45 protein-coding genes, 2 tRNA genes and 2 pseudogenes (1 of these 49 running past the window's edge) are annotated in these 57671 nt (G+C 61.6%); 19 read left to right on the top strand and 30 right to left on the bottom strand.

Features of this window, described 5'->3' with window-relative positions; all coding sequences use genetic code 11:
- The 7 genes in view from NV382_RS15205 to gluQRS are tightly spaced (at most 49 nt apart) and all read right to left on the bottom strand, a layout consistent with a single transcriptional unit that may run on beyond the window.
- Positions 1 to 616, bottom strand: partial view of a 3-hydroxyacyl-CoA dehydrogenase NAD-binding domain-containing protein gene (locus NV382_RS15205; protein WP_260597555.1) — the 5' portion only. 254 nt of this gene lie to the left of the window's left edge; the window shows 616 of its 870 coding nt (coding positions 1-616); the start codon lies at positions 614 to 616; its stop codon lies beyond the left edge, outside the window.
- 49 nt (positions 617 to 665) lie between these two features.
- Positions 666 to 1748, bottom strand: a complete 1083-nt coding sequence (locus NV382_RS15200; protein ID WP_260597554.1) for an oxidoreductase — start codon at positions 1746 to 1748, stop codon at positions 666 to 668.
- 10 nt (positions 1749 to 1758) lie between these two features.
- Positions 1759 to 2736: an L-histidine N(alpha)-methyltransferase gene (egtD, locus tag NV382_RS15195; RefSeq protein ID WP_260597553.1), complete on the bottom strand. Its 978-nt coding sequence runs from the start codon at positions 2734 to 2736 to the stop codon at positions 1759 to 1761.
- Between the two features lies 1 nt (position 2737).
- Entirely contained in the window at positions 2738 to 3997 is a 1260-nt protein-coding gene (egtB, locus tag NV382_RS15190) for an ergothioneine biosynthesis protein EgtB (RefSeq protein ID WP_260597552.1), read from the bottom strand.
- A gap of 42 nt (positions 3998 to 4039) precedes the next feature.
- On the bottom strand, positions 4040 to 4621 hold the full coding sequence (locus tag NV382_RS15185; RefSeq protein ID WP_260597551.1) for a cob(I)yrinic acid a,c-diamide adenosyltransferase: 582 nt from the start codon (positions 4619 to 4621) through the stop codon (positions 4040 to 4042).
- Between the two features lie 10 nt (positions 4622 to 4631).
- Positions 4632 to 4865 carry a twin transmembrane helix small protein gene (locus NV382_RS15180; protein WP_260597550.1) on the bottom strand — a complete coding sequence of 78 codons (234 nt, stop codon included), beginning with the start codon at positions 4863 to 4865 and terminating at the stop codon, positions 4632 to 4634.
- Positions 4866 to 4874: 9 nt separating this feature from the next.
- A complete protein-coding gene (gene gluQRS, locus NV382_RS15175; RefSeq protein WP_260597549.1) occupies positions 4875 to 5717 on the bottom strand; it encodes a tRNA glutamyl-Q(34) synthetase GluQRS in 843 nt (280 codons plus the stop codon).
- Between the two features lie 353 nt (positions 5718 to 6070).
- On the opposite strand from gluQRS, the gene NV382_RS15170 reads away from it, so the two are divergent.
- Genes NV382_RS15170 through ppc form a run of 3 tightly spaced genes read left to right on the top strand, consistent with a single transcriptional unit; the run spans position 6071 to position 9841 of the window.
- The gene (locus NV382_RS15170) at positions 6071 to 6637 is read left to right on the top strand and encodes an HNH endonuclease (protein WP_260600440.1); all 567 of its coding nucleotides are present in this window, start codon (positions 6071 to 6073) and stop codon (positions 6635 to 6637) included.
- A gap of 55 nt (positions 6638 to 6692) precedes the next feature.
- A complete protein-coding gene (locus NV382_RS15165; protein ID WP_260597548.1) occupies positions 6693 to 7094 on the top strand; it encodes an EF-hand domain-containing protein in 402 nt (133 codons plus the stop codon).
- Positions 7095 to 7138: 44 nt separating this feature from the next.
- On the top strand, positions 7139 to 9841 hold the full coding sequence (gene ppc, locus NV382_RS15160) for a phosphoenolpyruvate carboxylase (protein ID WP_260597547.1): 2703 nt from the start codon (positions 7139 to 7141) through the stop codon (positions 9839 to 9841).
- Between the two features lie 198 nt (positions 9842 to 10039).
- Here the strand turns inward: ppc and NV382_RS15155 are convergent, their stop codons facing one another.
- The gene (locus NV382_RS15155; protein WP_260597546.1) at positions 10040 to 10432 is read right to left on the bottom strand and encodes an acyl-CoA thioesterase; all 393 of its coding nucleotides are present in this window, start codon (positions 10430 to 10432) and stop codon (positions 10040 to 10042) included.
- Positions 10433 to 10527: 95 nt separating this feature from the next.
- The gene (locus NV382_RS15150; protein WP_260597545.1) at positions 10528 to 12624 is read right to left on the bottom strand and encodes a S9 family peptidase; all 2097 of its coding nucleotides are present in this window, start codon (positions 12622 to 12624) and stop codon (positions 10528 to 10530) included.
- Positions 12625 to 13010: 386 nt separating this feature from the next.
- Between NV382_RS15150 and NV382_RS15145 the strand changes: the two genes are divergently transcribed.
- The gene (locus NV382_RS15145; protein WP_260597544.1) at positions 13011 to 14807 is read left to right on the top strand and encodes an aminopeptidase P family protein; all 1797 of its coding nucleotides are present in this window, start codon (positions 13011 to 13013) and stop codon (positions 14805 to 14807) included.
- Here NV382_RS15145 and NV382_RS15140 read toward each other — a convergent pair.
- On the bottom strand, positions 14797 to 14922 hold the full coding sequence (locus NV382_RS15140; RefSeq protein ID WP_260597543.1) for a hypothetical protein: 126 nt from the start codon (positions 14920 to 14922) through the stop codon (positions 14797 to 14799). The genes NV382_RS15145 and NV382_RS15140 overlap by 11 nt on opposite strands.
- A 78-nt stretch (positions 14923 to 15000) precedes the next feature.
- Between NV382_RS15140 and NV382_RS15135 the strand changes: the two genes are divergently transcribed.
- Positions 15001 to 15075, top strand: a tRNA-Thr gene (locus NV382_RS15135).
- 354 nt (positions 15076 to 15429) lie between these two features.
- Here the strand turns inward: NV382_RS15135 and NV382_RS15130 are convergent.
- Positions 15430 to 16185: pseudogene (locus tag NV382_RS15130) on the bottom strand (IS5 family transposase).
- Between the two features lie 265 nt (positions 16186 to 16450).
- Here NV382_RS15130 and NV382_RS15125 point away from each other — a divergent pair.
- The 5 genes from NV382_RS15125 (at position 16451) to NV382_RS15105 (ending at position 19395) form a co-directional block, all read left to right on the top strand.
- Positions 16451 to 16726, top strand: a complete 276-nt coding sequence (locus NV382_RS15125) for a hypothetical protein (protein WP_260597542.1) — start codon at positions 16451 to 16453, stop codon at positions 16724 to 16726.
- 353 nt (positions 16727 to 17079) lie between these two features.
- On the top strand, positions 17080 to 17349 hold the full coding sequence (locus tag NV382_RS15120) for a hypothetical protein (protein WP_260597541.1): 270 nt from the start codon (positions 17080 to 17082) through the stop codon (positions 17347 to 17349).
- Between the two features lie 266 nt (positions 17350 to 17615).
- Positions 17616 to 18122, top strand: a complete 507-nt coding sequence (locus NV382_RS15115; RefSeq protein ID WP_260597540.1) for a hypothetical protein — start codon at positions 17616 to 17618, stop codon at positions 18120 to 18122.
- A complete protein-coding gene (locus NV382_RS15110) occupies positions 18119 to 18967 on the top strand; it encodes a hypothetical protein (protein WP_260597539.1) in 849 nt (282 codons plus the stop codon). Before NV382_RS15115 ends, NV382_RS15110 begins: the two co-directional genes overlap by 4 nt.
- Positions 18968 to 18996: 29 nt before the next feature.
- Positions 18997 to 19395 (top strand): hypothetical protein, encoded by a 399-nt coding sequence (locus NV382_RS15105; RefSeq protein ID WP_260597538.1) that lies wholly within the window; start codon positions 18997 to 18999, stop codon positions 19393 to 19395.
- A 260-nt stretch (positions 19396 to 19655) separates the two neighbouring features.
- Here NV382_RS15105 and NV382_RS15100 read toward each other — a convergent pair whose 3' ends face one another.
- Positions 19656 to 20456, bottom strand: a complete 801-nt coding sequence (locus NV382_RS15100) for a helix-turn-helix transcriptional regulator (protein ID WP_260600439.1) — start codon at positions 20454 to 20456, stop codon at positions 19656 to 19658.
- Positions 20457 to 20683: 227 nt separating this feature from the next.
- Between NV382_RS15100 and NV382_RS15095 the strand changes: the two genes are divergently transcribed.
- Positions 20684 to 21175, top strand: a complete 492-nt coding sequence (locus tag NV382_RS15095) for an SMI1/KNR4 family protein (RefSeq protein ID WP_260597537.1) — start codon at positions 20684 to 20686, stop codon at positions 21173 to 21175.
- 364 nt (positions 21176 to 21539) lie between these two features.
- Here the strand turns inward: NV382_RS15095 and NV382_RS15090 are convergent, their stop codons facing one another.
- Entirely contained in the window at positions 21540 to 22346 is an 807-nt protein-coding gene (locus NV382_RS15090; protein ID WP_260597536.1) for a hypothetical protein, read from the bottom strand.
- Positions 22347 to 22583: 237 nt separating this feature from the next.
- On the opposite strand from NV382_RS15090, the gene NV382_RS15085 reads away from it, so the two are divergent.
- Complete coding sequence (locus NV382_RS15085; RefSeq protein WP_260597535.1) at positions 22584 to 23597, top strand: hypothetical protein; 1014 nt, start codon at positions 22584 to 22586, stop codon at positions 23595 to 23597.
- Positions 23598 to 23836: 239 nt separating this feature from the next.
- On the opposite strand, the gene NV382_RS15080 is transcribed toward NV382_RS15085, so the two are convergent.
- From NV382_RS15080 to NV382_RS15070, 4 genes and pseudogenes are all read right to left on the bottom strand, one after another.
- The gene (locus NV382_RS15080; protein ID WP_260597534.1) at positions 23837 to 24991 is read right to left on the bottom strand and encodes a hypothetical protein; all 1155 of its coding nucleotides are present in this window, start codon (positions 24989 to 24991) and stop codon (positions 23837 to 23839) included.
- Positions 24992 to 25099: 108 nt separating this feature from the next.
- Positions 25100 to 25840, bottom strand: a complete 741-nt coding sequence (locus NV382_RS15075; RefSeq protein WP_470423655.1) for an IS6 family transposase — start codon at positions 25838 to 25840, stop codon at positions 25100 to 25102.
- Between the two features lie 153 nt (positions 25841 to 25993).
- Positions 25994 to 26047: pseudogene (locus NV382_RS19785) on the bottom strand (hypothetical protein); the annotation flags it as partial.
- 950 nt (positions 26048 to 26997) lie between these two features.
- Positions 26998 to 27495, bottom strand: a complete 498-nt coding sequence (locus tag NV382_RS15070) for a hypothetical protein (RefSeq protein WP_260597533.1) — start codon at positions 27493 to 27495, stop codon at positions 26998 to 27000.
- Between the two features lie 1763 nt (positions 27496 to 29258).
- Here NV382_RS15070 and NV382_RS15065 point away from each other — a divergent pair.
- Together NV382_RS15065 and NV382_RS15060 are read left to right on the top strand one after the other, a co-directional pair.
- Positions 29259 to 32114, top strand: coding sequence for a hybrid sensor histidine kinase/response regulator (locus tag NV382_RS15065; protein ID WP_260597532.1), 2856 nt, complete (start codon positions 29259 to 29261; stop codon positions 32112 to 32114).
- A gap of 368 nt (positions 32115 to 32482) precedes the next feature.
- Positions 32483 to 34303 (top strand): putative bifunctional diguanylate cyclase/phosphodiesterase, encoded by a 1821-nt coding sequence (locus tag NV382_RS15060; RefSeq protein ID WP_312026751.1) that lies wholly within the window; start codon positions 32483 to 32485, stop codon positions 34301 to 34303.
- 1353 nt (positions 34304 to 35656) lie between these two features.
- Here NV382_RS15060 and NV382_RS15055 read toward each other — a convergent pair.
- Positions 35657 to 36133, bottom strand: a complete 477-nt coding sequence (locus tag NV382_RS15055; RefSeq protein ID WP_260597530.1) for a hypothetical protein — start codon at positions 36131 to 36133, stop codon at positions 35657 to 35659.
- A gap of 1284 nt (positions 36134 to 37417) precedes the next feature.
- Positions 37418 to 37696, bottom strand: coding sequence for a hypothetical protein (locus NV382_RS15050; RefSeq protein ID WP_260597529.1), 279 nt, complete (start codon positions 37694 to 37696; stop codon positions 37418 to 37420).
- A 622-nt stretch (positions 37697 to 38318) separates the two neighbouring features.
- Between NV382_RS15050 and NV382_RS15045 the strand changes: the two genes are divergently transcribed.
- Positions 38319 to 39341 carry an IS110 family RNA-guided transposase gene (locus NV382_RS15045; RefSeq protein ID WP_260597528.1) on the top strand — a complete coding sequence of 341 codons (1023 nt, stop codon included), beginning with the start codon at positions 38319 to 38321 and terminating at the stop codon, positions 39339 to 39341.
- A gap of 305 nt (positions 39342 to 39646) precedes the next feature.
- Positions 39647 to 39952 carry a hypothetical protein gene (locus NV382_RS15040; RefSeq protein ID WP_260597527.1) on the top strand — a complete coding sequence of 102 codons (306 nt, stop codon included), beginning with the start codon at positions 39647 to 39649 and terminating at the stop codon, positions 39950 to 39952.
- Between the two features lie 553 nt (positions 39953 to 40505).
- On the opposite strand, the gene NV382_RS15035 is transcribed toward NV382_RS15040, so the two are convergent.
- Positions 40506 to 41063 carry a recombinase family protein gene (locus NV382_RS15035; protein ID WP_260597526.1) on the bottom strand — a complete coding sequence of 186 codons (558 nt, stop codon included), beginning with the start codon at positions 41061 to 41063 and terminating at the stop codon, positions 40506 to 40508.
- A 349-nt stretch (positions 41064 to 41412) separates the two neighbouring features.
- On the opposite strand from NV382_RS15035, the gene NV382_RS15030 reads away from it, so the two are divergent.
- Positions 41413 to 44775: a KAP family NTPase gene (locus tag NV382_RS15030; protein WP_260597525.1), complete on the top strand. Its 3363-nt coding sequence runs from the start codon at positions 41413 to 41415 to the stop codon at positions 44773 to 44775.
- A 1144-nt stretch (positions 44776 to 45919) separates the two neighbouring features.
- Here the strand turns inward: NV382_RS15030 and NV382_RS15025 are convergent.
- The 7 genes from NV382_RS15025 to NV382_RS14995 all read right to left on the bottom strand — a co-directional run bounded on the left by NV382_RS15025 (position 45920) and on the right by NV382_RS14995 (position 54133).
- Positions 45920 to 46978, bottom strand: coding sequence for a hypothetical protein (locus NV382_RS15025; RefSeq protein WP_260597524.1), 1059 nt, complete (start codon positions 46976 to 46978; stop codon positions 45920 to 45922).
- Entirely contained in the window at positions 46975 to 47220 is a 246-nt protein-coding gene (locus NV382_RS15020) for a helix-turn-helix transcriptional regulator (protein ID WP_260600437.1), read from the bottom strand. Before NV382_RS15020 ends, NV382_RS15025 begins: the two co-directional genes overlap by 4 nt.
- Before the next feature lie 133 nt (positions 47221 to 47353).
- A complete protein-coding gene (locus tag NV382_RS15015) occupies positions 47354 to 47950 on the bottom strand; it encodes a hypothetical protein (protein WP_260597523.1) in 597 nt (198 codons plus the stop codon).
- 38 nt (positions 47951 to 47988) lie between these two features.
- Positions 47989 to 49212 (bottom strand): tyrosine-type recombinase/integrase, encoded by a 1224-nt coding sequence (locus NV382_RS15010; RefSeq protein ID WP_260600436.1) that lies wholly within the window; start codon positions 49210 to 49212, stop codon positions 47989 to 47991.
- A gap of 325 nt (positions 49213 to 49537) precedes the next feature.
- Positions 49538 to 51859, bottom strand: a complete 2322-nt coding sequence (locus NV382_RS15005) for a GH92 family glycosyl hydrolase (protein ID WP_260597522.1) — start codon at positions 51857 to 51859, stop codon at positions 49538 to 49540.
- Between the two features lie 97 nt (positions 51860 to 51956).
- On the bottom strand, positions 51957 to 53471 hold the full coding sequence (locus NV382_RS15000) for a glycosyltransferase family protein (protein ID WP_260597521.1): 1515 nt from the start codon (positions 53469 to 53471) through the stop codon (positions 51957 to 51959).
- A 290-nt stretch (positions 53472 to 53761) separates the two neighbouring features.
- Positions 53762 to 54133: a DUF6894 family protein gene (locus tag NV382_RS14995; protein WP_260597520.1), complete on the bottom strand. Its 372-nt coding sequence runs from the start codon at positions 54131 to 54133 to the stop codon at positions 53762 to 53764.
- A 343-nt stretch (positions 54134 to 54476) separates the two neighbouring features.
- Here NV382_RS14995 and NV382_RS14990 point away from each other — a divergent pair, with 343 nt between their 5' ends.
- Entirely contained in the window at positions 54477 to 55187 is a 711-nt protein-coding gene (locus NV382_RS14990) for a Crp/Fnr family transcriptional regulator (protein ID WP_260597519.1), read from the top strand.
- A gap of 78 nt (positions 55188 to 55265) precedes the next feature.
- Here the strand turns inward: NV382_RS14990 and NV382_RS14985 are convergent, their stop codons facing one another.
- Positions 55266 to 55499, bottom strand: coding sequence for a DUF6894 family protein (locus NV382_RS14985; protein WP_260597518.1), 234 nt, complete (start codon positions 55497 to 55499; stop codon positions 55266 to 55268).
- A 251-nt stretch (positions 55500 to 55750) separates the two neighbouring features.
- Between NV382_RS14985 and NV382_RS14980 the strand changes: the two genes are divergently transcribed.
- Entirely contained in the window at positions 55751 to 56035 is a 285-nt protein-coding gene (locus tag NV382_RS14980; protein ID WP_260597517.1) for a DUF2185 domain-containing protein, read from the top strand.
- 64 nt (positions 56036 to 56099) lie between these two features.
- Here the strand turns inward: NV382_RS14980 and NV382_RS14975 are convergent, their stop codons facing one another.
- Together NV382_RS14975 and NV382_RS14970 are read right to left on the bottom strand one after the other, a co-directional pair.
- Positions 56100 to 57170 (bottom strand): TIGR03032 family protein, encoded by a 1071-nt coding sequence (locus NV382_RS14975; protein WP_260600435.1) that lies wholly within the window; start codon positions 57168 to 57170, stop codon positions 56100 to 56102.
- A gap of 371 nt (positions 57171 to 57541) precedes the next feature.
- Positions 57542 to 57628 (bottom strand) — tRNA-Leu (locus tag NV382_RS14970).
- Positions 57629 to 57671 lie beyond the last annotated feature (43 nt).

The following is a 57671-nucleotide window of genomic DNA, read 5'->3' as shown; positions in this document are numbered from 1 at the left end:
CGCCTTCGCCAAGCGCGAAGCACGCCTCGTTGACCATCGGCATCAGCACGCGGTTGACGATGAAGCCGGGCGCGTCGTTGGCGCGCACCACTTTCTTGCCCAGGCGATGGGCGTAATCCTCGACCAGGGTGACCGTCGCATCGGAAGTGGCGAGGCCGCGGATCAGCTCGATCAGTCCCATGACCGGCACCGGATTGAAGAAATGCACGCCGACGAAGCGCGCCGGATCCGGCGCGGCTTGCGCCAGCCGGGTGATCGGGATCGACGAGGTATTCGAGGCGAGCACCGCCTCCCCACCCAGCACCTTGCCGACCTCGGCGAAGATGGCGCGCTTGATCTCCTCGCGCTCGGTCGCGGCCTCGATGACGAGACCGCACGGCGCCATTGCCGCCACGCTGTCGACCGGCTCGATCAGCGCGAGCGCGGCGTCGCGCGCCGCGGCGTCGATCTTTTCCTTGGTGACCAGCCGCTCGAGCTGCTTGGCGATGCCGGCCTTGCCCGCCTCGGCACGCTCCTTGGAGATGTCGCTCAGCAGCACATGGTAGCCCGCTTGCGCAGTCACCTGAGCAATGCCGGCGCCCATCTGCCCTGCCCCGATCACGCCTATCGTCTGCATTCTCTGATCCTCTTCCGTACGACCGTGGGGTGGCCGCCTTATCGCGGCGTCAGATGGCGGACGTTGCCGCGGCGCGCAAGGCAGCGCGCTCGGCTTCGGTGAAGTCGGGTTCGACCGAGCGGCGCTCGGCGGCCGAGCGCGCCGCGGCTTCGAGCACGGACATGACCGCCAGCGCCTCGATCGGGTGCACCGGGTTCGTGCCCTCGCCACGCAGCGCGGCGGCAATGCCGGCGTAATAAAGCCGCTGATCGCCCGAGACGGCGGGCAACAGGCGTTCCCCGCCGTCGGCGTCGAAGGCGATCACGGGATCGTCATCCATGCCCCAGCCGGGCGCCCCCGGGCGCATGCCGGCGAGCAGTTGCTGTTCCTGGCCGTCGGGCTGCCGCTTGATCAGGCTGCCGCGGTCGCCATGGACGGTGAAGCGCGGCACGCCACCGGCAACCAGCATGCCGGCGTGCAGGATCACCCGGGCCTCGCCATAGTCGAGCACGACATGCGCCCAATCGTCGGACAGCGCGCCGCTGCGTTGCCGTGCGAGGTCGGCCTGGACACGATTGGGCAAGCCGAACAGCAGCAGCGCCTGATCGATCAGATGCGGACCAAGATCGAACCAGATGCCGCTGCCAGCGCCACCCGCCTCGCGCCAGCGATCGCGCACGATCGGGCGAAAACGGTCGAAATGCGATTCGAAGTGCGTGACAGTACCGGCCACGCCGTGCCGGATGGCGTCGGCAACGCTCAGGAAATCACTGTCCCAGCGCCGGTTGTGAAACACCGACAGCAAGCGGTCATGGCGTTCGGCGAGCGCGAGCAGTTCGCGTGCTTCGGCGAGGTCGAGCGTGAACGGCTTGTCGATCACGACGTGCTTGCCCGCCTTGAGGGCGGCGCGGGCAAGTGGGGCGTGGGTGTCGTTGGGCGCGGCGATGACGATCAGGTCGATCGCGTCGTCGGTTGCCGCAACGTCCGGATCGGCGGTGACCGCGACCCCTGGCACGTCGGCATGCACCTTGGCCGCATCGCGCGATGCCACCAACGTCAGCGCAAGACCAGGTTCCGCCGTCAGCAGCGGCGCGTGGAACGTCTTGCCGGCATAGCCGTAGCCAATCAGCGCAACGCGAGACAGATGGGTCATGCGCGGCAGATTATGGCGCGAGGCGCGGCGGCTGGGCTTCGGCGAGGATGACAGCGAAGAGGTCCTGCGGGTCGGTCCATTCGGCGATCGGGGTCCAGCCGCCGGCGCGGAGCAGCAGGCGGGCATCGCGGGGAGCGAATTTGTGGCTGTTCTCGGTGTGGATCGTCTCGCCAGCTTCCATGTCGAAGCTACGGCCGTCGATGGTGAAGGCAATGTCCTCGACCGCCTCCAGATGCATCTCGATCCGGGCGCGATCGTCGTTCCACAGCGCGCGGTGGCGGAAGCGGTCGAGCGGGATCGTGCCGCCGAGTTCGCGGTTGATACGCTCCAGCAGATTGAGGTTGAACGCGGCGGTGACGCCCTGCGCATCGTCATACGCCGCGGTCAGCACGCCGGTATCCTTGATCCGGTCCATGCCGATCAGCAGCATGGCGCCCTCGCCCAGCGAATTCTTCATCGCGCGCAGCAGATCGACCGAGGCGTGGGGGATCATGTTGCCGATCGTCGAGCCGGGGAAGAAACCGAGCTTGGGCAGGTCCGCCACCTGCGCCGGGAACGGCACGGGGCGAAGGAAATCGGCCTCGACCGGCAGCACCGGCAATCCCGGAAAAGCCGCCGCCAGCTCGGCCGACGAAGCGCGCAGGAAATCGCCCGATATGTCGATCGGCACATAAGCGGCGGGCGCGACGGCGCTGAGCAGGATCGGCGTCTTGGTCGAGGATCCCGAGCCGAATTCGACCACCGCGCGGCCGGGGCCGGCGAGCGCCGCCACTTCTGGGCTGCAATCGCGCAGGATCGCGGTCTCGGTGCGCGTCGGATAATATTCCGGCAGATCGGTGATCGCCTCGAACAGTTCCGAGCCGCGCCGATCGTAGAACCAGCGCGCCGGGATCGCGCGCGGCCGGAGCCCGAAGCCGCGCAGCACGTCGGCACGAAAGGCCGGATCGGCCAGCGACTGTTCGCCGTCCTCGATCTCGCGCTTCAACATGTCAGATATCCTTGACCAGCCGCACCCCGGTGAATTGCCAACGCTGGTGCGGGTAGAAGAAATTGCGGTAGCTGGCGCGGGCATGGCCGCGTGGCGTGGCGCAGGACCCGCCGCGTAGCACGCACTGCCCCGACATGAATTTGCCGTTATATTCGCCGACCGCACCCTCGACCGGCTTGAAGCCGGGATAGGGACGATAGGCGCTGCCGGTCCATTCCCACACATCGCCGAAAAAGGCCGGGCCGCTGGCGGCGGGGCGCGGCTCGACCGGTCCGGCGCCATCCAGCTGGTTGCCGCCAGCGGGATCGTAGGGTGTGGCGGCTGCCTCCCATTCCGCCTCTGTCGGCAAGCGCGCGCCGGCCCAGGCAGCATAGGCATCCGCCTCGTAGAAGCTGACATGCGTCACTGGTGCGGCGGGATCGATCGCGCGACGGCCGTCGAGCCCGAAGCGGGTCCATCCGCCCTCCTGCTGCTCCCAATAGAACGGCGCGGCGATGCCCTGCGCCTTAACCCAGGCCCAGCCATCCGCCAGCCAGAAGCGCGGATCGGCATAGCCGCCATCGGCGATAAACGCCGCCCATTCGCCGTTGGTGACGGTGCGGTCGGCAAGCGCGTGCGGGCTGAGCAAAGCCTGGTGTCGGGGGCCCTCGCAATCGAACGCAAAGCCGTCTCCGGCAAAGCCGATCTCGACCACGCCGGCGGCGCCTTCGATCCAGCCGATCGGCCCGGGCATCTCGACCGGCACTTTCCGCGCCGGCGTCCACACGGCGGGTTCGAGCGGGTTTTCCGACATCAGGTGCAGGATATCGGTGACGAGCAGTTCCTGATGCTGTTCCTCGTGATGGCAGCCGAGCGTCACGAGCTCGATCGCCGCCGCCGGCAGATCGGGCAACGCCGCCTGCACCGCCTCATCGACATGGCGGCGATAGGCCAGCACCTCGTCCAGCGTTGGCCGCGTGACCATGCCACGCCGCCCACGCGCGTGCCGCCGCCCCTCCGCCTCGTAATAGCTGTTGAAAAGGAACGGGAAACGTTCGTCGTGCAGCCGGTAGCCGGCAACGAAATCACGCAGGATGAAGGTTTCGAGGAACCAGGTGGTGTGCGCCAGATGCCATTTGGCCGGCGACGCATCCTCCATGGACTGGACCGTGGCATCGGCATCCGACAACGGGGCGACCAGCGCCACGCTCAGATCGCGCACCTTGGAAAGACGCTGGGACAGCGAGGCCGCATCAGCGGCACGACTCGGGTTCGTTCGCATTCCGTTCCACCTAGCCCAGAATGCGCCCAAACCCAACCTGGGTTAAATGTCTCGCGAGGCGCCAGGAACCCACAGAACGTCGCCACCCGCCTTTTGGTTCACGAAGCGCGCAGCGACAAACAGATAATCCGACAACCGATTGAGATAGGCAAGCGCCTGGCGGTTGATCGGCGTCTCTGCGGCCGCGGCCACCGCAGTGCGTTCCGCGCGCCTGGCGATCGCGCGCGCCAGATGCAGCGCGGCCGCACCGGCAGTGCCGGCGGGGAGGATGAAGCTGGTGAGCGGCGGCATGCCAGCGTTCAGCGCATCGATCTCATTTTCCAGCCGCGCCACCTGCGCGGCCACGATGCGCAAGCTCATCTCGGACGGGGTGAAATCGCCATTGGTGCTGGGCGTGGCGAGATCGGCACCAAGATCGAACAGATCGTTCTGGATGCGGGTGAGCGCGGCGACGAGATCGTTTTCGCCGAGCGCCACGATCGCCACGCCGAGCGCGCTGTTCGCTTCGTCGACATCGCCTATTGCCGCCATGCGCGGCGCCGACTTGGCGACACGCGAGCCATCGACCAGCCCGGTCGTGCCGTCATCACCGGTGCGCGTGTAGATCTTGTTGAGCTTGACCACGAAGCGGCGTTCAGCGCCCGCTGGCGAGGAAAAGGATCAGCACGACGATCAGGATCGCGATCGCCTGGAAGAAGATGCGGTATTGCATCATCTTGTTGGACTTGAGCGCCGCCGCGCTCGGGCCATCGCCGCCGTTCTTCACATCCTCGGTCGCACTGGCCAGGAACACGACGAGCCCGCGGACGAGCACGACGACGACCGCGATCATCGCGGCGACGAGCAGGATGGCTAGGAAAGTTGTCATGGCCGTAATCTAGGCATTCGGCAGGGCAAAGCCAATGGGCAGGCGGCCGGCGCGGAGATCGTCGGCGAGCATCTTTCCGTCCATGCCGCGGTCGCGCAATGACCCGAGCGTCGGCGCGCCGTTGCGCTTGGCCAGCCGCGTCCCGTCGGCGTCGGTCAGTAGCGCATGATGGCGGTAGACGGGCGTCGGCAGGCCGAGCAGGCGCTGCAGCAGCACATGGACATGCGTCGCTTCGCTGAGATCGGCACCGCGCACGACATGGCTGACCTGCTGGAAGGCATCGTCCACCACCACGGCGAGATGATAGCTGGCCGGCGCATCCTTGCGCGCCAGCACGACATCGCCGTGGCGTGAGGGATCGGCGCGCTGGGGCCCGGCGATCTCGTCTTGCCAGCCGAGCGGCCCGACAAGCGCCACCGCTTTCGCCATGTCGATCCTCCACGCAAACGGCGTGCCGTCCCGTTCGCCCAGGTTAAGCCTGCGGCAGGTGCCGGGATAGACCGGTGCCGCGCCGTGCGGCGCGGACAGGCTCTGTGCGATCTCGGCGCGGGTGCAGAAGCAGCGGTAGAGCAGCCCCTGCCCTTGCAAGCTGTCGAGCGCGGCCTGGTAGGCGTCGAGGCGTGTGGACTGGAACAGCGGGTCTCCGTGCCACGCAAGGCCAAGCCAGCGCAGGTCGTCGACGATGCCCTGCACATGCTCGGGCCGACTGCGCGTGCCGTCGATATCCTCGATGCGCAACAGGAACCGCCCGCCTGCGTCGCGTGCGCGGTCGTGCGACTGGATCGCGGAAAAGGCATGGCCGAGATGCAGCGCGCCGGTGGGGCTTGGGGCGAAGCGGGTGGTGATCGTCATGTGGGACTGTCGCCTCGCGAGCCTCTTTTGTTCGGGGCGGGAGTGTTTAAGCTAGACTTCACGACCAAGTCTCCATAAGCGCTACGCCGTTCCCCGGCGAAGGCCGGGGCCCAGTCGGAATGGCCGGCATAACGGCGCGCAGCCCCCGCCAACGAGCGTTCCGCCACTGGGCCCCGGCCTTCGCCGGGGAACACCATGCCATGCCAAGGACCTCTTTCTCTACGCCGCTCCAGCCGCACGGCGGGCGACGACCGACGTGCCCCTTGACCGTGCGTCATGTGCCGTGCTGTCATGCCTGTGTCATCCTGATCGGCAACAGCGCCGTCAAGGAAACAGCGGCGCGAAAGGGGGTTATGTACCATCCCGATCTGATCCGGCACCCGGACGGTTGCCCCGCTCTGGTGCTGAACGCCGATTATACGCCGCTCAGCTATTACCCGCTGTCGTTGTGGCCATGGCAGACCGCGATCAAGGCGGTGTTCCTCGACCGCGTGGATATCGTCGCCGAATATGAGCGTGAAGTGCGCAGCCCGACGCAGCGCGTGAAGCTGCCCTCGGTCATCGCGCTCAAATCTTATGTGCGGCCCTCCGCCTTCCCGGCCTTCACGCGCTTCAACGTGTTCCTGCGCGACACATTCAGCTGCCAATATTGCGGCAGCGGGCATGATCTGACGTTCGACCATATCATTCCGCGCGCGCAAGGCGGGCGGACGACGTGGGAGAATGTCGCCACCGCGTGCGCACCCTGCAATCTGAAGAAAGGCGGCCGCACGCCGCTCCAGGCACACATGCCGCTGCACATCGCCGCGATCCGCCCGACCAGCTGGCAGATGCAGGAACATGGCCGGCGATTTCCGCCCAATTACCTGCACGATACCTGGCACGATTGGCTGTACTGGGATGTCGAGCTTGAGGCCTGACCGTTCCGGAACGATTTCGCCGCGCCTGCCGTTCTCCCGCACAAAGGGAGTATTCATGACCGTCCGTATCGCCTTCGTCGTCGCCATCGCCTTGGGGCTGGCCGCCTGCAGCCAGAAGATCGCCGAGGAAGACGTCGACTTCACGCCGCCGACGAACCTGCCGCGGGCCGATTTTGAGAGCGGGTTGATCAAGCGCTTCCACCGGCTCGATCGCGATGGCGACGGCATCGTCAGGATCGCCGATCTCAAGCGCCGTCCCGAACGGCTGAAGCGCTATGACGCCAATAACGACGGAAAGCTGACGTTCGACGAGTTCAAGGCCGGCAGCATCGCGCGCTTCGACGCCACCGATACCAATCATGACGCAATCCTGAGCAGTGACGAGCGCGATGCCGCGGGATGGGGTCGCGATGCCGATGCCAGGCGGGCGGCGCACGACAATGAGACGGCGGAGTGACGCTGGCGGTTGACCTTGGCGATGCCGCAACGCAGCATGACACCATGGCCGACCTCCCCACGATCGCAAACAATCCCGATATCCGCTTCCTCGGCGCCCTGCTGGGTGATGTGATCCGCGCTTATGGCGGGGACACATTGTTCGAGCGGACCGAATATATCCGCGCCGCCTCGGTCGGGCGGCATCGCAGCATCAATGGCGATGGTAACGGTAGCGATGACGCGACGGAAACCGATCTCGGGCTCGACCGGTTGGATATCGACGAGACGCTCGATTTCGTCCGTGGCTTCATGCTGTTCTCGATGCTCGCCAACCTTGCCGAGGACCGCCAGGGCATCGCCGCCGAAGAGGGCGCCACGCTGGATGCCGCGCTGAAGCGCCTGGCGGCAGAGGGGATCGACCAGGAGGCGGTGGTCGGGCTGCTCGAACATGCATTGATCGCGCCGGTGCTGACCGCGCACCCGACCGAAGTGCGGCGCAAGTCGATGATCGACCATCGCAACCGTATCGCCGGGTTGCTGGCGATGAAGGATCGCGGCCTGACCGAAACGCCTGAGGGCGACCGCGTCGACGAGGCGATCCTGCGCCAGATTGCCTTGCTGTGGCAGACGCGCGTGCTGCGGCGCGAGAAATTGTACGTCGCCGACGAGGTGGAGACCGCGCTCAGCTATCTGCGCGACGTGTTCCTGCCGGCGCTGCCCGCTTTGTACCAGCGCTGGGACCGGGCGCTCGGCACGCGCGTGCCGAGCTTCCTGCGGCCCGGCAGCTGGATCGGCGGCGACCGCGACGGCAACCCGTTCGTGACCGCGGACAGCCTACGCGCGGCGCTCGCCAAGTCGAGCGCGGCGGTGCTGGTCTATTATCTGGATGCGGTGAATGCGCTGGGCGCCGAGTTGTCGATCTCGACCGATCTCGCCGCCGCCGACGCCGCGGTCCAGCAGCTGGCCGAGGCGAGCGGCGACAGCGCCGCGAGCCGCGCCGACGAACCGTATCGCCGCGCGCTGAGCGGCATCTATGCGCGGCTGGCGGCGACGCATGTCACGCTGACCGGCACGCCGGCGCCGCGGCCATCGGCGCTGAAGGGCGCGGCCTATGCCGATCCGCAGGCGTTTCGCGCCGATCTCGTGGCAATCGCGCATGGTCTCGCATCAGAAGATAAGGGCCCACTATCGACCGGTGGCGCATTAGGTCGGCTGATCCGCGCGGTGGAGACGTTTGGCTTCCATCTCGCCACGCTCGACCTGCGGCAGAACAGCGCGGTGCACGAGCGGGTGGTCGCCGAACTGTTCAAGGTCGCCGGGGTCGAGGACGATTATCTGGCGCTGGACGAAGCGGCGCGGGTCGCGCTGCTACGCGCCGAACTGTCGAGCGCACGGCCGTTGGCGAGCGGTTTTGCAGACTATTCGGAAGAGACGAGCGGCGAACTCGCCATCGTCCGCGCCGCGGCCGAGGCGCATGCGACCTATGGGCCCGGCTGCATCGTCAACTACATCGTCTCGATGGCGCAGTCGGTATCCGACCTGCTGGAGATCAACCTGCTGCTGAAGGAAGTCGGGCTGTACCGGCCTGGCCCCGTGCCGACTGCGGCGATCATGGCGATCCCGTTGTTCGAGACGATCGGCGATCTGGAAGCCGCGCCCGGGATCATGACCGACTGGTTCGCGCTGCCCGAGATCGCCGCGATCGCCACCGCGCGGGGCCACCAGGAAGTGATGATCGGCTATTCCGACAGCAACAAGGATGGCGGCTACCTGACCTCGACCTGGAGCCTGAGCGTCGCGTCCACCGCGCTAAAGCCGGTGTTCGAGCGCGCCGGCATCGGCATGCAGCTGTTCCATGGCCGTGGCGGCGCGGTCGGGCGCGGTGGCGGGTCGAGCTTCGCCGCGATCCGCGCGCAGCCGTTCGGCACGGTGCAGGGCCGCATCCGCATCACCGAACAGGGCGAGGTGATTGCGGGCAAATACGGCACGCGCGAAAGTGCGATGGCCAATCTGGAGGCGATGGCATCGGCGACGTTGCTCGCCAGCCTGGAGCCGGATCCCTTGTCCGCCGCCGACACCAAGCGCTTCGGCGCGGCGATGACGGCGCTGTCGGCGAATGCCTTCAAGGCCTATCGCGGGCTCGTCTATGACGACGATGCGCAGGGCTTCCGCACCTTCTTCCGCCAGATGACGCCGCTCACCGAGATCGCCAATCTCAAGATCGGCAGCCGCCCGGCGAGCCGCACCAAGAGCGACCGGATCGAGGATCTGCGCGCGATCCCGTGGGTGTTCAGCTGGGCGCAGGCACGCGTGATGCTGCCCGGCTGGTACGGCGTCGGGCAGGCGCTGGCCGAGTTCGAGGACAAGACGCTGCTCGCCGAGATGGCCGAGGGCTGGCCGTTCTTTGCCGCGAGCCTGGCCAATATGGAGCAGGTGATCGCCAAGTCCGACATGCGCATCGCCGCGCGTTATGCGGCGCTGGTCGAGGATGCGGGACTGCGCGACCATGTGTTCGGCCGGATCGAGGCCGGCTGGCATCAGGCGCATGACGGGCTGCTTGCCGCCACCGGCCAGTCGCGGCTGCTGGAGAAGCACCCGACACTCGACGCCTCGATCAGGCTGCGCCTGCCCTATATCGAGCCGCTCAACCTGCTGCAGATCGAATTGATCAAGCGCCGCCGTGCCGGCGAGCAGGACGAGCGCATCGGTGAGGGGATCCTGCTGTCGATCAACGCGATCGCCACCGCGTTGCGGAATTCGGGCTAACCTATTCCTCCCCGATACGGAGCATCGGGTCGGATCGTCCCCCGGACGATCCTTGACCATGCGGGGCATGGTCAACCCGATGCTGGGGACCATTCGCGTTCTTCACGCGCATGGCGGAGGGGGCCCGCCACGAGCGCTACGCTGCCGGCCCACTCCGTCCGTCAGCCTGCGGCTGCCACCTCCCCGTTCCGGGGAGGATCACGAGAGGAATTGTGCCGCCATTTCGGGGCGCACGCGCAGCAGGCGGCCGGTTGCCTTGTCGATCTGCGCCCAGGTGGTCACCGCCTGCACCTTCACCTTGCCGTCCGGGCCGATGAAGCGGACATGCCGGTCGAACCGGGCGCCCTTGGGCGGCTCGGGTACCCAGGTTTCGCCGACCACCGTCTCGCCGGCCGCCACGTTGCCGCGATAGTCGATCTCATGCCGGGTGATGACCCAGAAATAGGCTGCCTGATCCTCGGGCGAGGCGACCGCATACCAATGCGCAAGCGCAATGCGCTGCACCCACTGCACCCACACCGCATTGTTGACATGGCCGAGCTCGTCGATGTCCTCGGGCGCAGCGGTGATCGAGAGGGTAAAGCGGATCATGGGCGCTCAGTGCTCCTGCGTCCGCAGGAGCCCCGGGCCATAAAGGGCAGCGCCTGTGATCCTGGGCTCCTGCGTGCGCAGGAGCACGGCGGCGCTCAAGACTCGACCCCCAATTGCCACAGCACGAAGGCATGCTCCTCTGCCGCCTCGCGCAGGCTCTCGAACCGCCCCGACTTGCCGCCATGGCCAGCGCCCATATTGGTCTTGAGCAGCAGCACATTATCGTCGGTCTTGGTCGCGCGCAGCTTGGCCGCCCATTTCGCCGGCTCCCAATAGGTCACGCGCGGATCGTTGAGCCCGCCGCTGATGAACATGGGCGGGTAATCCTGCGCCGTCACCTGATCATACGGCGAATAAGAGCGGATCAGCTCGAACGCGGCCTTGTCCTCGATCGGATTACCCCATTCCGGCCATTCGCCCGGCGTCAGCGGCAGGTCGCCGTCGAGCATGGTGTTGAGCACGTCGACGAACGGCACGTCAGCGATCACCGCGCCCCATAGTTCGGGATCGGAATTGACCACCGCGCCCATCAATTCGCCACCCGCCGAACGCCCGGCAATCGCGATCTTGCCCGAGCTGGTCCAGCCGCCTTCGACCAGTCCCTTCGCCACATCGACGAAATCGTTGAACGTGTTGGCGCGCTTTTCCAGCTTGCCGTCGAGATACCATTGCTGCCCGAGATCGTCGCCGCCGCGGATATGCGCGATGGCATAGGCAAAGCCGCGATCGAGCAGCGATAGCCGCCCGGTCGAAAACCCCGGCGGGATGGCATAGCCGTACGCACCGTAAGCGTAGAGGAATAACGGCGCCGAGCCATCGCGCGGGAAATCCTTGGGGTAGACGATCGACACCGGCACCTCGGTGCCATCCCGCGCGGTGATCTTCAGCCGCTCGGTACGATATTTTTCCGCGTCATAGCCGGACGGGATTTCCTGCACTTTCAGCGTGGTCAGCGTACCGCTCGCGACGTCGTAATCATATTCGGTGCCCGGCGTGACCATCGATTCATAGCCGACGCGCAGGACTGCCATGTCATATTCGGGATTGTTGCCCAGGCCCGCGTCATAGCTCGCCTCGGGGAAGGCGATGCGCTGCGCCTCCAATGGCGTTTCGTAGCGCCGGATCTCGATCTGATCCAAGCCGTCCTCGCGCCCATCGACGATGAAGAAATCCTGGAAGCAGTCGATGCCGGTCATGTAGAAATGCGCCGACGGTGCGATCAGCTCGGTCCATTCTCCCGGCGTCGCGATCGGCGCCGTGCACAGGCGGAAGTTCGGGTCCACGTCGTTGGTGTGGATGAACAGCGTGCCGTCATGCTCGTCGACATCATATTCGCGTCCCGTCTTGCGCGCCGAGACCAGCAGCGGCGTGGCGAGCGGATTGTTGGCCGGCAGCAGATACACTTCGGTCGTGTCGTGCCCGCCGGTCGCCAGCACGATCCACCGCCGGTTGCTGGTCATGTCGACGCCGACCGAGAAGCTCGCATCCTCCTCGTAATAGATCACGACATCGTCGGCGACCGGCGTGCCCAGGCGGTGGAACTTGATCGTCCGCGTGCGCCAATGCTCGTCGGTCAGGCCATACAGCACGCCGCTGCCATCGGTCGTGAAGACGATATTGCCGATCGCCCCCTCGATCGAATCCGCGCCCCATTTGCCCGAGACGCCGTCGATTTCTTCGGCGAGCGGCGCGCCGTCCGCCAGCGACTTGAAGCGGATCGTGTAGCGCTCGGAGCCGTCCGCGTCGGTCGAATAAGCCATCAGCGTGCCGTCTTCGCTGAACACGATCGCGCCCAGGCGGAAATATTCCTTGCCTGCGGCCAGTGCCGGCTCGTCGAGGATCAATTCGTCCGGCCCGCCCGCGACGGGCCTCCGCCACCATTTGCGATATTGCCCGCCGGTCTCGAACGCGGTCCAGTACAGCCAGTCGCCATCCTTTTGCGGCACGGAGGAATCGTCCTCCTTGATGCGCGCCTTCATCTCTTCGTACAGCCGCTCGGTCAGCGGCTTGTGCGGCGCCATCACGCCTTCGAAATAGGCGTTCTCCGCTTCGAGATAGGCGAGCACTTGCGGGTCATCGACCTCGGGATAGTTGGGGTCCTTCAACCAGGCATAGGGATCTTTGATTGTCACGCCGTGCACGGTGAAGCTATGCGGGCGAGTCTCGGCGATAGGGGGAGTGAGTTCGGTCATAACGCCTCTTAGCGTGGACGGCGCGCTTGTCGAAGGGTCGGATCGACAGCCACGTCGTTACCCGCAACTTGTTCGACGGCTATCCCTTTCGAGCATAGATCGTCATTCCTGCGCAGGCGGGGATCCATAAACTCGGTCGTCAGAACTTAAGCCGCGAAGCAAGCGGTATGGATCCCCGCCTGCGCGGGGATGACGTGGTGGTACATGTCCGAGCGGTACAATCACCGACTTGTTCCGGGGTGACGAAGGAGGCTTATACCGCGCCGCGTTTTGCAAGCTGCTCACCTCAGGGCCATGGCGGCGGGCAATGCGACCCGCGAGAGCGTTGTCCTGCATGGTCGGTTTGTGCCAATCCCAGCGCACATCATTCGCCAGAGTATTCGCTCATGCCGCCTTATACCGATCGCCTTCACGCCCTCCGCGCCCAGCTGCAACAGGACGGCCTCGACGGTTTCGTCGTGCCGCTGACCGACGAGCACATGTCCGAATATGTCGGCGGCTATGCGCAGCGGCTTGCCTGGCTGACCGGTTTCCAGGGCTCGGCCGGTGCCGCGGCGGTGCTGGCGGACCAGGCCGCGGTGTTCACCGATGGGCGCTACACGCTGCAGGTGCGCCAGCAGGTCGACGGCGCGGATTGGTCGTACCAGCCGGTGCCGGCGGTCAGCATCACCGGCTGGCTGGCCGAGCATGCGCCGCAGGGCGGGCGGATCGGCTATGATCCGTGGCTGCACACCAGCGCCTGGGTGCGCGAGGCCGGTGCGGCGTTGAAGGCGAAAGGGGCGACGCTGGTGGCCGTGCAGCACAACCCGATCGACGCGATCTGGGCAAATCGCCCGCTGCCCTCTGACGCCAAGCTTGCCGTGCAGGACGATGTTCTGGCCGGCGCATCGTCGGCCGAGAAGCGCGGGCTGATCGCCGATTGGCTGGGCTCCACCCAAGCAGACGCTGTGGTGCTCACCGCGCTGGATTCGATCGCCTGGGCGCTCAACATTCGCGGTGGCGATGTCGCGCACACGCCGGTCGCGCTCGCTTATGCGATCGTCGATGCCGATGGCACCGCGCAATTGTTCGTCGCGCCCAACAAGGTCACCGATGCCGTGCGCCAGCATCTCGGCAATGCGGTGCGCGTGCGCGACCGGTCCGAGTTCGCCGATGCGCTGGGCGGCTATGCCGGCAAGCTGATCGCCGCCGATCCCGAACGCGCCGTGGCCGCGATCTTCGACCGCCTGTCGGCGGGCGGCGCGACGATCCTCACCGCGCGCGATCCGGTCGTGCTCGCCAAGGCGCTCAAGAACCCGGCCGAGATCGCCGGCCACCGTGCCGCCTCCGCACGCGACGGCGGCGCGCTGGCGCGGTTCCTGCGCTGGTGCGAAACGGCACTGCCCGAGGGCGGCCAGACCGAACTCTCCGCCGCCGCCAAGTTGCAGAAGCTGCGCGAGGCGACGGGCGTGCTGCTCGACACCTCGTTCGACACGATCTCCGCCACCGGCGCCAACGGCGCGTCCCCGCATTACCACGTCACCGAAGAGTCGAACGCGCCTATCGAAGCCGGGCAACTCTACCTCGTCGATTCGGGCGGCCAATATGCCGACGGCACGACCGACGTGACGCGGATCGTGCCGGTCGGCGAGCCGACCGCGGAAATGCGTGACCGCTTCACCCGCGTGCTCAAGGGTCACATCGCCATTGCCACCGCGATCTTCCCGCCCGGCACCAATGGCGGGCAGATCGATGCCTTTGCCAGGCGGCCGCTGTGGGAGGCAGGGCTGGATTACGCACATGGCACCGGCCACGGCGTCGGCGCGTATCTGTCGGTGCATGAAGGACCGCAGCGTATCGCCCAGCCCAATTATCCCGGCGGCGGCCCGTCCGAGCCCTTACGGGCCGGCATGATCATCTCCAACGAGCCTGGTTACTACAAGGCCGGCGAATACGGCATCCGCATCGAGAACCTCGTGCTGGTCGAGCCGCGCGCCTTTCCGCAGGGCGATGCCGACATGCTCGGCTTCGAGACGCTGACCTTCGCGCCGATCGAGCGCACACTGATCGTGGCGGAGATGCTGAGCGACTCGGAGGCCGCCTGGCTCGATGCCTATCACGCCAAGGTGGTGGACGTGCTCGGGCCACAGCTCGACCCCGCGGAGCAAGCCTGGCTGGCTGAGAAATGCGCCCCTATTCGCTAGGCGCATCCCCCTTGGGCGGCGCATCAGCAGCGCTGCGGCTCTGCGCCTTGCGCCGCTTCAGGTTCTCGCGCAGCGCCGCTGCTAGCCGCGCCGCTTTCTCTTCCTTGTCGTTCATCGCTCGCTTTGCCTTGACAATGTCGCCTCCAACGTCTCTTAGGCCGCTTCCGCTGCTGCCGTAAGGCTCTGGCGGAATGCTGCCGTAGCTCAGTGGTAGAGCGCATCCTTGGTAAGGCTGAGGTCGTGAGTTCAATCCTCACCGGCAGCACCAGTTTTTCAGCGACTTAGGAGTCGCTTGGTGAGAGCGGTGTGCCCGCGCTCTCATCTGTGCAATCACCGGTCAAGCACATGGCGCAAAACCATTTGGGGGCTAGACTCGATAGCATCAGGGGGGCGGATGCGGCTGGAGCAGCACGGTGTGGTTGCGAGCACCTTCGTCATATCCTGCACTTAATTTGACGAGGGATGTCGCGGCCGCGTTCGGCGGCGGCGGCACCTGCCGTGATGGTCGTCGAGCCAAACTTAGCACGGTCGGCGGCGCCCGCGGTATCTGCTCACAACCGCGCCGCTCAAAACGTGATCGGTTTCCCCGCTCGACAGACTCTCTAGGCTCAGGACTCGTTGATCAGAGCCAGAAGATGACAGTAGCTGCGAGCGCGATGGCGGAGATAAAGACCGTCGGGCATCGATCGTAGCGGGTGGCGACGCGGCGCCAGTCCTTCAGGCTGCCAAACATGATCTCGATGCGGCTTCGGCTTCGGTAGCGGCGCTTATCGTATGATGGGCACGTTCCGGGAGTTTCGGCCCGGAATGCAGGGCATTATGCCTTTTGCCTGAAGGGCGTCCCTGTACCAGTCTGCGTCGTAACCGCGGTCGGCAAGCATCCACTGCGCCTTGGGCAGATCGTCGAGCAGGGCAGCCGCGCCGGTGTAATCGCTGACCTGGCCAGCGGTCATGAAGAAGCTCAGCGGGCGACCGTTCGCGTCGGTGACGGCGTGAAGCTTGGTGTTCATGCCGCCCTTGGTGCGACCGATCAGGCGCCCGAGATCCCCTTTTTAACCCGCAGGCTCGATGCCGTGCGGTGTGCCTTGAGATAGGTAGCGTCGATCATGATCGTCTTGGGCGTGGCGCTCGTAGCGGCCAGTCCTTCCATCATGCGCAGGAACACGCCTCTCTCGCCCCACCGCTTCCACCGGTTGTAGAGGGTCTTGTGCGGTCCGTATTCCTTGGGCGCATCGCACCAACGCAGCCCGTTGCGATTTACGAAGACGATGCCGCTCAACACCCGCCGGTCATCAACCCGGGGCTTGCCGTGGCTCTTCGGAAAATATGGCTCAAGCCGAGCCATCTGCTTGTCCGTCAGCCAATACAGGTTGCTCATCGCCAGTCTCCTCGCAGAGCCTGAATCAGATCGAGCCTCTCACATCAATGGGTCCTGACCCTAATCCGGCCGCTTCACCAGAGCAGCATTCCTGGTCGTGCGCGGAATTGAGAAGCGAAGCACCGCTCCCAGACCGGTAGTGATTAGTGACACAGGGTGCTTCGCTCGCTGAACAATGCGAAGCCATAACGGTCATTGCGAATGCACCCGCATCCACGTACCAGCGCTGTCATGGTGATCACCTCAACAACAACGAGGTGAACCAATGCAATTATTCTTCGTCGACTGCGAGCACGGGAACGACAAGTTCGTATTTGCGCAATCCACTAACCACGCAGCCGAAATCTTCGTGACTTGGCAGGTCGTGAATAGGGCTCAGATGGGTGGCTTTACGATACAACGTGTAACTATCGCCTCATGTGCTGAGCCTGATGCCACACACCTTCGGCACGCGCTGAAGCTCGAGCTAGAGGGGATCGGTCGCTATGACGTAGCCAATGGCTGGATCATCGATCCTGTGACCGACGACGCTGAGAAGTAGCCGTGGATCTAAACATGCGTTCAGCTGCGGTCGCAGACGACTAGCTTGTTCCATTCGTAGGCGCCGCGATCCAATCGGGGGCGGGAATCCTGTTGATGCAGAGTTTCCCGTCACCGCCGACATCCTGCCGTGCTCGACGCGACGTGGAGGTCGACCGAAGAGGAGGGGTGATCGACGTTCGAGCTTCACGGCTTTTCAGATGATGAAGACGATCACCAGGCGGCCATCTTCCGCGAACAGAAAGCGCGCCGAGCGCATCTACGAGGCGGTGGCCAATCAGCTAGGCGATATGCCAGATGATTGGCTAGGCAGTGATTGGGCGCTTGGCATGAGCATAGCGACGAGAACTGATGATGTCCGAGCCACCACCTTTTTGGATCGTCTTCCCTTCGCTCGGTGTCGCTGATGGCGCTACTCAGGGCGCAGAAGAGGCGTACCTCGATTTGGAGTGGCTACCGTTCTGGTCCGGCTTGGATGACGTCGCGAAGGATAGCTACCTTGATCGTTGGAATGCCCCCAAGGAATGGCGGGAGGAGATCGCTGAGCGTTACGATCACCCAGGCTTTGATGTGGAAGAGGATTCGCGCGACAGCGCGGCGTGGCTTGCGCGCCATCGAAATTAGCGGGCCCGTCCGGTAGATCGTTTGAGCGTTACGGCTTAAATGAGCGTAGCGACGGCGGCTCATGGTGCGTCGGCGTTGTGGACCGCCAACGGCCCAGGTTGGTAGTTAGACGACGGTATGCTCGCGGCTCAACGTCGCAAGAGCGGTCTATGAGCCTTGGCGCTTCCGTAACCCAGCAGATTGCGTGCACTGCGCTATAGATCGTGCAGTTTGCGCTTCCGCAAGGGGACGACCCGGTCTAGCCTGCCCTTATGAGAGCCACCGCAATGCTGGCCTTGGCGGCCATCTTTCCAACCCTCGCCGGCTGTGATTCAGCTGACGGGGTAGCGCAAAACGCCGGCGCGCCGACGATAACGATCCTGGTTTCGGATGCGATCGAGGTGACCGGCGGCACTGGCATCTACACCCATGGTGATGGCGGCGCGAAGACGCAGATCCGGTTTCCGATCGCCGCAGAGCGCGCCGACCCTGTCCTCTACCACGATGTCCAACGAATCGGTGAAGGTGGCGGGGTCGTGGCGGTGCTCGACAGCTATGGTAGCAAGAATGGCGGGGAGCGTTGTGCCAATGGACGGGAGTCATGGGTGCGGCTGTTTTCGGTCGCACAGCAACGCCTCACCGATTCCATTCCTGTCGAAAGCTGTCTCGGTCGACTTGTGGCGGGCGAGCCGCCGGTGGTATGGCATGGTGAAAGCTTCACGATCAACAGCAAAGAGCCCAGCCTTTTCCGCATCGTGGAAGGCAGGGCTAAGAGGGACGAGGAGCGCCGATGACCGAGCGGACCGATCAAATCGTCATTGCCGATCGCGACATGCTTGTCCGCATGTGGCTGACCGAAGCGGTCGCTACGGGTAAGATGACACCGGCCATGGCCGACAAGCATTGGAAGGCGTACTCAGAAGATTGGCACACGGTCGCCAATTACTTTTCCGCCACGGACGATGCGATGCTGATTCGCAAACTAGTGCGCGAAACCGGTATACGCGGTCGCTGTTACTTCAAGAGCTATAACGGCAAGTTGCATGTCGTGTTCAAGGGGTATCCGGGTCTTCGCCGCGTGCTGACCGGAACGAGATATGGTGCTCTCCATCCCAAGGTCGTAGGCTTGGGGATTGGCAAGGCGGGGGTGGCAAAATCGGTCAAAGGCGGCACGATTGTATCTATTGTCCTGCTGACCGCATGGAACATCGTCGACTATGTAATTCGTGACGATGCCACGATGGGGCAGCTGCTGGGCGGCATCGCCGGGGATGTCAGCAAGGCGCTGATCGCGAGTGGCGTGGGCTATGCCGTGGGGTCGGCAGCGGTCGCGATGGGCATGACGTTGGCGGTAGGGCCCCTGGTGCTCGCCGTGGTGGTGGGGCTGGGCGTCGGCTGGGCGATTGACGCGATCGATACGAAGTATCAATTCACCAAGCGTCTGCAAAAGCAGCTTGATGAAGGCATCGCCGAACTGGAGCGGCAGAGGCAGGCACTGGTAGCGCGCGGAAAGAGCACTGCTTTCCAGGCCGCTGGAAACGTAATTGACCTGATCCGCGACACGGCAATTGCCGAGGCGAAGCGACAGATCCGCGACATGTTCTGGAAACATCTCCCGCGCTTTCCCACGCTGCGATGACGAGCGAGCGACGCCGCGCGGCGCTGACGATGGCAAGCATCGGATTGACATTATCAATACTTTGCGGATCGTTGCTGGCAAGTTCGATAGCAGCATCTTTTGCCGCGTGGCGCGCCCGTGCGACGGAGGTGCGGATCTCGGGCGGCGACGTCGGGATGTTGACGCTAATGCCGATCTTTGTGGCATTGACGATATGGGGAACGCTGGCTGTGTTCCGCAATGACGCCGTAGTGGGGCGGATCGGCAACGGGATCGCCGTGGCAGGAATGATCTTGGTGCCAGTCGCGTTCGGTGGATCATGGGTATTCCAGAACTGGGCGGAGCAGCGGCTGGCGGCAGACGGCTATGTGCGATGCGGAGCGGATCGGGTCGGCCGCTTTCCATCGTTAACCCTGTGCGCCCGCAGGGCGCCGCCAGCGCGGATGTAAGCCGCCCACCGTTCTCGCGCTCGATTCGTCACGTCAAGCTCCGCTCAGCTTCCTGTAACCTGACGGCCAATCACTACATCGATTGTGGCCGTTCAAGCTCCAGTGGAAAAGCAGGTTCTTCCGCCCAGCGGGCAGCCCGCCTTTCGGGCCAGGAGCGGACCGGCGGCTGTTGAGCAGATCGACGCCCGATCGCACCCTGAACGGCTAAAAGTGGGGGGAGCAGACATTCCTTTGCCCCACGCGGCAGTTGGCGTCCGCAGTTAACGGTAAGGATTTTTTCCTCCCGGTTGAAGAATGCCGCCGGCCATCCTGCCTTCGGTGTCGAGCGCTACCGACATAATTACCTCGCCGTTGGCGAACACCAGATTGTAGGCGTCGTCGCCCATAATGCCGGGCCCGCGGTAAGTGACCGACTTTAGCTCGCCCAGCGTTTTGAACATGGGATGTGTCATTGGCAGATCCCCACGAACGACTTCGGCGAATCGCGGAGAGAGCTTTTCGTAGTCGGGCGAACCGCTCGCCAGACCAGCGACAAGGCGCCGCAAGGCAGCCTCGGTGCCGGCCGTGGGCACGGACCTGGGTGCGGCTGGTGGTGCAGACGGCGCCACTGCTGAAGTGCTTGTCTGCGCCTCCATGGCGCCGGGTGACTGAACGGAAATCATCAAGGCTGCTGCTGCAAGAAAGCTCATTAGCATTGCTCCTGAGACCACATAAATTTTCTGCCGCCGTGTGATCCACGTGGTCTCATTTCGCGGGGCGGCATTGGAGCCGCCTTCATCGGGCGTGGTATTGCCCGGCGGAAGGTCCGACGAGGCGGGTCCCAGCCGACCGGACCGCTCTAGAGACTTCACTAGCTTCGCGGCTTCAAGGGATGAGGACAGGCCCAGCTTGGCGCGGGCCATCTTTAACCGCTTCTCCACGGCGTGAGGAGAGATACCAAGATCGAGGGCCATTTGCTTAGCAGTCTGATGGTCCAGACAGCGCTTCAGGCACTCCCGCTCGGCTATAGTCAGGCGCAGGATCGCTGCCCGCGTGCTCTCGTCTATCACGTCCATGCTCATGTCGGCCAACGTAGGGTTTTAAGAGTCAGTACCAAGTCCGGCTGTCTGGTACCCCACCCCTCGATCCCGTTCCGTCGGAGCGGCGATGGCAAAATTCACTGCTGGATCTACCTAAAGGCAGATCAGCGTTAGTTTGCCGCCTCGAAGGTCCGCAACTGGTGGAAAGCCGACATTGCACGGTTTCATCCACCCGCTAGGTATCCTCGCACAATGTGCGGATTAGACAGATGGGATTGAAACGCTTCGTCGAGACGTGGACTTCCTCTCATTATCCCCCCGAGAGGGTTCATTTGGCGGATATGCAGACGCTAGAGCGTACAATGGGCGTGCGTCTCCCGACGGACTACCGCGAGGCAGTGCTTCAGACAGGCCTACCCCGACCGACGATCTCACTTCTAAATTCGATCGTCGATCAGGACCTTCCATTACGTGACGTCGGCGATTTCTACTCTCCAGCGGAGATGCTGGAGCAGACTTCCGGTTGGAGAGAGGCCGGAATGCCATCGCATCTGATTGCATTTGCAGCCGACAGCGCGGGCAACATGTTTTGTTTCGACGCCGAGAGACTTAGGGACGGAAGCGCCGATCGCGATTCGGTCTGGTTTTTCGATCATGATTTCGGCACCGTCGATCACGTCGCACCCAGCTTTGATAACTGGATTATGCATTTTTGCGACGTACGACCCTCACCCGAAGATGGCAGCGAGAGCGTCCGCTAATGGGCGATTGAAGACCCGCCGCCTTAACCTTTGGCGAGCAGGGCCTTGCCGGCCTCCGTCCACCTCCCACCGCGGGCTCCGGGCTCGATCAACCCGTGTTCTACCAAAAGTCGAACAGCGTCTTCGCCAGCCCCCATGCATTGATGGTCCAGCCAGTCTTGCTTTCCACTACCGATGTATTGCTCACACATCCACGCAAGGGCGATCAGCAGGCGATCTTCGCTTGAGGTCATGCCGCTGTATGTCCCTTTGCTTATCGCGCTGCAATGTCCGCTTTTGGGTTGCCGCAATGTTGAGCTGAACGACCGCAATTGGGCGCTAGCTGCCATGGCCAAAGTGGTGGATAGCCGCCGTTCAACGTTGTCTACTTGCTTGGTGGTGCCGGCTTTGTTCCATTTGCCGGAACCGCCGCGGTGGTGGGAACGCCCAACTCGTAAGTGGCGTCCCACTGCCTGTCCGCGGCCGTTAAATACGTGATACCATGCGCTGCTTGGCGAGGATCGCCGTTGTCATGCTGTAGGCAGCCATCATCTTGGCAATTCCAAGCCTTTCCACCGTTACCGTCGATGGTCATCGTGATGGTCCGCTTGGCCGGCATGATGGATCCCGCAGGCACGATGGTTCGGTTGGCAATAGTTATTGGCCTACGCATGGCATGAAGGTTCCCGACTAGCGCTAAGATTATGCCGTCGTTGGCTGCTGTTATCGAGGTCCACGTCTGCGCCATCGCCGCATTGCGTTCCTGTCCTTGTGGGGTCGATCGACCAACGTCGGATGCTACTACGCCAACAATTCTGCCTGCTTGCTTCATAACCCGGAGCTGTTCCCACAAGCGCAGGAAGGCAATACTACCCCGGCCATCCTGCATATCGGACGCGAACAAAGACAGCTTTAATAAGCTGGCACGCGCTTGGGCAGCCCCGTCGGAAGAGAGGTATGCATCAATAGCAGCCTGGTCGTCTGACGAATATTCAAGAGCAATTGTAACTGGACGCCCCGTTTTGGCAGCCAAGCAAATCAGGTTGACGAAAGCGTCGGGCGACTCGTTCGTTCCATGCATCTCACCTACGATGATCCAACGGATATTCGGTTGCCACAAGTGGTTTGCACCGGGCACAGGGGCGCAGCTTGGCGCAGTCGCGCTTAAGAGGGCAGCGGCGATAGCGATCATGTAGCTGCTCTCCCCGGATGTTGACCGAGCTTCGCATCGTTGCGCGCCGTGCGCAATCGAGCATCAGACGCGAAGCCTGAGTGTCACATTTTGGTGGTGAGCGGACGGGCTGCTTTTAGGCGCGAATTAAGGCGAGCTGCCGCTACGGATGATCGCGCCCGCCAATATTCGACAGCAAAGCGGCTTGCTTCAATGGGAAGAGCGGCTCCATACCAGCAGTGAATTATGGGGGCGATCATGAGGCTGCTTGTTGGGATCCTCGCACTTAGTATCGTCACGTCCGCTTCGACCGGCCGCGCTCAAAGCGGCAAGTGCGCGGATGATAATGGCCGGGACCGCTGCGCTATCAAGGCCCAGCAGAAGCAGCAAGATGCGTATGGCGTGGATGCAATTGACGACCTGGCCAGCAAGGGATCGCAGGTGATCCGGGCCTTCTTCGTCGATGGTTATGGCCGGGATGCTGGACTGGTGAACTTCGTCCGCGGCCCGGCGTCGGAGCCTCGCGTGGAGTGGCTACAATCGCAGGCAGGTAAAGGTGGAGCGCCTCGCACCCTTCTTTCTGCGATCGTTTCGCTCGGCACTTGGGAGGCATTGCAAGCAGACGGCCATGCGTTTGATCGCCAGCTCGCACCGCAGCCAGAGACCTCCCCGGCAATTTGCTTCCATGGCTGGATGGTACGCGTGGAGACGGTTGATGCACGCGGCAGGAGCCATCAGAGCACCCAGAGCGCCTGCGATCCTGGCTTGACCGTGCAATACGGCTTCAAAGTCGCAAAGGCAGCTGTCGAGTCGCTACCATCGTGCTCCCTGCTCGATCCCGAGAGGACGCGGAACGATGTCACGCGCCTCTCGGAATGTTCGCTGCTGACCGGCGATCGCGCGGCGGCTGCTCAAGCCTACAACATCTTCCGAACCCCTTGGTTCACGAATCCACGCGGTCCCGATTTTGCCCGGCCCCTTCAATACCTGTTTTACGATCAAGCGGAGATTTCCTGGGCCGGGCTGTCCCCTACGATCGGGTCGGAAGCTGCGTCCAAGCTTTGGGCCGAGCAGGCGGCGAACAGCTTTTTCGCTCTGAGCCGTGTGCACGGAGAAACGCCGGATCGCGTACGGATCGAGGGAACAATCCTCTTCGCCGGAGCACCAGGAGGGAAGGAGCGGCGCGTGCCCGCAACGATGATCTGGACGCGGGAGAATGGCTTCGGCTTCCGACTACGCAGTCTAGTAGCCGGTTCACCCAATAGCGGTTGATCACGCTCCCGGTGCTCGGATCAGACATTCCATGATCGAAACTGAATGAACGGCCGGTTCTAGGTACTCGTAACGGCGCCCTGGATGGCAACAGATGGGCGATTGCTGACATGGCTGAAGTTGGTGGTTAGCTGCCATTCGTCAGGCAAAAGACTAGCGCCGAACGGCCGCGCGATCGATCGACATGCCTCCTATTGATGCCTGCGCACTGGCATTCCTACCACGCTTGGCAGGCGACCTCAGCCTCCCCCATTTGCCCCTGTCTCCTGCGTGCGCTCGTGATGCGCCGCGCTCATAGCGTCGGTTGCCGTAATATCGACGACGTGCACAGTCAGAGGACCCATCCGCCGCTTTATGCGCGTGCCAATTGGTGTCCCCATGGCTGCTCTAACCGTGAACCGGTCGATCCGGTAGATGCCCGCATGCCCCGGCTCCACATCAAGCGGCACGTAACGCCGTTCACGGACTTGTCGGAGAATGACGGACGCCCATGGACCAAGCCCGGAGTTGCGCAACACCTCAACCTCTGCAGTCCTTCCGTCCGACCGAACCCAGTAACCGACATCGGAAAACCGAATGGCGGAGTCGAGCTGTGGATTTCGCACTATGAAAGTCTGAGACGGATTGATGTCCTCGACCGGGCGCTGGAACAATATAACGGGCGCCTCGGCCGTTGATTGGCGCAACCGTGCCGCCAGCGCATCCACGGCACCTTCGTTGCTAGGGCGGATCGCGATCCGCAGGTGCAGGATATCGCGCAGTTCCAGCATCCGCCGGTTGCCCGGGCCGGCGATTTCTACCGCCTCGTCGGCAAACCGCTCGGCGTCCTTTTCCCGTCCTAACATCAGCGCCAGCCAAGCGCGCCGAAAAGCCGCGTGGGCCGCCAGTTTCACTTCACCGCGCTTCGCCGCCTTCTGTTGAACCATGTGGTAGTTGGTGGCGGCCGAGTCGAGCGCGCCGAGCCCGACCATGCTGTCAGCAAAGACAAGTTCCTCACGTAATGTTGCTATGTTGCTCTCGCCTAGGTGACGTCGCAGCACCAGTACGTCGTTGCGTGCCGATGAGCGCCAAAGGTCGGTATCACCCTCATGTTCTGCGACCTTCGCTAATGTGGCGTAGAGGCTCGACACCGGCCCTGGCAGCTCTGCGGCATGATCGCGGTTGCGGCGAATCGCGCTCTGCAGGGTACGCTGCGCATCGCGGTAGCGGCCATCGGCGAACTGCTCGACTGAGGACAAGAGCGATGCCTCGACATCTTCAGCAGGGGGGCAATTGCGGGCGAGGCATGCCTCCAGCGCCTTTTCGGCCCGGCGACCGGTTACAATGACGTCGTCCTGCGACGGTGAGGTCGAGATTGCGGCTTGAGCCATCAAGAGCAGCAGCGGAACAATCATGATCAAAACTCATACGGCTCGTGCTGGTTGTCAAGCGTCAGAAGGGTGCTGTCAGTCTAATGCGAACCGCTCTCCACAAGCTGCATTTCGCTCTTTGAGCAGGACAGCCTAGCTCGCGACCTGACCCCACTCAGCCAGCGCGGCTGAGCGGCGTTCCTTGTAGGTCTCGCGGTCAACAAGATGGCGTTCGAGGTTGAAGTGGTTGTGGACGTTGGCATGCACGCTGGCGAACTTCTGTAGCGTCTTCATCCGCCTGAACCTCAGCATCGCTCGCTCTCGTCTTCGAAAGGACAGATGGCTGTTCTCGACCCGGTTGTTAGCCCAGCGACCGACCTCCTGCTTCTGCTCGTTGCCCAGCTCTTTCATCGCTGCGCGGTAGGAGCGCAGACCATCGGTGGTTATCGCCTCAGGACTGCCATGACGCTTTAGCGCCTTCTTCATAAAGCGCAGCGCCGCCTCCTTGTCGCAGGTCTTAGTGATGTAGCTTTCGAGGATTTCGCCCTCGTGATCAACCGCTCGCCAGAGGTAGACCATCTCGCCATTCAGCTTCACGTACATCTCGTCCAAATGCCAGCGCCGGTGAAGAAAGCCGCGCATGCTCGAGATACGCTGCCGGCGACATCCGCCGGCGAACATTGGACCAAACCTGTTCCACCACATCCGCACCGTCTCGTGGCAGATATCGATGCCGCGCTCGAACAGCGGGTCCTCGACGTTGCGCAGCGATAGTGGGAATCGCACGTACATCATCACCACCAGGAGGATCACCTCTGGCGATGAATTGAAGTACCGAAACGGCTGGCAGGCTTGCGGGGGCGGGGCATGCCCTACCCCGCCCCACCTAACGATTGGTGCATTCGCTCTGACAGAGCCATCGCGCCCTATGCCCTCCGCCGTGATCGGCTCGGCCTTGCCGAACTGCTGGGCGGTCACGATCGCGTCATGCTTGTCGCAGAGGCTCTCGGTGTTCTCGTCGGTGTCCTCACCGCCACGGGTGAGGGGCACCTTGTGGTTGACCACGGTGTCGAAGGTGAAGCGGCCCTCAGCGTCGCACATCTCGCATAGGCCATCGCGTACGGGCGAGGCGGCGGGCACGCTGGACCTGTCCAGCACGGCCAAGCAGGCGCTTGTCAGGTCCGGTGTGCTGCCATGGCTTGCGCTTGCTCACCCTACGATGCCACGGAACTCAGCCCGTACAGCAGCAGCGATGCGCTCACCCTCGGCGGTTAACTGATCCGATCGAGCGATACACCGGGATGGCTCGGCAACGTCGAAGGCCAGGCTATGCAGGTCGCTGGCCAGCTGCTCGATGCGACGGGACTTGTCTATGTGAGGAGCGGGTACGCCTTCGTCCGGAAGGTAACCGCCGCTTAACGAGCTTCTCTCCCTTATTTAATTGTGGCATCTAAAGACCTCGCAATCGAGTCGAGGTGAATATGACCATAGATCTATTCGTCGCTGCTGCATTGCTCGCCATAGGCCAAGCTGGCGAGGCCCAGCCGTCTGCGGGCGCCAAGCAAGAAACCAAGGTATGTCGGCAGGAGCCAGTGACTGGCAGCAGAATCAGTGTCAGGCGCGTGTGCTTGACGCAGCAGGAATGGGCCGTCCGTGATAAGCAACTAGAGGTTTCGCGCACGATGTGGGGCAGAACATCGAACCAGCCTCCGAAGTAGGCGAGGCCTACCCAGCCGCTCCTTGAGCGTCGCAACAAAGTTCAGTGGTAAGTTGCTCGATGCGACGAGCCTTGGCGAGGTGCGGTGCAGAAACGGTCATCGTACACCCCCTGAAACGGGTAAGCCCGCCCGATGAGGCGGGCTCGGATCTACGCCGGACAGAATTTTGCGGGCGCTTTTTGCCACTTTCGTGGCCACCTGGAAGCCCTCATTCGCTGAGCGCCGCCACAATGACGAACGGCGACAATTGGTGGTAAGCGGACATTCGGCATACGCGGCATGTAAATGTTCGCGGTGAGACAAAGAGCGATAGCGCATCGTCCCATCGAGTCGTCAGTTCAGCCAAATACCCTTATTCTCCGGTGAGGCTGGGAACGTTCGAAGCATCATCAGTGCCGTTTTTAGGTTCTCGAACGCCCCTGCCACCGGGGCGCTCTGCTTCGTGCAGGTATCGTCTCTGATCTTGCCGTCAAACTGCGCAGCAGTCGCGACATCTGCCAGCAAGAAGGACAAGTCGCCCCCACCCTCAATCGGACCTGTGCGAAGCCAGTAGTTATGCGGATGCCCACAGTCTTTCGAGACAGTGTAGCTTACGCTGCGATCGACACCGACGAGGACCTTTAGATTGCCCTCTTGAAGCATCAAGCCACAGGACGTTATTGCCTTGCCATCTGCCCGCATCGCGCAGTTCACGTCCCAGCCGAGGACTATGCCAATATGACGGGAGGGCGCTTGCCCATCGGCAGGGACGACCGTCGCAACGAACAATCCGAGTGCAAGTAAGAACGATCGCAACATCGCACCTCCGAGTTGTCGTGAGAAGATGAGCATGCTCGGACAGCGCAATGTCCGCAAGTGGGCGATTGCTGCCACGTCCGAATTGGTGGCAAGCTGACGCCGACAGCGCCAGCTACGATCGTCTTTTGACGCCGGGCATGAAGCGAAAGAACACGATGCTGGACACAAGGCCCACTACCGCCAACACCTCCGCGTCGTGATTGCCGAACACGCGCCAACCGGCGAAGCTGCTAAGTGCCGACAATGTCAAAGCTCCTGTCAAAATGCCCGCAACAAGTCGCTGCATGGCGCTAGGAGGCTTTGGGAGCCACTCGTATGTGTCGCTGCTCACCGCACCTTTGTGACATCGCCGTAGCGGGATCGCAATGTCCGCTATTGGGCGATAGCGGTCCGTCTGCTTCCGGTAAGGCGTGTGGTGATGGCGGACATCGCGCAACCCTACCGTCTCTGAACAGGGCCGTATCAACTGAATGGCGTGCTCGACGACGCCTGCATCAGCCCATGAGCAGCAGTAAGCGTTAGCGGATTCGTAGCCAGTTGCCGGATATTAGCGGCATAATTAGCATAGCAAGGCATGCTCCCATGCTAGATTACCGGGCTCTCATAGTTGCAGCATCGACATTGGCAGTCGGTGCGTGCGGGACGGCATCTTCCCAAATACCCGACAGCTCCAAGCCGGGACACTGTGTAGCGGCATTTCACTACGGCAGAGAATTGGCTCTAGCTGGGCCTAATCCCAAGATGTCGCTAACCCTTCAATCAACGGCACGCGCTTTGTTTGAAGGCAAGCGGATGCAGGTCAACGGCACATTCGCTACTGGCGAGAGGGAAAGCGCGGCCCTTCTCAAAGCTCATGGTCATGATTCCGAGGTCATGATGCCTCTATTGCTCGCGTGCGCCAAAAAGCAGGATGCTGATCCTCTGTATCGTTCTTTGAACGACAGTGGGCAGCTTATGGCGGCAGCCCGGAAGACCGATCCGGCATGCCGTTCCGATATGGCCTGCAGTAGCGCGACGAAATAGCCAGTGCACTACTCACCTATCTCCATTCGCTATCCAGTTGGGACCTAGCGGCATCATCGCCCCGCCGATCGCTCCGCCATGATCGAAAGTGGTGGAGGCTGTGTGAAAACGCGGACACAGGCGCACGAGCCGCAACATTGATTCAAAGTCCGCCGCGAGTTGATCCCGTTCTTACACGAACATGGCCGTGTTGATTCGGATCTTGCTCGTTTCGGTAGCGACGAGACGTTTTCACACAGCCTCGGTGGAAAGCGGTCGTTGACCTTAATCGGGTATCACGGCTGACACATGGGGAAGCACATGACAGGCAAAAGCTATCGGGATGAGCTTACCCCTGCGATCCGCTTTGCGAAGGGAGCAAGGTGGGCTTGGTTAAACCGTTCAACCAACCTCATTTTCTGACGGAGCAGGAAAACGGCAGTATTCTGCCGAAATTGGCAACCCCAAGTGTATGGCAGTTGCTGAAACCAAGCGATTTTGATCAACTTAACACCAACTAAATATCAACCAAAGTAGCAGCGGGTGACGGTCCGGTGGATGGCTCTTAACGCGCGGCACCGCCGTATTGGCAGCATCCGGGTGATGGCTTTGAGCATTTCATAGGACCTCCTCTTGACGACCGGCGAGGAAAGAATGCTCGCCTATAAGCACTCAGGTTGAGGAGCGACCGCATCGTGACGTGACCGACTGTCGCGTGAGACGTCGGAGCCAACATAGGTAGCGGGCAGCAACGAGCAGTGATACCGCACGCTTGAGATCCATTGGAACAATAGATGCTTAGCTTCCTCGCCGACGGTGGTCAGATGGGCGCCGCAATCCGTGCATACGACTGGGCTGAGACGCCGCTCAGCGTTCCGGCGGAATGGCCCACGCCGCTCAAGACGCTTGTGTCTGTCCTTCTCAGCGCGAACCAGCCCATGTTCGTCGCTTGGGGATCTTCGCAGACCTTCCTCTATAACGATGCTTATGCCGTCGTGCTGGGTGACAAGCATCCCGCTGCGCTGGGTCGATCCTTCCTGGGGGTATGGTCGGAGATCGAGGCGGATCTGATCCCGATCGTGGAACAGGCATATGGCGGGATGCCCGTACACATGGACGACATCACCCTCATGATGAACCGGCACGGATATGAGGAGGAGACCCACTTCGCCTTCTCCTACACGCCCATCCGAGGCGACAGCGGGCTGGTGGAAGGTCTGTTTTGCGCATGCACCGAAATCACCGAGCAGGTGCTTGCCGCGCGGCGCCGTGCCGCGGACACCGAACGGCAGCGTCGCATGTTCGAGCAGGCGCCTGGCTTCATCACGGTCCTGAACGGTCCCGAGCACGTCTTCGAGTTCGCCAACGCCACCTATCGGCGCCTGTTCGGCGAGCGGGAGTTCGTCGGCAAGACCGTGCGCGAGGCGTTTCCCGAGCTGATCGGCCAAGGGTTCTACGACCTGCTCGATCAGGTCTACCGGACAGGCGAGCGTTACGTCGCGGATCGCACACCCGTCCGCCTCGAGCTTCCAGGCGCTGGACCTGTGGAGCTCATGCTCGACTTCATCTACGAACCCATCACGGACGATGGCGGACGTGTGACGGGCATCTTCGTCGAGGGACATGACTCGACCGAGACGTACCGGGCGGAAGCCGAGCTTCGCGAGAGCGAGGAGCGTAACAGGCGCATCGTGGAGGGGGTGAAGGACCACTCCATCTTCACGGTCGACGCCGACAATCGGGTGTTAGACTGGACGCCAGGCGCGGCGGCCGTGTTCGGCTGGTCGGTTGCCGAGATGGAGGGCAACAGCGCGGACATCCTCTTCACTTCGGAGGACAGGGCTGCCGGCGTGCCAGACCGGGAACTCGCCACGGCGCGCGCTGAAGGTTGCGCAAACGACGAACGCTGGCACGTGCGCCGTGACGGCTCGCGCTTCTTCGCAAACGGGTCGGTCCGCCCTCTTCACGATGCCGACGGCACCATTGGCGGCTTTATCAAGATCGCCCGCGATGAAACCCAGCGCCGGAGCGCCGAGGCCGCGTTGCGCGAGACCGAACAACGCTACCGCTTGGCTGCCAAGGCGACCAACGATGCTATCTGGGACTGGAACCTCGCCAGCAATCGCGTGGACTGGAACGAGGCGGTCACCGTGTTGTTCGGATATGCGGAAGACGAGGTCGAGCCGACCGGCGACTGGTGGATGGAGCACATTCACCCGGATGACCGCGACCGTGTCGACACCGCCATCCATGCAGTCATCGACGGCGCTGGCGACCATTGGGCAGCCGAATACCGCTTCCGTCGCGCGGATGGGACGTTCGCCGATGTCTTCGATCGTGGGCACGTGTTTCGGGATGAGGACGGGCGCGCGATTCGCATGATCGGCGCCATGCTCGATCTGACCGAGCGGAAGCGCGCGGAGGAGCGGCTGCGCGAACTCAACGACACCCTGGAAAGCCGCGTCGCCGAGCGAACGGCCGAACTGATGGCGACGCAGGATGCGCTGCGCCAGTCTCAGAAGATGGAGGCGGTGGGACAGCTCACTGGAGGGCTGGCGCACGACTTCAACAATCTCCTGACGGGCATCTCCGGCAGTCTGGAGATGATGCAGGTCCGCGTGTCGCAAGGGCGGGTGGCGGATGTCGAGAAGTACGTGAATGCGGCGCAGGGGGCCGCAAGGCGCGCCGCCGCGCTGACGCATCGACTGCTCGCCTTCTCGCGGCGCCAGACGCTCGCGCCGAAGCCGACGGACGTGAAGCAGCTGGTCTCCGGCATGGAGGATCTGATCGGCCGCACCGTCGGTCCGGCGGTGGAGATCGGGACCGTGCATGCGGCCGGGCTGTGGCCGAGTTTGATCGACCCCAGCCAGCTGGAGAACGCGGTTCTCAACCTGTGCATCAACGCACGCGACGCCATGCCGGAAGGTGGCAAGATCACGATAGAGACGGCGAATAGATGGATGGATCATCGTGCGGCCGAGCAACGGGGGCTGGAGCCGGGCCAGTACATATCCTTGTGCGTGTCCGACACGGGCACCGGCATGACGCCGGGCGTCATTGAGAAGGCGTTTGACCCGTTCTTCACGACCAAGCCTATAGGCGTGGGCACCGGCCTGGGCCTCTCGATGATCTACGGGTTCGCAAAGCAGTCCGGCGGTTCGGTCGGCATCTACTCCGAGGTGGGCGAAGGCACGATGGCGTGCATCTACCTGCCGCGACACTTCGGAGAGGCGGAGGCGGGGGAGATCGAAACAGACCTCGAGCAGTCACCTCGCGCAGAGGCCGGTGAAACGGTGCTGGTCGTCGATGACGAGCCTACCGTGAGGATGCTCGTTGCTGAGGTCCTTACCGATCTGGGCTACACGGCGATTGAGGCCGCCGACGGCGCGGCGGGACTCAAGATCCTGAACTCCGACCTGAGGATCGATCTGCTGATCACCGATGTCGGCCTGCCGGGCGGCATGAACGGTCGACAGGTGGCAGATGCGGCGCGCAACATCCGTCCCCATCTGAAGGTGCTTTTTATCACTGGGTATGCTGAAAACGCCGTGCTCAGCCACGGTCATCTCGACCCAGGCATGCACGTGCTGACCAAGCCCTTTGGCATGGATGCGCTTGCTGGCCGCATACGCGAATTGATCGAAGCCTGACTACGATCGTCCGAATGCACTTTCGACGACAGTACACATTCTAATGGCCACTCTTCGGCTTCGGATAATCGTTGATCTCCACCCAGTAGCCGTCTGGATCCTAGCGCCATGCGGCCATCGTACTGCGGCCTAGATAACTGTCCGCACCACCTAGACCGCGTGGGCCACAAGTCACGTCATGCGACTCGTTTATCCAGTTCGATTGAGGGTACGAATGAGGAAAGACAATGCCTAGCTCATTGGCACCGAGCGCGAGTTGTTAAAGATTTCCTGCTCATATTCGGTATCGAGCTCTGAATCTTCAGCGAGGCTCGCAACCGACGTCAGGTCGAATCACGGTGTTAGAGCTCCAGAATACCATTCTCGAGATGATCGCGACCGGCGAAACACTGGCAAATACCGTGGAACGCATGTGCGAGGAGGCGGAAAGACTCGCGCCCGGTGCCGTTTGCTCTGTTCTGACGGTTGATCGAGCAGGCTTGATCCATCCTCTTGCCGGCCCAAGTCTCCCAGCCGAGTATTCGGCAGCACTGGAGGGGGTGCCGATTGGCCCGCACGTTGGATCGTGCGGAACCGCCGCCTTCCTTCGCGAGGAGGTGACGGTTACCGACATTGCGAACGATCGCAGGTGGGCGGCTTTCAAGCATCTGGCTCTTCCTATCGGCCTACGCGCATGCTGGTCCAAGCCGATCCTCAACGCGGCTGGGGAAGCGATCGGCACCTTCGCCTTCTACTATCGTGAGTGCAGAGGTCCGACACAGCTTGAGAGGGAGATCGTTCGGAATTGCGTGCATCTATGCATCATTGCCTTGGAGCGGCACCAGCGCGTCATCGAACATGAGCGCCGCGCCTTCACTGACGCGCTCACCGGGCTGTCCAACCGAGCAGCGTTCGATGTTGCGTTAGCGGCGCTCGACTGCGAACGGCCGGGGGATTGGGCGCTGCTCGTTCTTGATCTCGACAACCTCAAGCTCGTGAACGACACGTTTGGCCATCAAGCAGGTGACTGCCTTCTGCAGACTGCCGGAGCCAGGATCACCGCAGCGTCAGCCAGGGAGCGAGCCTTCCGCCTTGGTGGCGACGAGTTCGCCATCATCGTCCAGGCGCCGGAAGAGCTACGTGACCTGGAGCAAACCGCTGAACGCATCCTGGAGATGCTGGCTGAGCCTGCAGAATGCGGCGACCACCTCGTCGTGCCGCGCGCGACCGTTGGTGGTGCGGTGCTATCGGCAGGCGACCGCATAGCTGAACGGGTCCGCCAAAACGCGGACTTTGCTCTATATCACGCAAAGGAAACCGGACGCGGCGGCTTCGTGCGGTACTGGCCGGGGCTAGGAACAAACATCACCCGCCGCTTGGGCCACATCCGGGAAGTGGATGCGGCGCTGCTCGAAAACCGGATCGAGGCTTTCTACCAGCCGGTCGTCCGGTTGGACACGCGCGACATCGTGGGGCTCGAGGCTCTGTGCAGGATGCGGCTGGGCGACAGCATTATATCCGCCGGCGATTTCCAGGAGGCGATGAAGGACGTGCACGTCGCGAAGGCGCTGACGGAGCGGATGATGAAGCTCGTCGCGGCAGACGTTCGTGCGTGGCTCGACATGGGCATCCCCTTCCAGCACGTCGGCGTCAACGTCTCGTCCGCGGACATGCATGGTGGCACCCTCGACTCCATGCTCGCGGCGGCCTTCGGACGCGAGGGCGTTCCGCTGAAGCACGTTATCGTCGAGGTTACAGAAACCGTCTACATGGGCGATGGCGACCACATGGTTCGCAAGGCTGTCGAGACGCTGCGCGCGAAAGGTCTTCGGGTTGCACTTGACGATTTCGGCACGGGCTACGCCTCGCTGACTCACTTGCTCACCGTGCCTGTGGACATCATCAAGATCGACAAGAGCTTCGTCAATCGTCTGGCTCCCAACAACGCCAGCATGGCGATTGTGGAAGGTCTGATCCAGATCGCGAGGAAACTAGACATCCGTGTCATTGCCGAGGGGATAGAGACCGAGGATCAGGTCGACCTTCTACAAGCAGCCGGCTGCGTCCTTGGACAAGGCTATCTGTTCTCGAGGGCGGTAAATCGGGACGCAACGACGGAGTTGCTGATCGAGCGTGCGCAACGTTGCGACGAGCCTTCGATGTCGCAATATAAGGCTCCCGCGCAACGAGCACGAAATCCGCGCCATTAGGTCTGCACGCTGGAAAGCGGCTACCACCGCCTGGCCAGCCTGTGGATGGCAGACCCTCGGTGGCTCCGCCGATTGGCAGCATCCGGGTCAGGCCAACGATCAAGCCTTAGGACTTCGTTGCTGAATACCGTCGCGCTGCTGCGGAGCGGTGAGACTTGTCCCGCCCCAGTTGGGCCCCTCTCCGACATCTGCGCCGTGTCTTAGCAACTGTACCTTAGTGCTTTGCTAAAGCTTGCCTCGGAATGGTACACCATTCCGAGGCAAGCTCGATCTCGAATCCCGCTTCGATGCGAGACGGTTAGAGCCAAGCTCGGGGTCGGTATTTAGGGGATTGTCGATCAGTGCCATCGCCCTGTACGGCGCCCGCGAAGCTCCAGCCAGAGCCCGCTCGATATTGTAAGGCCGAGCATGCTGGGAGCATCGAGACCATGCTTCCTTGATATGCTCGCGTCAGATCCCGTTTAGTTGAACACTTCATCTCAGGTTGAGAATGCAACCTCGGAAACACCATTGGCAACACGCCAACTAAGCAGGGCACCGACGGCGCTCGACATGCCGGCAGCAAACACGATCTTCGGCTCATAGGCTCACCGTACGTAACTCGGGGGACTTGGTCCTCCGTTCGCATCCTGTCTCCCCGACCACTTCTCCGAAACGACGGTTTTCTGCGGTTTCTTGTTCAAGCGCTGTGACACATCCCGTGACACTTGGCGTGACAAAGAACGACGACCCGGCAACGGCTGCTGCACCGACCTGTCATACGGTGCCGGGCGCCAGCTCGGATAACTTCGGTGCTTGCGCGCTTTAATTCTGGCGCCTGCTTTGTCGATCGCGAACGTCGCGACCTGGTGGACTGCTGACGGTCGGCTTTCGGGACTCCGGCTGGTTTTCGGTCTGTCCGCTTTCCCGCCGACGCAGCGAGAGCGGGCTTTACATCGGAACCGAAGTTATACGTAAAGCCGTGACCCAAGAACGACGGTTTGCACATCTGTTTCCGCCAAATGTTCCTTCATACACTTTGCTTGGCTAACGTGGTCGTCGGACGTTCCGCGAAAGCCAATAGTGTTGGGAGCGGCTTCGATCATGTAGGCGTCAGCCGCACCGCACCGCAATTTGGCAGCAAGGAATTGGGCGCGCGAGAACGGAGGCTTCCGACTGGCGCAGCCTCCCAGAATCATCGTCAGCGACAAGGCGAGCAAGATGCACTTGTTCATCCAAACTGATCCCCACCGTCCGCTTTGAGCGAAAGTACCGTGATCGGCTTACGTCGGCTAGTGGGCGATTGCTGCCATGGCCGACATTGGTGGAAAGGCGACCGTCCGCTTTCGGGAAGGGGATGGCGATTAGCCGACGTTATTTCGCTGGTGAACCGCGCTCATCCAGCTTGGTATTGCCTCCGCGAAGACGCCGTATCGCAATGACCTTTCCGCCAGCGAGGTCGTAGGCCACCGCGTCGTAGGACCAGCAACAATGTGCTGGAACATCGCCGCCCCAGCTTCCGGCTGAATTAAAATACTCGATAAACAGGAGGCGTCCTGTGGACGAAAATCCGGGAGCCATTTTGAAGACAACGCCGTCAGCGGACAGCTTTTTCCCAAACGTGTTCATCCAGTCTGTCTTGCTGCGAGCTACCTCTTTGCCATCCTCAGATACATGCACGGCGTCGGACAGAAGCGCTCCATAGGCAGCTAAGTTTTTCGTTTCGATTGACCGAACCAGTTCCTCGCTCAGCCTATCTTGGCCCGGCAATGATGGTGCAGGCGGGACCTGTGCGTTACTCGGAAGGGACGCTGTAATAATCAAAGTAGCGCCAACAATCTTGCCAAGCATCGCTCTCGCCCCCTTACCTACCGACCGCTTCTAGGCGCTCGGCCAACGCGAGCAAAGGGCTAGGATTGGGCGTTCGCTGCCCGTCCGCTTTCGGGCTGCACCTCGCGCTTCGTGAATGACCGGGATTGGTGGTTAGGGGACTGGCTGCTTTTGGGTGGCCGCAGCAGGAAGCAGACCTTTTCTGCGTAATATCTGCACATGTTGAGGCTAACAGCTTAGGTGGAAACAGGCTGCTCCGCTCCTGTGATTACAGGACCGATCCCTAGGAGAACATCAATGCTCGTCCTTCTTCTGATCCTATCAGCCGCTGCGGCGGAGCCGAAGGTGATCGCTACATTCAGTGACCCCGCCGCTAAGCGGGAGGGGCTCGTGGCTGAGCAGATTAGCCGTCCCTCCACGATCCCGTCACAGGCATTTGCTGGTCAACTAGTGGAAGCGGAGGGGCTAACCTCTTGGGGTCCTGAAGACCCGACTGGCTCACGATCAGGTGACCAGTTCCAATGGCGCGCACGACACGCCGCGAACGGCCGGGAGGTCGTGGTCTACTTCTCTCCGAACAAGCAGACGGTGTGCAGGATACGGCGGCAACGAGGAGGTGTGTCTGACGTTCACTGGCGGGCGGTCCGATGGTGCGCCGCCTCACTAGGCATAACGCTTCCCGCGAAGCGAGCGCCGCACGCGGCAGCTTTCAGCCAAGTTGTTCCTGCGGCTCAATGACTGAAATTGGGCGTTAGCTGCCATGGCCGGGAATGGTGGAAAGCAGACAGGCAGCTTCTGACTTGCACGGGATGATTGATATGGTACCGTTGCAACATGATCGGACCGGCAATCGCGGCGGTACTATTCGGCATCATTGGCGCAGTCATCCTAAGCTGTCTCGCCGCAGCTCTGTCGCATGGCATAGTCGAGGGTGCCAGTATGATGATCGGGCGTAAGAGTCGGCTAGTTTCAGCCTTTGTCGCATTAGGACTGGCTTCTCTACCCCTGCTGCTTCTCATGCCTAGCCTGTATCGGCAGTTCACTAGCGGGAGCCCGTTTGAATATGCCGATCAGTATTGGAGCGTTTCGCTTCTGATTGCCGCAGGCGCAGCCCCATTGAGTGCTTTCAAGTGGATGTCCCACCGATTTGGGTTTTCGCTGCCACGTCGGACACGCACGGGCGGTCTAAAATAGCACGCGCTGGCGATCGAGCCGCCATGTACGAATGGCCGCAAACGGGCGTTAGCGGACGTTGGACGGCTCGCCAGCCTGAACGGCCGAAAGTGGTGGAAAGTGGAAGGTCCGCTAATCTCTTCGGAAGCAGAGAATGCAGACGGGGATCGGCGATAGCGCGAGCAAAGCAAACACGATCAGCCCGCTGACGTCGCCCTTAAGGTCGAACCCGAAGAATGCGAACGTGAACCATACCATCGCGGCAATAGCGAGCGTGTAGCTGATTGCTGCAACCCGAGCCGCGATGTTCGCCTCCCCTGTCATTTGCCCGACAATAATGAAGGGGGGAACGTCCGCAATAGAACGCGGCATCTTGCGACTGAATGTCCGCAAGTGGGCGGCAGCTGCCATGGCTGAAACTGGTGGATTGCGGACCGTCTGCTGTAGGAGCGTAACAGGCGTTCTTTAGATTGGACTGTCTGGTGATGGCCCCTCAAGGTCGGGCCTCCGGTTCCAATTCGGCCAACTCCCTTCCCATACCTGCAAGATGGCAACCCACTCCGCGCCCATCGTGTTTCCAATGCAATTGAAGCCGTCTTTCCCAAGATGAAAGGGCGGATCGCCGTTCGGGAAATCGATCATCATTCCGGTCTTGCTGTCGAAAGGGTATCCTAGCACCGGGTCTACAATGCCTTCTTTCAATACCGCGTTTGTGCCGATCGCAACGTCGAACGTGCGATGGCAATTTTGACAGCATACCCGCACCAACAAATTCGTCGATCCCCATGTAGCCTCATGTGGATGGTAGTCACAGTATCGGGGAATACCTTGGAGCCACCAAATTGGAGGTTCTGAGATTCGATCTGTGATGTCCATTAGCGGATAGTGCATCTCGATCTTCCTACGTTGCTCATAGATTAATGGCAGGTTTGGAGCAGGAGAAAAGCCCCGCAACGTCCGCAATTGATGACGTGGACGGCTCTCCACCCCTCCCGCAGAATGATCTGCGGAGAGAGCCGGAAGGAGAGCCACGATGAGGAACGACACGACGATCGGTTTGGATATCGCGAAGAACGTATTCCAGGTGCACGGTGTCGATGCGGATGGCGCGGTGGTGATCCGCCAGCGGCTGACGCGAGGCCGCATGCTGAAGTTCTTCGCGAAGCTGCCGGCCTGCTTGGTTGGCATCGAGGCGTGCGCATCATCACACTATTGGGCACGTGAGCTGGTCGCGCTGGGACACGACGTGAAGCTGATGCCGGCGCAATATGTGAAGCCGTACGTCAAGCGGGGCAAGAACGACGCGGCCGATGCCGAGGCGATCTGCGAGGCAGTGACGCGGCCGACCATGCGCTTTGTCGGAATCAAGACACCCGAACAGCAGAGCGCGATGATGCTGCACCGGGTTCGGCTGATCCTGAATCGGCAGCGCACGCAGCTGTCGAACGCACTGCGGGCGCACCTTGCCGAGTTCGGAATCGTGGCGCCAATCGGCAGGAACGGCATCGATCAGCTCCTCGACGTCATCGCCGATCCGACTGACGAACGGGTGCCGGCGGATGCGCGGGTCTGCCTGGAAATGTTGGCCACTCAGTTGCGCATGGTGAAGGAGCAGATCCTCGACAACGACCGCAGGATCCTGGCAAGCGCGCGCGAGACCGAGCTTGGCCGCCGCCTGATGGAGATACCTGGCGTCGGCCCGCTGCTCGCCAGCGCGATCGTTGCCACCGTTCCCGATCCGGCGATCTTTCGTTCAGGGCGCAACCTCGCGGCATGGATCGGCCTGGTGCCGCGGCAGAACTCCAGCGGCGGCAAGGAGCGGCTTGGCGGCATCACCAAGGCCGGGCACCAGTATCTGCGCCATATGCTGATCGTCGGGGCGATGGCGGTGGTGCGCTATGCCGAGCGCAACGGTGCGAAGCGGCCGTGGCTCGTGCAACTGCTCGCGCGGCGTAAGCCAAAGGTTGCTGCGGTCGCGCTCGCCAACAAGAATGCCCGCATGATCTGGGCGATGATGGCCAGCGGCGAGCGCTATCGCGAGCCGCAGATCGCATAAGGAACACGGCGCGGTCGACCGCGCCTGACGAGGTTGGGAAGGGCGAACAGAAGCTAATGCACAAAGCCGGTTGAAACCGCCGGATCGGGAGAACCCAAAGCGCCCAAGCACCACGAGTGCGTGCAATTGATCGGGACCCGAAACGCGCGAATGGCATTACGGCCAGCGGCACCATGCGCCGCACCAACAGGTCGGACACATGGCCGCACCAACCAGCAGTGCGAAGCGACTAATCAAGCTTGCCAACGGAGGGCCGTCCACACATGGGCGTTAGCTGGCTCTAGAGATGGGCGAGACTGGCGAGCGTGGCCCAGGCCATCGACACCCGTAGCCATAAGCGCGCCGCAGAAGGCAAACGAGCCCAATGTCACATTCGTGCGCCGCGATTGTCGCAGGTCGGCCATGATCCGCTGCCCGCAGTAGATCAGGTTGCAGACGAGCAGTGCCAGCGTCAGCAGAATGACCATCAGGATACCCATGGCAGCATCATCGCCCAAGTGGCGAATGTCTGCAATTGGGCGCTTCCGGTCTGTCCGCTCCTGGCGTCCGCTCTGCCGATCCCGAACGTCGCGACCTGGTGGGAAGCGGTCGTTGACCTTAATCGGGTATGACGGCGGACTCATGGGGAAGCACATGACAGGCAAATGCTATCGGGATGAGCTTACCCCTGCGATCCGCTTTGCGAAGCAAGCAAGGTGGGCTTGGTTAAACCGTTCAACCAAGCCTATTTTATGACAAAGCAGGAAAACCGCAGTTTTCTGCCGAAATTGGCAAACCCAAGTGAATGGCAGTCGCTGAAACAAAGCGATTTTGACCAACTTAACACCAACTAAACATCAACCAAAGTAGCAGCGCATGACAGCCCGGTGGATGGCTCTCGAGCCGCGGCACCGCCGGATTGGCAGCATCCGGGTAATAGCTTCCAGCATTCCCTAGGACTTCCTCCTGACGACCGGCGAGGCGGTGCGGAGGAACGACTGATCCACAACCACGTAGATCGGGTCGATCCGCAATCTTGCGTCCCGCGTGGCGGTGTCACAACAGGGTCGATGAGCCTGACCCTGAGCGCACCGCACCGAGGTGCCGCGAGCTGTATAGAAGTGGCGTCCCTTAGGAGGTTGCCTCGGATTAGAGGCGAGCTTTAAGTCGCGCTCTCCGGCTTCTTCAGCACTGAGCATTGTTGGCTTGTAGCGCCCTGTAAACGCTCGCACGACCGATACCGAGCCTCTTGGCTATTTCGCTACCCCCGAGCCCTTGGTCACGCAGAGAACGCACCGCAGCGGCATCTACAGACGGTTTACGTCCCTTGTAGATACCAGCTGCTTTCGCACGATCGATTCCCTCACGCTGACGTTCGCGACGGATGTCAGCTTCGAACTCGGCAATCGATGCGAGCACCCCAAGGAGAAGCTTGCCTGTGCTTGTTGTCGTGTCCATTCCGGATTGTTGAAGACAGCGGAACCCGACGCCACGCTCGCTTAATCTGTTCACGATAGTGTGCAGGTCGGCAGCCGAGCGCGCCAAGCGGTCAAGTCGCGTGACGAGCAATGTGTCACCGTCCCTCACGAACGTCAGTGCTTCGGCAAGCTCATCGCGCCCAGCGGTGGTTGTGCCAGTTCGCTTCTCAGAGAAAACCTTTTCACAGCCGGCATCCTTCAGCGCATCGAGTTGCACCTCCAGCGACTGACCAACCGACGAAACGCGCGCGTAACCTACCAACATACAACCACCCTGTCTCACTGGGTTCTAGATCCAGCTTGTATGCTGTCCCAAAAATGATCGGTCAACTCTATTGAGACGCTACGACGAGGATTAACCGTCTCACCGCCTTGTCTCGCGAAGGTATACCCATGCAACGCATCGCTAAACCCGCGTTGCCACATGCGCCGTCCTCCCTTGTCTCCATCGGAAACAAGGCGGTGCCATTTTCAAATGAATGATCGGCTGCCTTCAAAACGAGATTTGGTGAACTGGGATCTTCTGGGGGCTAAGACGCGCATTGACCTGCGACATTATGTAGGCTCCGCTGGAGGGCTGGACTGCGCTGGAAATTCGACCTGATAGGAGTTTGATGCCTACTATATCTCGCGCCGCGATTGCGGCTCATCATCTAAACTTCATCGAGGATAGTGCATCCGACAGCGACTCCTTCGGAGCACATGATCGCGTAGCTACGGCAATTGCGGGCGTGATCACCGCGCACGACCGTATTAAAATGATCGGACTCCTCGGCCCATGGGGAAGCGGGAAATCTACCGTCGTGCGTCTACTTGGGAAGCGCCTTCCAGAGGATGGACCCAAGCACACCTTTATCTTTTGCTATGATGCATGGTTACATCAGAGCGACCCACCTAAGCGTTCCTTCCTTGAGCGACTTATTGCCTTTCTAGACAGCCACAAGCTGATCGAAGCTGCCGACTGGCAGGAAAATATCGATGTCCTAAATAGACGTATCGAAGACACTAAGACCATTTCCTCCCCCCGCCTTACGGCGGGTGGCTGGCTAGTCCTTCTCTCGCTTGTGCTCGTGCCTGCAGGCACTCGCCTGATTGGAACCGACTGGTACACCTTAATGCGTAAGGTCGATTCCACTTGGTACGAGCGCGCTGCTTTTCCAGCAGGTTTTTCGATGATTATTGCGCCAGCTATAATCATGTTGTCGGTATGGTTTGCGTGGCGTCCACACCGCAACCCGTTCTCAAAAGCATTTTGGTCACGAGGCAACTGGAATAAATACCGCAAGGAGCGAGAAAGTGCGTCGCTCTTGGCGCTCTTTCTCAATAAGCAGGTCTCTGAAGAAACAAAGCGCGTGATAAAATCGCCCGAGCCAACTACGCTCGAATTTCAAGACCAGTTTCGCAAACTGATCAAAGCTGCCTCGGCGGACAACCGGCGTTTTGTCCTTGTAATTGATAATCTTGATCGATTACCAGCAAAAGAAGCTATTGAGATGTGGAATACGATCCGAAGCTTCTTCCTTGGAGCGCTGGAGGAAGGAGACGCATTACCGCGCACTAGATTGCCCACAATAATCCTGCCCGTCGATGAGAATGCGATCAGCGGTATGTTTCTTGATATGAAAGACAGCGCAGCTGCTGCTAGGTCATTCGTCGACAAGACGTTCGATATTACCTTTTATTTATCGCCTCCCGTTTCCTCTCATTGGCAAAGTTATCTCGCGTGTCAGATGAAAGCTGTGTTCGGCGATATTTACGAAGATGAATGGAGCTTTCAGGTTAGCCGGATCTACTCACGAACCATCGATTCACGTTTTGCGATAACTCCGCGTGACATCAATAAGTTGATCAATGCAATTGCTACTTTGTGGTTGCAGTGGTCTGATGCGGGCATCCCGTTGGTATCAATCGCGTATTTCGTTATCCATCGCACCGTTATCGAGAAGGACATCCATGCGGCGATTGCGAACCCCGCACTCGACCTTTCAGATCAAGATGCGGAATGGGCGCGGTCTCTTGCCGCGTTGCGATTCAGCGTTCCGCTGGAAGACGCTTTGCAAGTGCTACTTGGCACGCGCTTGGAGCTTGCGCTCGCGAAGACCGACGTCGCCACATTGCGCGAGGCCGCGCAGGTTAAAGGATTTGAAGGCATTATTCATCGCCTGCTGGACGATCTACCGAATGACGACGGATCGCTACCTAGAGCTGTCACACTATTAGCGCGAGCCGAGCTCGATGACGCGCCGTGGCTCAGATCGGCATGGCGCAAGCTCCGCCGAAATTTCCTTGCAGGAGACATGCTTGAGGATGGTGGGGTCGATGCGTTTGAAATGCTTTCTACAAGTTGCCCGCCGGATCGGCTTGAATCCTTCTTGGCTGACGTCGCGATCGCGATCCCGACGATACCGCAACACTCGCTATTCCAGGCCCACAGCCGCCGCGTGCGCTTGGTCAGCTTGATTGAGATGCTCTGGACGCGAGCTGCAGCGGCTGAACTGGTGCGCCCTAACGTTCTCTTGCCTGGCGATGCGACTCTCTTCCTCGACGTGACTTCGGCGTTGTGGAAGGATGACGATGCCGAGATACCGTTACGGACCATTCACAGCCCCAATGCGATCGTCAGTGCGTTCGTGGAGGGACTTTCTGCGACGAACCCGGCGCCACACCAAGAAGCACGCGCGCGTATCGTGCTCGACGGGGAACCGCCGGAATCGTGGACGACGGCTATTGTCGCAGCCGACTCGGTTCTACGTACCACAGAAGCAACGAGCGCTTCCAGCGAAGCTGCCGCGCTCCTTCTCGGGCGCTTGTCGCTGGTTGAAGTAGCGGCACGTGAGAAACTTCATGCCTTAGGCGCTGAAGGCGTTCTTCAGAAAAACGTGGAACAGTTAATTGCTGCGGGCGACTACAATCCCGCTGCTCGTTTCGTCGCGCTGATGCTTGCCAGCAAAACTGCGTTAGGTACCGCTTACGGTCAAAGTTGGGATGATTTTGTTGGTGCGAACCCCTGGTTCGTCGAAGCTGTAGATAATGAATTTACTCGGTTTTCTCCACCCTCATTCGCAAGTCATCTAGTCAACCAAGCAACAAACGACCCGTCGACCTCTGGATTAATCTCGCCACTGCTCACGCGGCGAGCGCTGACGCACGACCTGGGGCGCTTGCCCGTCCAAGCCATCGTAGGAGATGTCGAACGCTATCTTCGGTTGATGCCCGACGCGGCAGGGAGCGCGCTCCTCGCGACGCTTCCAGAGTATACCAACTTTTGGACCCAGTTTGCCGCTGCCGGCCTAAGTCGCTCGGCGCTCCGCATTTACGTAGCTTTGCTTTCATCAACGGGCGGAGCGTCAGTAGCTGACCGCCGACGCGCCAAGGGCAAATTTCTTGGCGCGTTGAAGGACGTGAAGCGTGAACAATGGCGCGCCATAATCGCCGCAAACGAGCCGATGCTTGATGTTGCGGTTCTCGCGAAGGTTCCTGCCACAGGCAAGAGTAGCCAACAGGCAGATCTTTTCGGAGCGCTGAGCGACCTCCTCCCTGATCTAGTGTCGCAAGCCGAACGTCCCTATGCTCTCGCATGGACTAAAGCAGCCACCATTTTGTCATCAACGCATCGTCGTGCCGTCATGGCAACATTCCGGGACCAGTTACTCGCGCTGCCTGCGGTGGAGAATCTGGCCGGGCTACTCGAAGCCACGGGGAAGCTCCTGCTGATTGAGGGGAAACTGGTCGAGCGTGCAGATGAAGTAGTTCGCCGCATGGTTGTGCCGCTCATCGAAACGCCAGCTGGACGCAGCTGGATAATGCAGCATTATGACGATCTGAAGCCGATTTTTATCGCAAGTAACGCTGACACCCAGACCCACTTCAGCGAATTACTGGAATTGTGGGCAACGGAAGCGTCCGCTCAGGAGAGGGACGATCTTGCTCCACTCCTATCGCGATGGTCTGGCACTCACCTGAACTCCCGCTACTGAGCTAATCGATTGGTCGTTCCTGACGTCGTCAGGACGGCCAATCGCGTGCGGGCAGAACTCAGCGGCTCTGTTGTTCAATTCGTGAACCTGTGACTGCAGGCAGAGAGCAAATAAACTGGAGACCCTCAACTAACGTCATGCTGCGTCGGCGGTCTGCTACGCCTCCCGCCCTTGACTCGGGAAAGCGCGAACCAGGGCTGCGACGGCGCTACGCGGTCGGTGTTTCAGTTAGTGTCGTCGTCCATTGCGTTAAGGATCGAGTGTTCAGTCACTCGTCGTTGACACCCTGCGACGGTACACCAGTTCGAGGCAAGCTCGAGCTGGTATACCGGTTCGGAGCGTTCTCCGGCGCTACCGGCTTGTCAGCTTGGCCGAGCAGCCCTTCTACATCGGTTCAAGCGTGTGACCTTCTTCTGGATCGAAATGAACGACGCCGCTGACCTTGCCCTGCATCATTGCTCGCAGTCCTTCAAGGAGCGGCAACTTCCCGAGATCGTTTCGGATGATATGGAACGCACCGGGGGGCAGCATCGTGCTGAGCGATCCAGAAGGTAACAAATATCTCGGCAGCGTGGCTTCCTGAGCGGGCGACGATGATCGTTCCGTCCTCGGTTCCTTCTACCTGTGCGGTGAAGCATCTCATAGTTTGACCTCTTGTTTGGTTAGGTAACCGTAAGGTTGTGACGCATTGAGCGATGGGATGCGGGTGGGAAGTGCAGACGGACTCACAAGGCATTGTGGGTGCTGGTATGGCGCGAAGGTCGACGGCCCACGGTCAGCCAGCTCACCGCCGCACAGCAAGCTACGCTGCGTTCACTAAGCAGCTCGACTGTTGGGATCGCCGTCGTCACCGTTCGATCTCCACCCTAAGCAGACCCACTCCGATAGGTTCAGAGTCAATCAAATCAGATTATATAATGTTGTTGGGGATGCCGCCCCCAAAGCTCTGGTGAGAGATTTTACTCGAAGTAATCTCACCAAGAGGAGTTGGACGGGGTTTCCAGGGAGCTAAGTTCAGCAAAAACAGTGAAAAAACGAAAGCCCTCGGAGTGCCTCGTCGGAGTGGTCTTTGGCGACAGTAGCAAATTCACAGGGGGGCGGTCCTGGCCGGAGCGGGACACAAATCTAGGGGGCTCCGCCAGGCTTAGCCTTCCGAGCTAAATTCCGCACGAGGATCAAAAGGGGGAAGTAGCACCCATCCTTTCCACGGGGTGTTTTCGAACCGCTCGATCCGGCCTAAATCCCTCGACACTCTGGTGCTGAGGGCGCCAAAATTAGCGCTCGTATTTCGCCACCCTCTTTCTACAATTATTCGCGCGATGCTGGCCGCAGTCACCTTCTTCTGTTCCGCCCTCAATACCTCCCGGCAGACCCAGACGTCGATCAGCTCGAGCAGCGAGTCCACGGGCAGCTGCCATAATGCTCTAGGAGCTCCGTCCTCAGTTATGGCTTCGATCAAATCGTCCGAGCGGTAGGCCCCGGCGACAAGGATGTCGAGCAGGTGCCGATCGTCGATGTTTCCGGCGCGCAGCTGCTTCTTTCGTGCTGCAATCTGCCTGATGCGGTCCTTCTCCAGAACGGCATTGTCCGCGTCCTGATAATGATTCAGAACCGCCTGGTCATTCACGCTTTTGAATGGCGTAGCTTCCGCGACGACGCATAGTCTCCCCCATGCGCGATAGGCATGCGAACCTTTCCAGTTGGGACGGACAAAGCTCCCCGGCCCTTCCGCGAGCAGCCACTGGTCATACGCCTGTCTGAGTGCCGGGGAGGCCATAAGCCGATTCCTGACGATGCGTTCACAATCCGGTCGGAAGACGCAGGATGCGCAGCGGGATGACGGCTGAAGCCCTCGACCTTTCACCAGCTTAGTAGCATCTCTGTAGCGCAAAAACGCTGTAAGAATCCCAAAGCAAGGTCGACCAACCAGCAGTGGCATGGCAGTTATGTCGCCATCGTACATCCTGACCGAGAATGGCTCAATCTTGGTGTTCTTCAGGCGGAGCCGGGCACCGTCAGGATTCCATGAGTCCGTGCGCGTCCAGTGGCGCAGCTTCGCTCGGTAGCTGAGTTCATCCAGCTGCCGCACGGTCATCACCGTTGTGATCAATGCAGATGCCTTCGCGTCAGACATCGCGATCACCGCCGTGTGCTCGTTCAGCACAGGAGCGCGCGCGTTCTTATCAAGCGAACCGTGACTCATACCGCCCTCCGAGCACCATGCGCATCAGGCCGCTCGAGTTCTGACGTGCTGCACCGCGTCCGCGCGGTCATCCAAGCATCTAAATCGGCGAGGCGATAGCGGATTGCCCGGCGCGAGTAGCTGACGAACGGGGGACCGCCGCCAGTGCATCGCAGCTTCTCCAGTGTCGCTGTCGCGAGACCAGTATAGCGAGACGCCTGCTCGGTGTTTAGTGCAGCAGGCAAATTGCCGAGCTGTGTCACGTTATTCGTGACCAGATGTTCATCAAACGACTTCAACGGTTTACTCCATGGTTGCCGCCAACCGGATATGGCGGGCAGCAAGCCTATGGTGGCACTCGGCCGATGACGTCGTCTGGGAACCTATTTAACTTATTTAACGCGCCTCGCACTCGCGCAGCCGCTCCACGATCGCCTGGACAACTGGACGCAGCGGTTGCGGCGATCCGGGCGCCCTGGCGCCTCGCGCCTCAAGCAAGACTAGTATCTCTTCACAAATCCGGCCGACCGGCGTGCTATCTGCAGGGGGGCCCCGTTCATAGAAGTAGACCACTAGTTCCTCCGTAAGGTCAGGCCAGAAGTCTCCATGCGGCCTGCCGCCACCCCGTGACGCGCCCGACTTCAGATCAGCAAGATCCTCCCGCCACAACTGCATGCCGTTGAGTTCCACCTCAAAAGGCCGGTTGTCATCTGCGATGCTGCCAATGCCCCGCACGCGCCCCATGACCAAATCTAGCGGAAACTCCCAGCGCAGGTTCGCCCAAATTGCGGTTTTAACTTCGACGCCCTTCAGTGAGCATACCTGGTGTCCTTCCTCGCGCTCCACATAGGCACCCGCTTTGGAGCGTATACCGCCGACAGAAAGACGATCTACCAATCGCCTCCAAGCGATTTCATCACTTTCCTCTGGGCGACGGGCGAGGGAGATCGCGGTAGGCAGAGAGATCCACGAATCGCTGCTTTTCGTAACCATGCGAGGCGCCTACTGATTATACCCGCAGCTGCAAACGCCTATTCTAACGACAGGAGCTTATCTCCCCAGCGCTCAATCGCTTTCGCCTTCTCATCCCGGTAATCATATACCTGATACACCGACACGAGGCCCTTCCTTCGTCCGGTGTGGTTCAGCAACGCTTCGGTGTGATCAATGGGAATACCAAGCTTCTGGCACCCGGTTGCGACCGTTCGACGCAGGTCATGAAACGTCCAACCTGGAAGGGATCGATCATCGTTCTGCTTTGCGATGATGGCATCGAGCCGCGACTTAGCCTTCGAGAAGCCGCTAACTGCGGATCGCCCCGTCGTCGTAAACACGTAGCTGTCACTTACCTTCCGAGCGCTGAGGCCTTGAATCACGGCTGTCGTCGCGGCACTTAGTGGCAGCAGATGGGTGTTACCATTCTTAGTCCGCTGCCCTGGTATCAGCCACTCGGTCGCCGCTTCATTGAGCTCAGTCCACTGCATTCCCGCGACCTCGCGCAAGCGCTGACCTGTAAGCAGAAGCAGTTGAACAAGGGGGCCGAAGGGGTATCCGAGTGCCTCACTGGCGTTCCATACCAGAAGTGTTTCTTGGTCGTTTAGCGCGCGTTCGCGGCTGGACTGTTCGTGCGGCGGTGCCATGCGATCCATTGGCGAAGTGGCGATGTCCCCACGCTCGGCAGCGAAGTTCAGCATTTTTTTCAGCCATTTGTGAGCTTTGTTAGCCGCTGAGCCGCTGCGATCACCAATCTCATCAAGGCACTTGGCAATGTCAGCACGGGTCAGGTCACGGATTGAGCGATCTCCAAGCCGCGGCTTCAGGTCGCGGCGGAATACTGCTTCGATGTCCGGTGTGCTTCGCAGCTGCTTTTTCACCGCATGGCGCCGGATGAAGGTGTCCACATAGGCGCCAAACGCCAAGACATCTTTCTGCTGACGCTCCTCGTCCTCCCGCCGACGTTTTTCTGCCTCCGCGGCCTTCGGATCAACCCCCTTTCGTATCAACTCCAGCAGATCGTTCGCGTGTTCGCGCGCCTTCTCTGCCGTCCATGGGCTTCCATGCCGGCCGATCGTGATGGTCTGCGTCGAATGCCCGCGCCCACCCATTCGGTACTGAACGATGTAGGAGCGAACGCCAGTTGCCGTGACCATGACGCCGAACCCCTTTAGGGTATCATCCCACAGGTGCTGTCTTTTTCCCTTTGGCGGGCGTGCGATGGCCTCGACGGATCGCTTGGTTATACGAGCTGTTCCCATACGCCGGTCAATAACGGGGCAAGCACGCTGAAGCAAGCCACGGGCAAGCACAGGCAGGAACAACAAGAGATTTCGACGATAGAACCGTGCAAATCAGCCCTTTATGGATCCACATACAACCGGGGAAAATCGAGAGCACAGACTTGGTAAGGCTGAGGTCGTGAGTTCAATCCTCACCGGCAGCACCAGTTTTTCGATGACCCGGAACAGATCATCCCTGCGGGGAACGCGCGGGCCGTGCACTGCGCGGCGCGCGACGATCCGATGGGGCCACACCGCCCCTGCCCCCGCAGCCGATACAGTGCGATGATCGTGACTGGCGCGATCAATCGGGCGTCGAGGGCGCCGATATCGAGAAGGGCCGCGCGGCCTTGCTGCTTGCCCAGCGCTTGTTGGGCGTCGGCGCCATGGTGAAGCGCAACTCGCCACCGGCGCGAAGCTCCTTGTCCCGAAGGTAGCTGCGGTCGAGCGCGACGCCGTTCAGCGTCACGGCCTTTACATAGCGATTGGCGGCCGACAGGCCGTCGGCGACCATAACGAACTTCTTGCCATCGGGGAGATTGAGCGTGGCGTGGTCGACGAACGGGCGGCCGATGACATATTCGTTCGAGCCTGGCGCCATCGGATAGAAACCAAGCGCGGTGAACACCAGCCAGGCCGACATCTGCCCGAGATCGTCATTGCCGGACAGACCGTCGGGGCTGGGCTTGTATTGCGACGACACGATCTGGCCGAGCCGTTCCTGCGTGCGCCACGGTGCGCCGGCGACGCCGTACAGATAGGCGACGTGGTGGCTCGGTTCGTTGCCATGGATATATTGGCCGATCAGCCCGGCGATATCCTCGGCATGGCTGTAATCCACTTTCGAGGTATCGAACTCGAACATGGCATCCAGCTTGGCGATCGCCTTGGCATCACCGCCCAACAGGCGGAACAGGCCGGCCTGATCCTGCGGCACGAACCAGCTATATTGCCAGGCATTGCCCTCGGTATAATCCGAACCGTAATTGATCGCCGTCGGATCGAACGGCGTGCGGAACGCGCCGCTCGACAGCCGCGCGCGCAGCCAGCCGGTCTTGGCGTCGAAGCTGTTGCGCCAATTGCCGGCGCGCTTGTCGAAGCGATCGGCGATGTCGGTACGCCCCATCGCCCGCGCCATGCGCGCGATGGTCCAATCGTCATACGCATATTCGACCGTCTTGGAGGCCGCCTCAGGCTCCTTGTCGATCGGCACGTAGCCGCGCTTCATATACTCGCCGAGCCCGCCATACGGCGCATAGCTGGCGCTCGCGACCATCGCATCGAGCGCGGCGGCGGCGTCGAAGCCCCGAATGCCTTTCAGATAAGCGTCGGCAATCACCGGCGCGGCGTGATAGCCGATCATCGTCCAGGTCTCGCGACCGGCGAATTGCCATACCGGCAGGATGCCATCCGGGCTATAGCGCTGGCTCTCGACCAGCGAACGCACGACATCGGTGCTGGTCTGCGCCGGCTGGATCAGCGTGAGCAGGGGATGCTCGGCGCGGAACGTATCCCACAGCGAAAAGGTCGAGCGGAATGTGAAGCCCTTGGCCTCGTGCACCTGATCGTCGGGCCCGCGATAACGACCGTCGGCATCGCTCCACACACTGGGCGCGAGCAACGTGTGATACAGCGCGGTGTAGACGTTCTTGCGCATCGGCGCGGGCGCCGCGATCTCCACCGCGCCCAGCGCCTGCGTCCAGGCCGCGGCGGTGCGCGCGCGCACCGCATCGAAATCGCCGCCTTCGGCAGCGAGATTGGCAAGCGCGCCGGTCTCGTCCACCCCAGACAGCGCCACTTTCACTTCGAGCGGCGCGGTCAGCGCACCAAAATCGAGCCGGGCTTCGAGCGCGCGACCCAGCTTTTCCGCGAGCGCATCGCTCCCGCGGCCAGGGCCGGCAAAGCCCTTATAGGGCACCGCGGCATCGCGATCGACGAAGGCGTGGTCGGTCAGCGGCGCGGAAAAACGCATCGCGAAATACAATTTGCGCCCCGGCGCCCAGCCGCGCGTCTCGCGAAAGCCGGTCAGCGTGCCGTCGGGGCGCAGGTGCAACCCGGACCACAAGGTCTTGCCGGGATAATTGTACAGCGAGGAGCGCAGATCGATCAGCAGATGCGCCGCCTGGCCGTTGGGGAAAGTATAGCGATGCACGCCAATGCGGGTGCCGGCGGTGAGCTCGGCCTGGATCCCGCTGTCGAGCAGCGACACCGCATAATAACCGGGCCGCGCCGTCTCGCGCGCGTGATCGAAGCGCGATCGATAGCCGGAGCCGGGCTGCTTGGGATCGCCCGGATCGAGCCGCACGTCGGACCCGGCCTGCGGCATCACCAGCACGTCCCCGAGATCGGAATGGCCCGCGCCGGAAAAATGCGTGTGGCTGAACCCCTGGATGGTGGGATCTTCATAGCGATAGCCGGCAGCATGCGCGTAGCAGGCGCGCAATTCACATCCGGTGTCGGTATCGGGCGAGAGCTGGACCATGCCGAAGGGTGCCGTCGCGCCAGGAAAGGTATGGCCCTCCCCGCCGGTGCCGATCATCGGATCGACCGCGTCGATCGGCGGCGGCACGGTTTGCGCCGCGGCGGCGGTGGAAAGGAACAGGGTGAGCAGGAGAGAGGCGCGCATCGGGCGATTTAAGCAGCAGCGCGTACCCGCTGTCCAATGCGAAACGCATGGCGCAGGGCAGCGCGGCGCGCCGGTGGCCACGCCAGCACCGAGGACCTCAATATCCTCGGCGCGCCAGCACCCGGTTGACGAGAAAGGGAGACCGCGCTCCGTCCTTGCAGGTGCCAGGCCGGGCGATGATACACATGCGCGCCTCCGCAGGCCCCTCGCAATGGTCGACGCGATAGCCCGGCGGAAGCGGGGGTGGCCCGTTCGACACGGTCACGATGCGGTTGAACGTCTGCCGCCAACGTAGCGCCGTGGTCCAGCGGTCCCCGTCGCGGGAGGCAGGATCACCGCTCGTGAAGAGGCTGATCGGCGTACCGCGCCGAAGCCCAACCGTACCGGGGAAGGCGGTAAAGGTTGCGGGTTCGATCAGCGCAACCCCGCACACTGCCGGATCCTGTCGCAGGACCGCAAACGTCTTCCATCCGTCGGTACTAGGCCTGATTCGCGCCGGCGATGAATTGCCCTGCGCGACGCCGATCGAGGCCGCCCCCCACATCGCGAACACGGCGATTGCCACTCCCCGCGCCTTCGAGGCACCCCAGCGCCGACCGGCAATCGCGATCAGCTCACCCCAACCAAAAGCGGCCAGCAGGGTCACGGCGGCGACGGTCAGAAAGACGAAACGGTATTCCTTGTGGGGGATCACGCTGTGGAGGAGCAAGGTCACGGCCGCAGCGGCCAGCAGGCCCGGGCATTGTCGCCAGCCGAAGCGTACGCCGATGATCGCCGGTATCAGCCACCAGCTCCAAAGCTGCCGCGACCAGTCGACATAGGTCAGGATCGGGAACGTACCGTAGCGCGCAGACACGTTATGGACAATGTTCTGTTCGAAATTGGCGAGGATCCACGCGAACGGCATCAATCCCTGTCGAGCATCGACGACGGCGCCTGCCGCGGCGACCAGCACGGCGCCGCCGATCAACGCCCCCCAACGACGACGATCGAAGCGCCGCGGGGCGAGATCATGCCACCACGACACCACAACTAGCGCCGCCACCGCCGGCGCATAATGTGGCCGGGCGAATACCGCCAAGCCGAATAGCGCCCCCGCCAGTACGATCTTGCCGGTTCTCGGGCGGGGATCCGCGATCAATGCGGCGGCAGGTATCATCGCCGCCACGGCGAGCGGTTCGGAGAGCGTTTCGGCGGCGAAGAAGACCAGCTCGAACCATGTCGCGGCAACGAACGCCGCCAGCGTGGCCGTTAGCAAGCTGTGCCGGCGCCCGATGTTCCATGCCGCCCAGACGATGCCCAGCGACGCGGCACCCGTCGCCAATCGTGGCAGCATCAATGGCAGCTGGCCGTCGGGACTCAAGGCCTGGCCGACCGCCAGCGGTACCGCAAACAGCGTCGGCAGCAGCCAGCTGCGGATGCCGGTGCGCCATTCCCAAGTGATCACGCCTTCGCCCGACAGCAACCGGTGCGCCGGCTCGAGATATTGAAAGATAGCGTCCGGGTGGTGAAATCCGGGCGCCAGGGCGGCCCAGATGCGCAGCAGGATGGCGAGCAGCAATATCCCATAAAGCGGACTGCGCGAACTGTGCTGCCATCGTCTTACAAACATCGTGCGTCCCACGGCCTAGCGCTGCGGTGGCGCTTACCGAGTAGCTCCGGCGGATGCCAGAGATGCGACGCATGTTCTTCTTCGTGGTGCCCCGACCCATAATTGAACCGCGCGGCGAAGCCCTATAGAGCAACGTCGCCATGCTGCGGGGAGGTCTCATAGTTACCTGGTGGATGCCACGTTGAACCCTACCGGTGGTGCCGGTGCTGACACGCCGTTCGATGTAGGGCCCTCAGCGGCGTGTGACCTCCTGTTCGGCCGGCGGGATCGGTAGCGATGCTCGAAGGCGATCAGCCCCGCGCCATGATCTCGCGGCCACCAAGCCGGATCTTCAACACATCCCTGAAGCGAATAGCCGACAGGTAGCGGCCTTGGGCATCGTGAATCTCGATGCTCTCGTCCAGTTGAAGATCACCGTCGCACACCTCGGCGCTCATCATTTCGCGCGCCGAGCGCGTGGCGCTATCCTCGGCCGCTGCCAGATCGGCCAACTCGGTGCCATCCTCGTCGGGAATGAAGTCGGTGGACGTTCTCAGGTTCAGATGAAATAGCGACATGGTGGTGCTCCGCTGCAGGGCAGGAGCACGTCGGCTCTTAGCCGCCAGCGCCCAATCGACTACCCGACGATGTGTATCGCTATAGCCCGAAAACGGTGCGTCCATTTCAACATAGATTATGGATGTATCTCTCGCCTCTGTTGGCGTCAGATCAGCACGGTCGTTTACTGCCAGTGTACCACCTCCGGCACACCGGCGTTATCGATCTGCCGGCATCATAGGTGCCTGAGCGCGTACCGGCGATAACCCTACGACGCGAATCGAGCGCAATTCCTGCTCAAGGTGCAGCAGGTTAGACTTTAACCTTAATCTATGTTATTCTGGCGCAATCGCTCACAAAGCAATCAGAGGCGTCGACGGCTCAGAGTTTTTTTGAGTTCCCGCTCCAGCCGGGAGAGTGGCAATGATACAATCCACCACACGCTTACAGCCATTCGTGGACCGGCTGATGGTGCGCTCGCTCCTGACCGAGGAAGAGCAGCACGCGATCCTCGCTTTGCCGATCCAGGAGCTCGTGCTGCGCTCCAAGCAGGATTATCTGCACATCAATGAGCGGACGACCTATGCCTGCCTCGTCGCATCGGGGATGGTGGGTCGCTTCGGCCAGACATCGGAAGGGGTGCGGCAGATCACCGCCTTCCATGTGCCAGGTGACATGGCCGATCTGCTCTCGGCCGTGCGACCCGTTGGCGTCGGCGGCATCAACGCACTGTGCGAGACGATGGTGCTGCGCGTTCCCCATGCCGCGATCCGGGCGCTTGCCTCGCGCTACCCGGCGATTGCCGAAGCCTTTTGGCGGGACTGCATGCTGGACGCCGCGATCCTGATGGAATGGGTCGTGAATGTCGGCCGGCGCAACTCGCAAACCCGGATCGCGCATATCTTTTGCGAGATGGCGATCCGCTCCAGTGGCGATCGCGAGATCCTCAAGGAATACCCCTTCCCCGTCACGCAGGAACAACTTGGCGATGCGACCTCACTGACCGGCGTACACGTCAACCGTACCTTGCGGGCATTGCGTGATGTCGTGACGCTGAAGAATGGCAGCGTGCAGATCCACGATTGGGCACGGCTTACCCGCGTGGGCGATTTCGACGCGACGTACCTTACCGCGGATACCGCGCCCGAGCAGCAGAAGCGCTTGCTGGCAGCGGCCTGAGGAACGCGGTGCCGCGCGGCTGAGTGGGGCGCTACTTTACGCCGTTGGTATCGACCGCCTCGGCCACAACAGCAAAGGTCAGGCTGCAGGTGCGATCACCCCGACGACGATCACCGTGAACAGCATCTGGCGATCGGCATCCGTCACCTCAACGCGGAAGTCCTCGCCGGCCCAGATGATCGTCGGGTGGTCATGCAGCATTTCAGCGGCAAACTGCACGGCCTGAATACGCGCCTCGGTGATCGTCTCGAACTCAAGGCCTTCATTGTCGGGATCGTACATCGCCCCGGCAACATTGAAATAGTACCGCATCGACTCGCTCTCCAGATCGGAAAGAGCGCGCGGTCTCCTAGCCGCTGGCATCCGACGTCACCGCCAACGATGAAACCAAATATCAAGGCTCCGATCCGCTGTCGATGCCGAAACGATTGAGCACCAGCGAGCGGCGATGATCGAACGCTTCTATGGCGCTGTGGCCATATGTCTCGACAACGCGGTGTTCTCCGCCGCCTCTTGCATCTAGCACTGATTGAGTATCGTTCGTTGAAGGAGTTCGTCGACTCATGCCCGACTGGCCGTTTGACGAACCCCAACATGCGGCGGTGATTGCAACCCGGAGGATCATCGAACAGGGTGCTTGGGTCGCCCATGTCTACCATGACATGGATGATGGCGGCTGGCAGTTTCTCGACTCTGATCCTGCCCCCTCGCGGCTCGAGGACGCGAAGCTCGTCCCGCTGCGGCGCATGGTTGAACGCGATCCCGCTTCGCGAGATATTAGTGACCTGCCGTTGGAAATCAGACCACCTTGCTTTGAAGCTCTGATCTCTAGCCAAAGGACTCTGTAGCTTAGGGTGCTGGCCAATCGACCGATGCCCGTCAGCCACGGTCGCTTGGCACACTCGGGCCGACCTAGCCCAGCTGCAGGATCTCCGGGTCAAAAGTGATCGTGGAGCGTATTTCCAACGTGTCCGGCCCGAGCGACATCGGGCACACGACGTTGGGCATGGCGGCGACATCGAACAACTCGGTGATGAAGCCCTCGAGCTTGATCCATTCGACGATGTCACCAGATGCCAGATTGACGACCAGCACGCCGCACCATGCTTCGGCATCCCTGTCCGCCAGCGCCGCGTCGAGTGCCAGGCCGGCGAAGGTGCCGTTGCGCGGTTTCGAGACGGTGACCAGCGCATGGCCGTTATGGATCGACATGCCACGCAGGAAACCCGGGCAGAAGGTTATACCGGTGCGCTTGCCGCTTGCGGGATCGATCCGGCTGATCTGGCCACGCGCCGAGTCCAGCACCAAGACGTGATCGCCATAGATGCGCGGGCTGTGCGGCATCGACAGTTGATCGGTGACGATGCGATCGCTTTCCACCTCGATCAACACGCCGCCCTCATGGCGGCGTTCGCGCCAGCCGGTAACGATGTCGCTCCGGCTGACCGCGGTCACAAAACGCGGCTTGCCGCCGTCCAACGCCATGCCGTTGAGGTGACAACGGTCTTCGGGGGCGAGCTTGGAGATGAAGTTGGGTTTCCAGATTGGACGGAAGCTGTGATTAAGATCGAGCGTGGCCAGACAGCTATATTTCGTGTTCACGAAGAGGACGCGGCCCGATGCATCGGTGCCGACCTCATGTATGTCGACATCGCCGGTGGTCTGCGCATTGCGCGGGATCAGCGCCATGTCGAAGCTCTTGTTCGCCATCTCCCCCGGACGCAGCATATTCTCCAGCCGCCAGACCTGGTGCGACGTGCCGAGATAGAGCCTGCCCGGTTGGTAGCAGACGCCCATCGCGCGGGTGAAGTTCTGCTGATTGAACGAGACGGTGCCGTTAGGCGCGACGCCGACCAGGAACAATTGCCCGGTTTGGTAAGAGGTGAAGGCAAGACTCGTGCGATTGGTGCGCAACCAATCGCCTAAACCACGCGACACGGCGAGATTGGTGTTGGTCTGCTTGCCCGCGGGCTGCCCCACCACCGGCGCGGGACCAGCGCCTGCGGCAGCGCTCGGCACGGCGCGTTGCTCATCGTCAGATCCTCTTCGTCGGGGGTGAAAGGTGCAAAAAGGCTCGCGGCGCTATGCCGCGAGCCTGTTCACTAGGATTGGTGTCCTACCGTGCCAAGTCGCTTAGAACTTGATCCGTCGTCGAGCGGTTCGCTACTCTTGTGCGCACTAAACTGCTTGAAGGTGAACCGGCGCTGCGCAGAAACTGCGTCGTGCTATTCGTCTCGCGAGGACATGTCTCGCGCGACGAGATCATCGTGTCCGGTTCGCGAGCAGCCTTAGAAGCTGCCGTCGTCGCCACGGGCAGCGGCAGCGAGCAGCCGGTGCCCATCTTTGACGGAAAGTGGTGCCCAGAAGAGGACTCGAACCTCCACGCCCTTGCGAGCGCCAGCACCTGAAGCTGGTGCGTCTACCAATTCCGCCATCTGGGCACGGGGTAGGGGGCGGCCTTTAGGGGTGCTGTCATGGCCTTGT

Source organism: Sphingomonas endolithica, from assembly GCF_025231525.1.
GTDB classification, from domain to species: Bacteria; Pseudomonadota; Alphaproteobacteria; order Sphingomonadales; family Sphingomonadaceae; genus Sphingomonas; species Sphingomonas endolithica.
This window is presented reverse-complemented; position numbering and strand designations above follow the sequence as displayed.

What these genes read in the sequence shown, in the direction of transcription:
- NV382_RS15200 (WP_260597554.1), bottom strand. Translation starts at nt 1,748, where the DNA reads ATGACCCATCTGTCTCGCGTTGCGCTGATTGGCTACGGCTATGCCGGC.
- egtD (WP_260597553.1), bottom strand. Translation starts at nt 2,736, where the DNA reads ATGTTGAAGCGCGAGATCGAGGACGGCGAACAGTCGCTGGCCGATCCG.
- egtB (WP_260597552.1), bottom strand. Translation starts at nt 3,997, where the DNA reads ATGCGAACGAACCCGAGTCGTGCCGCTGATGCGGCCTCGCTGTCCCAG.
- NV382_RS15180 (WP_260597550.1), bottom strand. Translation starts at nt 4,865, where the DNA reads ATGACAACTTTCCTAGCCATCCTGCTCGTCGCCGCGATGATCGCGGTC.
- gluQRS (WP_260597549.1), bottom strand. Translation starts at nt 5,717, where the DNA reads ATGACGATCACCACCCGCTTCGCCCCAAGCCCCACCGGCGCGCTGCAT.
- NV382_RS15170 (WP_260600440.1), top strand. Translation starts at nt 6,071, where the DNA reads ATGTACCATCCCGATCTGATCCGGCACCCGGACGGTTGCCCCGCTCTG.
- NV382_RS15165 (WP_260597548.1), top strand. Translation starts at nt 6,693, where the DNA reads ATGACCGTCCGTATCGCCTTCGTCGTCGCCATCGCCTTGGGGCTGGCC.
- ppc (WP_260597547.1), top strand. Translation starts at nt 7,139, where the DNA reads ATGGCCGACCTCCCCACGATCGCAAACAATCCCGATATCCGCTTCCTC.
- NV382_RS15155 (WP_260597546.1), bottom strand. Translation starts at nt 10,432, where the DNA reads ATGATCCGCTTTACCCTCTCGATCACCGCTGCGCCCGAGGACATCGAC.
- NV382_RS15150 (WP_260597545.1), bottom strand. Translation starts at nt 12,624, where the DNA reads ATGACCGAACTCACTCCCCCTATCGCCGAGACTCGCCCGCATAGCTTC.
- NV382_RS15145 (WP_260597544.1), top strand. Translation starts at nt 13,011, where the DNA reads ATGCCGCCTTATACCGATCGCCTTCACGCCCTCCGCGCCCAGCTGCAA.
- NV382_RS15140 (WP_260597543.1), bottom strand. Translation starts at nt 14,922, where the DNA reads ATGAACGACAAGGAAGAGAAAGCGGCGCGGCTAGCAGCGGCGCTGCGC.
- NV382_RS15125 (WP_260597542.1), top strand. Translation starts at nt 16,451, where the DNA reads ATGCAATTATTCTTCGTCGACTGCGAGCACGGGAACGACAAGTTCGTA.
- NV382_RS15120 (WP_260597541.1), top strand. Translation starts at nt 17,080, where the DNA reads ATGTCCGAGCCACCACCTTTTTGGATCGTCTTCCCTTCGCTCGGTGTC.
- NV382_RS15115 (WP_260597540.1), top strand. Translation starts at nt 17,616, where the DNA reads ATGCTGGCCTTGGCGGCCATCTTTCCAACCCTCGCCGGCTGTGATTCA.
- NV382_RS15110 (WP_260597539.1), top strand. Translation starts at nt 18,119, where the DNA reads ATGACCGAGCGGACCGATCAAATCGTCATTGCCGATCGCGACATGCTT.
- NV382_RS15105 (WP_260597538.1), top strand. Translation starts at nt 18,997, where the DNA reads ATGGCAAGCATCGGATTGACATTATCAATACTTTGCGGATCGTTGCTG.
- NV382_RS15100 (WP_260600439.1), bottom strand. Translation starts at nt 20,456, where the DNA reads ATGAGCATGGACGTGATAGACGAGAGCACGCGGGCAGCGATCCTGCGC.
- NV382_RS15095 (WP_260597537.1), top strand. Translation starts at nt 20,684, where the DNA reads ATGGGATTGAAACGCTTCGTCGAGACGTGGACTTCCTCTCATTATCCC.
- NV382_RS15090 (WP_260597536.1), bottom strand. Translation starts at nt 22,346, where the DNA reads ATGATCGCTATCGCCGCTGCCCTCTTAAGCGCGACTGCGCCAAGCTGC.
- NV382_RS15085 (WP_260597535.1), top strand. Translation starts at nt 22,584, where the DNA reads ATGAGGCTGCTTGTTGGGATCCTCGCACTTAGTATCGTCACGTCCGCT.
- NV382_RS15080 (WP_260597534.1), bottom strand. Translation starts at nt 24,991, where the DNA reads ATGATTGTTCCGCTGCTGCTCTTGATGGCTCAAGCCGCAATCTCGACC.
- NV382_RS15070 (WP_260597533.1), bottom strand. Translation starts at nt 27,495, where the DNA reads ATGCTCATCTTCTCACGACAACTCGGAGGTGCGATGTTGCGATCGTTC.
- NV382_RS15065 (WP_260597532.1), top strand. Translation starts at nt 29,259, where the DNA reads ATGCTTAGCTTCCTCGCCGACGGTGGTCAGATGGGCGCCGCAATCCGT.
- NV382_RS15060 (WP_312026751.1), top strand. Translation starts at nt 32,483, where the DNA reads ATGATCGCGACCGGCGAAACACTGGCAAATACCGTGGAACGCATGTGC.
- NV382_RS15055 (WP_260597530.1), bottom strand. Translation starts at nt 36,133, where the DNA reads ATGCTTGGCAAGATTGTTGGCGCTACTTTGATTATTACAGCGTCCCTT.
- NV382_RS15050 (WP_260597529.1), bottom strand. Translation starts at nt 37,696, where the DNA reads ATGGCAGCTGCCGCCCACTTGCGGACATTCAGTCGCAAGATGCCGCGT.
- NV382_RS15045 (WP_260597528.1), top strand. Translation starts at nt 38,319, where the DNA reads ATGAGGAACGACACGACGATCGGTTTGGATATCGCGAAGAACGTATTC.
- NV382_RS15035 (WP_260597526.1), bottom strand. Translation starts at nt 41,063, where the DNA reads ATGTTGGTAGGTTACGCGCGCGTTTCGTCGGTTGGTCAGTCGCTGGAG.
- NV382_RS15030 (WP_260597525.1), top strand. Translation starts at nt 41,413, where the DNA reads ATGCCTACTATATCTCGCGCCGCGATTGCGGCTCATCATCTAAACTTC.
- NV382_RS15025 (WP_260597524.1), bottom strand. Translation starts at nt 46,978, where the DNA reads ATGAGTCACGGTTCGCTTGATAAGAACGCGCGCGCTCCTGTGCTGAAC.
- NV382_RS15015 (WP_260597523.1), bottom strand. Translation starts at nt 47,950, where the DNA reads ATGGTTACGAAAAGCAGCGATTCGTGGATCTCTCTGCCTACCGCGATC.
- NV382_RS15010 (WP_260600436.1), bottom strand. Translation starts at nt 49,212, where the DNA reads ATGGGAACAGCTCGTATAACCAAGCGATCCGTCGAGGCCATCGCACGC.
- NV382_RS15005 (WP_260597522.1), bottom strand. Translation starts at nt 51,859, where the DNA reads ATGCGCGCCTCTCTCCTGCTCACCCTGTTCCTTTCCACCGCCGCCGCG.
- NV382_RS15000 (WP_260597521.1), bottom strand. Translation starts at nt 53,471, where the DNA reads ATGTTTGTAAGACGATGGCAGCACAGTTCGCGCAGTCCGCTTTATGGG.
- NV382_RS14995 (WP_260597520.1), bottom strand. Translation starts at nt 54,133, where the DNA reads ATGGACGCACCGTTTTCGGGCTATAGCGATACACATCGTCGGGTAGTC.
- NV382_RS14990 (WP_260597519.1), top strand. Translation starts at nt 54,477, where the DNA reads ATGGTGCGCTCGCTCCTGACCGAGGAAGAGCAGCACGCGATCCTCGCT.
- NV382_RS14985 (WP_260597518.1), bottom strand. Translation starts at nt 55,499, where the DNA reads ATGCGGTACTATTTCAATGTTGCCGGGGCGATGTACGATCCCGACAAT.
- NV382_RS14980 (WP_260597517.1), top strand. Translation starts at nt 55,751, where the DNA reads ATGCCCGACTGGCCGTTTGACGAACCCCAACATGCGGCGGTGATTGCA.